The 57671-nt window shown below is 47.5% G+C and carries 55 protein-coding genes and 3 pseudogenes (2 of these 58 running past the window's edge); 37 read left to right on the plus strand and 21 right to left on the minus strand.

Annotation, left to right across the window (positions count from 1 at the left end):
- Positions 1 to 47, minus strand: partial view of a sensor histidine kinase gene (locus SK3146_RS19225; RefSeq protein WP_249860339.1) — the start only. It extends 1147 nt beyond the left edge of the window; 47 of the gene's 1194 nt are visible here — the first part of the coding sequence; the start codon lies at positions 45 to 47; its stop codon lies beyond the left edge, outside the window.
- Entirely contained in the window at positions 37 to 726 is a 690-nt protein-coding gene (locus SK3146_RS19230; protein WP_249860340.1) for a response regulator transcription factor, read from the minus strand. Before SK3146_RS19230 ends, SK3146_RS19225 begins: the two co-directional genes overlap by 11 nt.
- Before the next feature lie 331 nt (positions 727 to 1057).
- Here SK3146_RS19230 and SK3146_RS19235 point away from each other — a divergent pair, with 331 nt between their 5' ends.
- The 5 genes from SK3146_RS19235 to SK3146_RS19255 all read left to right on the plus strand — a co-directional run bounded on the left by SK3146_RS19235 (position 1058) and on the right by SK3146_RS19255 (position 5497).
- Positions 1058 to 2035, plus strand: a complete 978-nt coding sequence (locus tag SK3146_RS19235) for a phosphotransferase family protein (RefSeq protein ID WP_249860341.1) — start codon at positions 1058 to 1060, stop codon at positions 2033 to 2035.
- A gap of 17 nt (positions 2036 to 2052) precedes the next feature.
- On the plus strand, positions 2053 to 2367 hold the full coding sequence (locus SK3146_RS19240; RefSeq protein WP_249866364.1) for an ArsR/SmtB family transcription factor: 315 nt from the start codon (positions 2053 to 2055) through the stop codon (positions 2365 to 2367).
- Between the two features lie 104 nt (positions 2368 to 2471).
- Entirely contained in the window at positions 2472 to 3473 is a 1002-nt protein-coding gene (locus SK3146_RS19245; RefSeq protein ID WP_249860342.1) for an NADP-dependent oxidoreductase, read from the plus strand.
- A gap of 270 nt (positions 3474 to 3743) precedes the next feature.
- Complete coding sequence (locus tag SK3146_RS19250; RefSeq protein WP_249860343.1) at positions 3744 to 5048, plus strand: DEAD/DEAH box helicase; 1305 nt, start codon at positions 3744 to 3746, stop codon at positions 5046 to 5048.
- Between the two features lie 92 nt (positions 5049 to 5140).
- Positions 5141 to 5497: a nucleotide excision repair endonuclease gene (locus SK3146_RS19255; RefSeq protein ID WP_249860344.1), complete on the plus strand. Its 357-nt coding sequence runs from the start codon at positions 5141 to 5143 to the stop codon at positions 5495 to 5497.
- A 131-nt stretch (positions 5498 to 5628) separates the two neighbouring features.
- On the opposite strand, the pseudogene SK3146_RS35295 reads toward SK3146_RS19255, so the two are convergent.
- The 3 genes and pseudogenes from SK3146_RS35295 to SK3146_RS19265 all read right to left on the minus strand — a co-directional run.
- A pseudogene (locus SK3146_RS35295) lies at positions 5629 to 5770 on the minus strand (transposase); the annotation flags it as partial.
- Between the two features lie 154 nt (positions 5771 to 5924).
- Positions 5925 to 6707, minus strand: coding sequence for a hypothetical protein (locus tag SK3146_RS19260; RefSeq protein ID WP_249860345.1), 783 nt, complete (start codon positions 6705 to 6707; stop codon positions 5925 to 5927).
- A 99-nt stretch (positions 6708 to 6806) separates the two neighbouring features.
- Entirely contained in the window at positions 6807 to 8159 is a 1353-nt protein-coding gene (locus tag SK3146_RS19265) for an MATE family efflux transporter (protein WP_249860346.1), read from the minus strand.
- Between the two features lie 138 nt (positions 8160 to 8297).
- Here SK3146_RS19265 and SK3146_RS19270 point away from each other — a divergent pair, with 138 nt between their 5' ends.
- Positions 8298 to 8978 carry a TetR/AcrR family transcriptional regulator gene (locus tag SK3146_RS19270; protein ID WP_249860347.1) on the plus strand — a complete coding sequence of 227 codons (681 nt, stop codon included), beginning with the start codon at positions 8298 to 8300 and terminating at the stop codon, positions 8976 to 8978.
- 166 nt (positions 8979 to 9144) lie between these two features.
- Here SK3146_RS19270 and SK3146_RS19275 read toward each other — a convergent pair whose 3' ends face one another.
- Positions 9145 to 10626 carry an MFS transporter gene (locus tag SK3146_RS19275; protein ID WP_249866365.1) on the minus strand — a complete coding sequence of 494 codons (1482 nt, stop codon included), beginning with the start codon at positions 10624 to 10626 and terminating at the stop codon, positions 9145 to 9147.
- A 105-nt stretch (positions 10627 to 10731) separates the two neighbouring features.
- Here SK3146_RS19275 and SK3146_RS19280 point away from each other — a divergent pair, with 105 nt between their 5' ends.
- The gene (locus SK3146_RS19280; protein WP_249860348.1) at positions 10732 to 11535 is read left to right on the plus strand and encodes a helix-turn-helix transcriptional regulator; all 804 of its coding nucleotides are present in this window, start codon (positions 10732 to 10734) and stop codon (positions 11533 to 11535) included.
- A 186-nt stretch (positions 11536 to 11721) separates the two neighbouring features.
- On the opposite strand, the gene nspC is transcribed toward SK3146_RS19280, so the two are convergent.
- From nspC to SK3146_RS19295, 3 genes and pseudogenes are all read right to left on the minus strand, one after another.
- On the minus strand, positions 11722 to 12849 hold the full coding sequence (gene nspC, locus SK3146_RS19285; RefSeq protein WP_249860349.1) for a carboxynorspermidine decarboxylase: 1128 nt from the start codon (positions 12847 to 12849) through the stop codon (positions 11722 to 11724).
- A 1-nt stretch (position 12850) separates the two neighbouring features.
- Positions 12851 to 14089, minus strand: coding sequence for a saccharopine dehydrogenase family protein (locus SK3146_RS19290; protein ID WP_249860350.1), 1239 nt, complete (start codon positions 14087 to 14089; stop codon positions 12851 to 12853).
- A 639-nt stretch (positions 14090 to 14728) separates the two neighbouring features.
- Positions 14729 to 14860: pseudogene (locus tag SK3146_RS19295) on the minus strand (class I SAM-dependent methyltransferase); the annotation flags it as partial.
- A gap of 195 nt (positions 14861 to 15055) precedes the next feature.
- Here SK3146_RS19295 and SK3146_RS19300 point away from each other — a divergent pair.
- The 4 genes from SK3146_RS19300 to SK3146_RS19315 all read left to right on the plus strand — a co-directional run bounded on the left by SK3146_RS19300 (position 15056) and on the right by SK3146_RS19315 (position 23896).
- Positions 15056 to 19690: an Ig-like domain-containing protein gene (locus tag SK3146_RS19300; protein ID WP_249860351.1), complete on the plus strand. Its 4635-nt coding sequence runs from the start codon at positions 15056 to 15058 to the stop codon at positions 19688 to 19690.
- A gap of 196 nt (positions 19691 to 19886) precedes the next feature.
- Complete coding sequence (locus SK3146_RS19305; RefSeq protein WP_249860352.1) at positions 19887 to 21635, plus strand: sensor histidine kinase; 1749 nt, start codon at positions 19887 to 19889, stop codon at positions 21633 to 21635.
- A 46-nt stretch (positions 21636 to 21681) separates the two neighbouring features.
- Positions 21682 to 22731 carry a response regulator gene (locus tag SK3146_RS19310; protein ID WP_249866366.1) on the plus strand — a complete coding sequence of 350 codons (1050 nt, stop codon included), beginning with the start codon at positions 21682 to 21684 and terminating at the stop codon, positions 22729 to 22731.
- A 256-nt stretch (positions 22732 to 22987) separates the two neighbouring features.
- Positions 22988 to 23896: an SDR family oxidoreductase gene (locus SK3146_RS19315; RefSeq protein WP_249860353.1), complete on the plus strand. Its 909-nt coding sequence runs from the start codon at positions 22988 to 22990 to the stop codon at positions 23894 to 23896.
- Between the two features lie 52 nt (positions 23897 to 23948).
- On the opposite strand, the gene SK3146_RS19320 is transcribed toward SK3146_RS19315, so the two are convergent.
- Positions 23949 to 24206, minus strand: coding sequence for a hypothetical protein (locus SK3146_RS19320; RefSeq protein WP_249860354.1), 258 nt, complete (start codon positions 24204 to 24206; stop codon positions 23949 to 23951).
- Between the two features lie 165 nt (positions 24207 to 24371).
- Between SK3146_RS19320 and SK3146_RS19325 the strand changes: the two genes are divergently transcribed.
- From SK3146_RS19325 to SK3146_RS19340, 4 genes are all read left to right on the plus strand, one after another.
- Complete coding sequence (locus SK3146_RS19325; RefSeq protein ID WP_249860355.1) at positions 24372 to 25349, plus strand: LacI family DNA-binding transcriptional regulator; 978 nt, start codon at positions 24372 to 24374, stop codon at positions 25347 to 25349.
- Positions 25350 to 25503: 154 nt separating this feature from the next.
- On the plus strand, positions 25504 to 27231 hold the full coding sequence (locus SK3146_RS19330) for an amidohydrolase family protein (protein WP_249860356.1): 1728 nt from the start codon (positions 25504 to 25506) through the stop codon (positions 27229 to 27231).
- A gap of 187 nt (positions 27232 to 27418) precedes the next feature.
- Positions 27419 to 28117 carry a YczE/YyaS/YitT family protein gene (locus SK3146_RS19335; protein ID WP_249860357.1) on the plus strand — a complete coding sequence of 233 codons (699 nt, stop codon included), beginning with the start codon at positions 27419 to 27421 and terminating at the stop codon, positions 28115 to 28117.
- Between the two features lie 410 nt (positions 28118 to 28527).
- Positions 28528 to 28962 carry a hypothetical protein gene (locus SK3146_RS19340; protein WP_249860358.1) on the plus strand — a complete coding sequence of 145 codons (435 nt, stop codon included), beginning with the start codon at positions 28528 to 28530 and terminating at the stop codon, positions 28960 to 28962.
- 287 nt (positions 28963 to 29249) lie between these two features.
- Here the strand turns inward: SK3146_RS19340 and SK3146_RS19345 are convergent, their stop codons facing one another.
- Positions 29250 to 29423 (minus strand): Arc family DNA-binding protein, encoded by a 174-nt coding sequence (locus SK3146_RS19345; protein ID WP_249860359.1) that lies wholly within the window; start codon positions 29421 to 29423, stop codon positions 29250 to 29252.
- Between the two features lie 190 nt (positions 29424 to 29613).
- Between SK3146_RS19345 and SK3146_RS19350 the strand changes: the two genes are divergently transcribed.
- From SK3146_RS19350 to SK3146_RS19360, 3 genes are all read left to right on the plus strand, one after another.
- Positions 29614 to 29874 carry a hypothetical protein gene (locus tag SK3146_RS19350; protein WP_249860360.1) on the plus strand — a complete coding sequence of 87 codons (261 nt, stop codon included), beginning with the start codon at positions 29614 to 29616 and terminating at the stop codon, positions 29872 to 29874.
- A 131-nt stretch (positions 29875 to 30005) separates the two neighbouring features.
- Positions 30006 to 31112: a hypothetical protein gene (locus SK3146_RS19355; RefSeq protein ID WP_249860361.1), complete on the plus strand. Its 1107-nt coding sequence runs from the start codon at positions 30006 to 30008 to the stop codon at positions 31110 to 31112.
- Between the two features lie 221 nt (positions 31113 to 31333).
- Positions 31334 to 31546, plus strand: a complete 213-nt coding sequence (locus tag SK3146_RS19360) for a hypothetical protein (protein WP_249860362.1) — start codon at positions 31334 to 31336, stop codon at positions 31544 to 31546.
- Between the two features lie 179 nt (positions 31547 to 31725).
- Here the strand turns inward: SK3146_RS19360 and SK3146_RS19365 are convergent, their stop codons facing one another.
- Together SK3146_RS19365 and SK3146_RS19370 are read right to left on the minus strand one after the other, a co-directional pair.
- The gene (locus SK3146_RS19365) at positions 31726 to 33027 is read right to left on the minus strand and encodes an IS1380 family transposase (RefSeq protein ID WP_249860363.1); all 1302 of its coding nucleotides are present in this window, start codon (positions 33025 to 33027) and stop codon (positions 31726 to 31728) included.
- 80 nt (positions 33028 to 33107) lie between these two features.
- Positions 33108 to 34094, minus strand: coding sequence for an S-layer homology domain-containing protein (locus tag SK3146_RS19370; protein ID WP_249860364.1), 987 nt, complete (start codon positions 34092 to 34094; stop codon positions 33108 to 33110).
- Between the two features lie 352 nt (positions 34095 to 34446).
- On the opposite strand from SK3146_RS19370, the gene SK3146_RS19375 reads away from it, so the two are divergent.
- From SK3146_RS19375 to SK3146_RS19400, 6 genes are all read left to right on the plus strand, one after another.
- The gene (locus tag SK3146_RS19375; RefSeq protein ID WP_249860365.1) at positions 34447 to 35055 is read left to right on the plus strand and encodes a DUF4304 domain-containing protein; all 609 of its coding nucleotides are present in this window, start codon (positions 34447 to 34449) and stop codon (positions 35053 to 35055) included.
- A gap of 118 nt (positions 35056 to 35173) precedes the next feature.
- A complete protein-coding gene (locus tag SK3146_RS19380) occupies positions 35174 to 35638 on the plus strand; it encodes a phage tail protein (protein ID WP_249860366.1) in 465 nt (154 codons plus the stop codon).
- A 330-nt stretch (positions 35639 to 35968) separates the two neighbouring features.
- Complete coding sequence (locus SK3146_RS19385; RefSeq protein WP_249866367.1) at positions 35969 to 37282, plus strand: ABC transporter substrate-binding protein; 1314 nt, start codon at positions 35969 to 35971, stop codon at positions 37280 to 37282.
- Between the two features lie 31 nt (positions 37283 to 37313).
- Entirely contained in the window at positions 37314 to 38207 is an 894-nt protein-coding gene (locus SK3146_RS19390; protein WP_249860367.1) for a carbohydrate ABC transporter permease, read from the plus strand.
- Positions 38208 to 38217: 10 nt separating this feature from the next.
- A complete protein-coding gene (locus tag SK3146_RS19395) occupies positions 38218 to 39018 on the plus strand; it encodes a carbohydrate ABC transporter permease (RefSeq protein ID WP_375295558.1) in 801 nt (266 codons plus the stop codon).
- 42 nt (positions 39019 to 39060) lie between these two features.
- Entirely contained in the window at positions 39061 to 39774 is a 714-nt protein-coding gene (locus tag SK3146_RS19400; RefSeq protein ID WP_249860369.1) for a Cof-type HAD-IIB family hydrolase, read from the plus strand.
- 153 nt (positions 39775 to 39927) lie between these two features.
- Here SK3146_RS19400 and SK3146_RS19405 read toward each other — a convergent pair whose 3' ends face one another.
- Positions 39928 to 40455 carry an ABC transporter substrate-binding protein gene (locus SK3146_RS19405; protein ID WP_249860370.1) on the minus strand — a complete coding sequence of 176 codons (528 nt, stop codon included), beginning with the start codon at positions 40453 to 40455 and terminating at the stop codon, positions 39928 to 39930.
- A gap of 100 nt (positions 40456 to 40555) precedes the next feature.
- Between SK3146_RS19405 and SK3146_RS19410 the strand changes: the two genes are divergently transcribed.
- The 3 genes from SK3146_RS19410 to SK3146_RS19420 are packed head-to-tail and all read left to right on the plus strand — an operon-like array spanning position 40556 to position 41942.
- Entirely contained in the window at positions 40556 to 41062 is a 507-nt protein-coding gene (locus SK3146_RS19410) for a MerR family transcriptional regulator (RefSeq protein ID WP_249860371.1), read from the plus strand.
- Positions 41059 to 41502, plus strand: coding sequence for an SRPBCC family protein (locus tag SK3146_RS19415; protein WP_249860372.1), 444 nt, complete (start codon positions 41059 to 41061; stop codon positions 41500 to 41502). The genes SK3146_RS19410 and SK3146_RS19415 overlap by 4 nt, the downstream gene beginning before the upstream one ends.
- A gap of 2 nt (positions 41503 to 41504) precedes the next feature.
- Positions 41505 to 41942 (plus strand): SRPBCC family protein, encoded by a 438-nt coding sequence (locus SK3146_RS19420; protein WP_249860373.1) that lies wholly within the window; start codon positions 41505 to 41507, stop codon positions 41940 to 41942.
- Here the strand turns inward: SK3146_RS19420 and SK3146_RS19425 are convergent.
- The 3 genes and pseudogenes from SK3146_RS19425 to SK3146_RS19435 all read right to left on the minus strand — a co-directional run.
- Positions 41890 to 42099, minus strand: a pseudogene (locus tag SK3146_RS19425) (hypothetical protein); the annotation flags it as partial. The gene SK3146_RS19420 and the pseudogene SK3146_RS19425 sit on opposite strands and share 53 nt — an antisense overlap.
- Positions 42100 to 42158: 59 nt before the next feature.
- On the minus strand, positions 42159 to 44384 hold the full coding sequence (locus tag SK3146_RS19430) for a M56 family metallopeptidase (protein ID WP_249860374.1): 2226 nt from the start codon (positions 44382 to 44384) through the stop codon (positions 42159 to 42161).
- Positions 44385 to 44432: 48 nt separating this feature from the next.
- Positions 44433 to 44816 carry a BlaI/MecI/CopY family transcriptional regulator gene (locus SK3146_RS19435; protein ID WP_249860375.1) on the minus strand — a complete coding sequence of 128 codons (384 nt, stop codon included), beginning with the start codon at positions 44814 to 44816 and terminating at the stop codon, positions 44433 to 44435.
- Between the two features lie 175 nt (positions 44817 to 44991).
- On the opposite strand from SK3146_RS19435, the gene SK3146_RS19440 reads away from it, so the two are divergent.
- The gene (locus SK3146_RS19440; RefSeq protein ID WP_249860376.1) at positions 44992 to 45801 is read left to right on the plus strand and encodes a VanW family protein; all 810 of its coding nucleotides are present in this window, start codon (positions 44992 to 44994) and stop codon (positions 45799 to 45801) included.
- A 152-nt stretch (positions 45802 to 45953) separates the two neighbouring features.
- On the opposite strand, the gene SK3146_RS19445 is transcribed toward SK3146_RS19440, so the two are convergent.
- Positions 45954 to 47255: an IS1380 family transposase gene (locus SK3146_RS19445; RefSeq protein WP_249860377.1), complete on the minus strand. Its 1302-nt coding sequence runs from the start codon at positions 47253 to 47255 to the stop codon at positions 45954 to 45956.
- A gap of 296 nt (positions 47256 to 47551) precedes the next feature.
- Between SK3146_RS19445 and SK3146_RS19450 the strand changes: the two genes are divergently transcribed.
- From SK3146_RS19450 to SK3146_RS19460, 3 genes are all read left to right on the plus strand, one after another.
- Positions 47552 to 48247: a Na-translocating system protein MpsC family protein gene (locus SK3146_RS19450; RefSeq protein WP_249860378.1), complete on the plus strand. Its 696-nt coding sequence runs from the start codon at positions 47552 to 47554 to the stop codon at positions 48245 to 48247.
- Between the two features lie 171 nt (positions 48248 to 48418).
- The gene (locus SK3146_RS19455) at positions 48419 to 49975 is read left to right on the plus strand and encodes an ATP-binding protein (RefSeq protein ID WP_249860379.1); all 1557 of its coding nucleotides are present in this window, start codon (positions 48419 to 48421) and stop codon (positions 49973 to 49975) included.
- Between the two features lie 317 nt (positions 49976 to 50292).
- Positions 50293 to 50991: a Na-translocating system protein MpsC family protein gene (locus SK3146_RS19460; protein ID WP_249860380.1), complete on the plus strand. Its 699-nt coding sequence runs from the start codon at positions 50293 to 50295 to the stop codon at positions 50989 to 50991.
- A gap of 82 nt (positions 50992 to 51073) precedes the next feature.
- Here SK3146_RS19460 and SK3146_RS19465 read toward each other — a convergent pair whose 3' ends face one another.
- A complete protein-coding gene (locus tag SK3146_RS19465) occupies positions 51074 to 51274 on the minus strand; it encodes a hypothetical protein (protein ID WP_249860381.1) in 201 nt (66 codons plus the stop codon).
- Between the two features lie 305 nt (positions 51275 to 51579).
- Between SK3146_RS19465 and SK3146_RS19470 the strand changes: the two genes are divergently transcribed.
- The 3 genes from SK3146_RS19470 to SK3146_RS19480 all read left to right on the plus strand — a co-directional run bounded on the left by SK3146_RS19470 (position 51580) and on the right by SK3146_RS19480 (position 53296).
- On the plus strand, positions 51580 to 51882 hold the full coding sequence (locus SK3146_RS19470; protein ID WP_249860382.1) for an AbrB/MazE/SpoVT family DNA-binding domain-containing protein: 303 nt from the start codon (positions 51580 to 51582) through the stop codon (positions 51880 to 51882).
- Positions 51882 to 52313 (plus strand): type II toxin-antitoxin system PemK/MazF family toxin, encoded by a 432-nt coding sequence (locus SK3146_RS19475; RefSeq protein WP_249860383.1) that lies wholly within the window; start codon positions 51882 to 51884, stop codon positions 52311 to 52313. The genes SK3146_RS19470 and SK3146_RS19475 overlap by 1 nt, the downstream gene beginning before the upstream one ends.
- A 236-nt stretch (positions 52314 to 52549) precedes the next feature.
- Positions 52550 to 53296, plus strand: coding sequence for a phosphotransferase family protein (locus SK3146_RS19480; protein ID WP_249860384.1), 747 nt, complete (start codon positions 52550 to 52552; stop codon positions 53294 to 53296).
- A 437-nt stretch (positions 53297 to 53733) separates the two neighbouring features.
- Here the strand turns inward: SK3146_RS19480 and SK3146_RS19485 are convergent, their stop codons facing one another.
- On the minus strand, positions 53734 to 54252 hold the full coding sequence (locus tag SK3146_RS19485) for a hypothetical protein (protein WP_249860385.1): 519 nt from the start codon (positions 54250 to 54252) through the stop codon (positions 53734 to 53736).
- 208 nt (positions 54253 to 54460) lie between these two features.
- Positions 54461 to 54910 (minus strand): hypothetical protein, encoded by a 450-nt coding sequence (locus SK3146_RS19490; RefSeq protein WP_249860386.1) that lies wholly within the window; start codon positions 54908 to 54910, stop codon positions 54461 to 54463.
- 429 nt (positions 54911 to 55339) lie between these two features.
- On the opposite strand from SK3146_RS19490, the gene SK3146_RS19495 reads away from it, so the two are divergent.
- The 3 genes from SK3146_RS19495 to SK3146_RS19505 form a co-directional block, all read left to right on the plus strand.
- Positions 55340 to 56080, plus strand: a complete 741-nt coding sequence (locus SK3146_RS19495) for a helix-turn-helix transcriptional regulator (protein ID WP_249860387.1) — start codon at positions 55340 to 55342, stop codon at positions 56078 to 56080.
- Between the two features lie 179 nt (positions 56081 to 56259).
- Positions 56260 to 57627 carry an MFS transporter gene (locus SK3146_RS19500; RefSeq protein WP_249860388.1) on the plus strand — a complete coding sequence of 456 codons (1368 nt, stop codon included), beginning with the start codon at positions 56260 to 56262 and terminating at the stop codon, positions 57625 to 57627.
- Between the two features lie 20 nt (positions 57628 to 57647).
- Positions 57648 to 57671: the start of a creatininase family protein gene (locus SK3146_RS19505; protein ID WP_249860389.1), read on the plus strand. Its footprint extends 819 nt past the window's final position; the window shows 24 of its 843 coding nt (coding positions 1-24); it begins with the start codon at positions 57648 to 57650; the stop codon falls past the right edge of the window.

Consider the following 57671-nt stretch of genomic DNA (forward strand, 5'->3'; position numbering starts at 1 on the left):
ATTAACAAAGTTAGCCGCACACGCAGCGGAAGAAATTTAATATGCATCAAGCGGCACCTCCGCTATGTAATAGCCAAGGCCTCTCCGGTTCTTGATCACTTCCTGTTCACCCAAGAGCGCCGCCAGCTTTTTTTTGAGAGAATTGATATGAACCTTGAGAGAGTTCGAGAACCCGTCGAAGCTGCTGTCCCACAGGTGCTCAATGATTTCTTCCGCACTGACGACTCTATCCTTATTAAGCATCAGGTACTCCAGAATGCCGTATTCTTTCTTCGTCAATTCCATGAGGTCGCCCTTAACGTACGCAGTCTTTAACGCGGTATCGATCAGCAGCTCGCCATGCGACATCCGCGTATCCGTCTGGGTGAATCTCCGGCGGAGCAGCGCCCGCAGTCTAGCCTCCAACTCCTTGAAGTGAAAGGGTTTCGCCATATAATCGTTCGCTCCGGTGTCCAGACCGAAAATTTTGTCCTCTACATCGGAACGTGCCGACAGAATCAAAATCTTGATGTCCTGGTTATTCTTGCGGATCTCTCTCAAGACATCGATGCCATCGATTCTAGGCAAATTCCAGTCCAGCACGAGCGCGTCATACTCATGGATTTCAACCAATCGCAACGCTTCTTCGCCGTCCGATGCCGCATCAACTGCATAGCTGAATTTTCGCAAACCCATGCAAATCGACTTCTGCATCGACAGATCATCTTCGACAACTAATATTTTCAACTTTGTCGCCCCTATCCTTTTGTTTGACAATGTTTATATACTTATATACTAACCCGATTCAACTCCTTTTTACATTACTCGTTTATTTATTTGAAGGGTTGAAGTGTCTTCGACCTGATCGAGGAGTGTCGCTGGAGGTGCCCCAATCCGGCACAAGATGCTGCTGTGTCTTGATAATCCTCATTCAAATATCTCTCCTAAAAATGAACTGCCTCCTCAAAAAAGGGGTCTTGGGGCTGGGTCAAGAATATGATATATGCAAGATATTGGATATGATTCGGCTTTCAGAGGAAATAAATCGGAAGAATTACTCCAAAACAGGAGGTACCATATGAGTTCCATTCTAAAAGTTATAGAAAAGCTAAAGTTGAACGTCTTGAATATAGAAGATGTTCCAGAGTCGTTTAGTTCTGATGTATACAAACTTACTCTTGCCAGTGGAGACAACGTTTTTGTAAAAATTCCATTTAACAAGGATAAACTATTCCGTGAATTTCAGATGCTTGAAACATTAAAGGGGATCATACCTGTTCCTAAGGTGTTGGACATTTGGTACGGGGATGAAAGTACTACTGGAGCATTGCTGCTTTCAGCAATTCGAGGTATGCCTTGTACAGGAGACATGGATGAGAAGCTCTCTTTTCAAATTGGCGTGTATCAAGCGATGCTCCATGAGGTTAAGCCCCCTGGGTATGGTTACCATGTAACCGATGGTTTTAAGTTACTTCATCAGAATGATTGGAGATTATGCAAAGAGATTCTCGACTCCAAATTGTATGAAAGATGTATTGTTCGCTTTGATGAAGCTTTCTCCGCTTTACCGGACCCTGACGGACCATGCATTGTTCACATGGATTTTAGACCAGGTAATATATTGGTGAACGGTAACGAGGTTGCCGGCATCATTGATTTCGAGAGTGCCCGTGGTGGATCGTCGGAAATCGATTTTACAAAAGTCAATCGGTACATTTGGGAAGTCAATCCGAGAACAAAGATACCGTTCATGGAAGGTTATCAATCGATTCGACCTATGTTGGCTTTGGAAAGAGTGCTGCCATTTTATGATTTTTACGATGCTTTCAGCGCAGTTGTATGGTGCAAAAACAGAGGCATTGAAAAAAAATCAAACGTTCCTTCAGGAAAATATTATTACTTTAAGGAATTCGGTGGGTTATTAGCCGAGAAGACGAACGCGACTTCGCCGCAGGCTCCCATCGCTAGATGGGGGCTAATTGAATTTCAAGTGCGGACACAACTTGATTTTGTTAAAAAAACAGCTATAATTATGTTTAATAGATTAAACGAATGAACGAAAGGGTGGATCGTATGAGCCAGCAAATCGAGCATGTTCTACAACAATTTAAAGATTGTATCCCTCTATTGGAAGTACTGACCGATGAAAACCGTCAAGCTATTATTATGCTGTTGGCACAGAATAAATCGGGACTTAATGTAAATACAATATCAGGCCATATGAATTTGTCTAGACCTGCTGTATCCCATCATTTAAAGGTGTTGAAACAGTCCGGTTTTATTAAATCCGAAAAAAAAGGCGTAGAAAACTATTATGTGTTGACTGTCCGTAAACCACTTGAACAACTCAAATCGTTAATTACTGCCGTTGAAGATGAATGCAAATGACTCCATGTTTACCCTAAGACTTGAAGGGCATACTGTAGCGAGGAACTTTTTTGCATAATAGGTTTATATGTTTAAACTAATAATCATATATGGAGTGATTTTAAATGAAGGCTATGATCATTGAGAAATACGGAAAAAATGTCCCGTTCGTGATTACAGATCAACCAATGCCTACTATCGGAGAACATGATGTGCTAGTGGAGATTCATGCAGCCAGCTTAAATCCTATTGACTTAAAAATTAAGGAAGGGAAAATGAAATTCCTGCTGAATTACAGGTTTCCTCTCATTTTAGGAAATGATTTCTCCGGAGTTGTCGTCAAGGTTGGCGACCGGGTGAATACATTTAAGCCTGGAGATGAAGTTTACGGAAGACCCCGCAAAAATCGGATCGGAACATTGGCCGAATTTATTGCTGTTCATGAGGAAGATATTTGGCTGAAGCCGCAAAATCTAACCTTTGAAGAGGTGGCATCGATACCGCTGATCGGATTGACGGCTTACCAAGCTTTTGTTGATATATTAAATCTGCAAAAAGGCCAGAAAGTTTTGATTCACGCAGGTTCGGGAGGCGTAGGAACCTTCGCCATCCAAATGGCCAAGCTGATGGGCGCTTTTGTTGCCACAACAGCAAGTGAAAAAGGCTATGAATTGGTCAAATCGTTGGGGGCTGATCTAATTATTAATTATAAAAAAGAAAATTTTGAAGAAATGCTTACCGGATATGACGCTGTTTTTGATACTTTAGGCGGAGAAGCCTTGGTAAAATCATTCCGGATACTAAAGCCAGGCGGACAAATCGTATCCATCTCCGGTATGCCAAACGCCAGATTTGGAAAAGAAGCTAATTTGGGCTGGATGAAAACAACAATTTTGTCCGTCGCGAGCCATAAGATCAAAGCTCAAGAGAAGAAGAGCCAAACAAGGTATCACTTCCTTTTTATGAAACCGAGCGGAGAACAATTGAAGGCTTTAAAGGAATTTATTGAAGGAGGTCTCATTAAGCCTATTATTGATAAGGTGTATCATTTGAAAGATGCCGGGCAAGGATTTAAATACCTGGAAAGCGGAAGGGCGAAGGGGAAAGTAATCATTAAAATAAAGTAAGTGCGGCCGCCGCGGGCATTCCTGCTTGAGCATATCGACCCAAATGCTCATTTCTTTTTGCAGTGCTCGGAATGGAAAAATAACTTGGCGTCCATCTTGTACATGTGCGCCACGCATGGCGATGGGCTAGTGGCGAAAGTCTGCTGCGGGGGCTTGTCGTTGCATGTAGAATTTAACTGTTACAGAGAATGCAGTACATCATCTCATATCTGGTGTATAATGCAAGAAGTGAAACTTCCGCATCGACGGTGGTATGACGAAGGAGATTATATGACATTTGAACAATTGAAACTAATTCCCCCCATTCTTAAAGCGCTGGCTAAGGAAAATTATAGACAGCCCACTCCCATACAGGAGCAAGCCATTCCGCCGGTGCTGGCGGGCCGAGATTTGTTCGGCTGCGCTCAGACGGGGACCGGCAAGACAGCGGCGTTCTTGCTGCCAATTATCCAACTGCTAAGCTCGCAGCAGGGACGACCGAGCGGCGGCAAGCGCGTCATTCGTTCGCTGATCCTGACGCCTACGCGAGAGCTGGCCATTCAGATATCCGACAACTTTAAATCCTACGGACGCTTTTCGAATCTGCGAAGTGCCGTGATTGTAGGCGGCGTCTCGCAAAAAGCGCAGGAGCAGGCGCTGGAGCAAGGCATGGACATTCTAATAGCCACGCCGGGCCGGCTAATCGACCTGATGAACCAAGGGTTCGCCGATCTGCGTCACGTGCAGATTCTCGTGCTGGACGAAGCAGACCGCATGCTAGATATGGGCTTCATTCACGACATGAGAAGGATCATCGCCAAGCTGCCTGCCAAACGACAGACGCTGTTCTTTTCGGCGACGATGCCGCCCGAGATCACTTCTCTGGTAAACTCATTGCTGACGAATCCGATGAAAATCGAAATTACGCCCGTTTCCTCTACGGCGGAGCGGATCAAACAGACACTCTACTTTGTGGACAAGCCGAATAAGCTGCCGCTGTTGATCGACCTGCTGCAAGACCGGTCGATCGAGAGCGCGCTTGTGTTCACCCGTACGAAGCATGGCGCGGATCGGCTGGTGAGGGGCTTGACGAAGGCGGCGATTACCGCGCAGGCGATTCACGGCGACAAGTCGCAGAACGCCCGCCAAACTGCGCTGAATAACTTCAAGCAAGGTGTGACGCGCATACTGGTGGCGACAGACATTGCGGCCCGGGGCATCGACATCGAGGAGCTGTCGCACGTCATTAACTACAATTTGCCGAATATCCCGGAAACGTATGTGCATCGGATCGGCCGCACCGGACGAGCGGGATTAAGCGGAATAGCGATTTCGTTTTGCGAGTACGAGGAGATTCCTTATCTGAAAGATATCGAGAAGCTGATCAAGCAGAAGATTCCGGTGATCGGGGATCATCCGTATCCGATGGCAATGAATGAGTCGACACAGACGACAGTTAGGGAGATCAAAGCCAGCGTCACCTCTTCCGAGGCTGGTATCACCCGAGGCCCTCGCAAAGGCGCTACCCCAAACGACTCTGCTGGCAAAAAAGGAACCTTCGGAGGTTCCGGCCGCCGCTCGAGACGGCGGTCCTAAATCGTTGAAGCTGCTGTTACAGGCGCCGCGTTAAACCGTAACTACGTTTTTTGAAGTATTACATGTAATAATAAAAAAGGGAGCGGATGCACATGATACAAATAACGATTCCAACACCGGATGTCACCATACACAAACAGAAAAACCCGGAGCTAAGCAATATTTATGGGTTTACGGATTTTCACCTGATTTCAAGAGATAAAGCGGGGATTTTCATGTTTTACAATGATCGGGATGAACTCTTATTCGTCGGCAAAGCACGGAAGCTAAGACCCCGAATCAAAAAACATTTTGAAGATACAGTATCCGTCATGAAAAATCACAGGGACGAAGTTACCAAAATCGAGGTTTATATTGTCGAGGACCCCGTTCATAGGGAAATTTACGAAACATTTATTATTAACGAACTTAAGGCCAGATACAATGTAGATAAAGTGTTATACAAATAAGGATAAACGATACGTAAAACCAAATAGGACCTCTCTATCGGGCTCTTTGTTAATGAGTGAGAGGACTGTTGGGAAGCATGTGATATAAAGGAATTTAAAGCCTCTGAGATCTTGAGTCTCAGGGGTTTTTAGTTCACGCCTTTGGCGTACAGCGCGGTGATCGGCTCATCGATCCCGGTCACATCCGTCTGTTTTTTTGACGACAACCGGATTGAACTCGCCCAAGCGGTCCCGCGGCACCTGAATTTGCATATCGGTATGAACGGTTTTCTTCTAACTATAATAAAGCTTTAGCGGATAAATTGTGGCAGTTCAGCTTGAGCTTTATATCCTGACAATAAAAGATGGCCGTCCAAGAGGGCGCATTTTATTTCGTCTTCATGGCGGTACAACCGTATCGCAAGTAAAGCGAATTGTCGGCTGGCATTCACTTTTTTATCCTCAACCCGTTCAATAAATCGATGAATTGCTTTTTGGTCGCCGCCTCTTTGTCATGCTTTGAGAATTCCAGTACGTAGATATTATTGTCTTGTACCGCGATGACGGCGAAATAGACGTCATGTGTGCCGGTCAGACCGGAGGCGGCTGTACCGTTATCAGCGTCGAGAGTGTATAGCGTGCCGCTTCCGATGGGAGTATCGATCGCTTCTTCATTTGTAATTTGGCTATGGTTGGGCTTATACAATTTGAAGTCAAAATCGTCAGTATACGGGTACACGGTAACGCTCCCGAGATTGACGCCGTTCTCGTCGGTTAGGGATGCCTCAAGGCGGTTGTCCGTACCGACAATTAACAACGGTTCTGTTGATTCTTCGGTATTGTTGGTTGCTGAATAAAGAGCCTGTCCCCATTGACCCATAAGGATCAGGTCGTGATTAGTGCGAGGATCTCCGTTACTGTATACAATAAGTGAGCCTGGTCCGTCATCTGCCGCTTCAAAATAATCCCCGTTATCACATTTCACATAACCGAATTTCATTCCAGGTTCTGCTGGGGTGTTTTCAGTTATGCTTCGGTACACCTTTCCAGACCAATTAAGATTTTGCGGTGGAACTTCACATGAATCTGATTTACCGATGAGTGCGGACTGCGAACGCTGATTTATTACTGGTTCAGACGTTGGCGAGTGGCCCTGTGGTTTTTGTGTAGAGTCACACCCGAATGAGAAAAAGAGAAGAAAACTAATCATAAATGATCCCAGCAATTTCAAACCTTATCACCGCCATATTTTAATACATCTCCTCATTAGACGAAACTAATGCGCGAAAAGTTAACACTATCTCCGGCTTTCCTGCGAATGATATATCGTCTATTGTACTAAACTTTCCAAATCCGGCTGCAATTTGTTCCGCAGAACATACAGCATGAGGGCGCCAACGAGGAACGCGACGGCATCCGCGATGACAAGCGACCAGACCACCCCGTGGAAGCCGTTCATTCGATTGGCGATAAACAACACCGGAATCAGAGTGATTCCTTGAATAACGGACATCATAAACGCGGCGGTTCCTTGCGCTGTTGCTTGGAAGATTCCTGTGAACAACGTGGTCATTCCTGTAATGAACAAGGATAAGAACGTCACATGCAAAATGTAGCTGCCCATTTCAATTAATTGCCGGTCATTCGTAAATAAACCAATCAAGTGGTCGGAAATCAGATAGACGATGATACCGAACACGACGGCTAAAGCGACAATCGCTTTAATCGTAAATCCAATAGTATGCTTCATACGAAGTTTATTGGCTGTAAAAGAGAAAGCAATCAGCGGCACGACTCCCTCGCATAAGCCCATCAAAATAAACTCCGGAAATTGCAACAGGCGTGATGAAATTCCGTAAGCCGCCACGGCCTGGTCCCCATATTCGACAAGGAAATGGTTAAAGATAAGCGACATGGCGCCCAAGAAAATACTCATTACAAAGACGGGAACTCCGATTTTGAATACATTGCACAGAATGTCCTTTGTAACCTTAAACCATGTGACGGAGATCGTTAGGAATTGGCTCTTAGATCCCATATGAAAGGCATAGAATGCACTTGCAACCAGATTGGAAATGACCGTGGCAGACGCAACGCCGATTACGCCCCAATGGAAGACGAAGATGACTAGAGCATCGAGAATAATATTGACGACAACACTCAGAATCATACCAGTCATCGACGTGATTGCCGCCCCCTCGGAGCGCGCGATATTCTCCAGCGTGAAGAAGAGTATGACGAATGGTGAGCCGATAAGCATAACCGTGACGTAGTCTTTCGTGAATCCGAAGGAGTCAGGCGTTGCCCCCAGGCCATGAACGATAGGATCGATTAACGGGAGACCGACGGCCATCACGACAACACCGAGAACCAAACTGCTATAAAAGGCGAATGAGGATACATGCTTGACATCGTCAAATTTTTTCTCTCCCAGCAAACGGGAGATGAATGTACCGCCGCCGATACCGATCAAGTTGCCTAGCGCCATAATGATCGCGAATAACGGCAAGGTTAATGCGAGTGCGGTTAACATGGCCGTATTGCCCAGCGTGCCAAGGAAATAGGCATTCAAGATGGAATAGATGACACTCATTGACGTGCCTAGCATCATCGGTACGGCGAAGTGAGCTACGGCTTTGGCGACCGGCGCTTTTTCAAAGTAATGAAGATTTTCTGCATCCATGCGGGTCACTACTTTCTGTTATTTATTTTGTCTCCAAACTAACAGTGTTAGGTTGTGACTTACAGTGTTAGATGATATCATGAACTTATGAGCCTGTAAAGCATAAACTTACACTGTTAGATAAAAGGGCGGATACCAATGAAGAAGCAGCAGCCTTCGATTTCGGAGGAAAAGATTTTGGAAGCCTCGTGGGAGCTTCTGGGGGAGGAGGGCATCGAGAAGTTCAGCTTAAGACGATTGGCCGACCGGCTTGGGATTCAGGCGCCGTCTTTGTACTGGTATTTCAAGAGCAAGCAGCATCTTTACCAGCGTCTGGCCAACCATGTATCGAAAATGATTCTGGATGAGTTCCACGCCGAGGGGGACTGGAAGGAGCAGCTGACGGGGCTAGCGGCAACGGTACGAAGCGTGCTCAGCCGGTATCCCTGCTCCACGCAGCTGATGATGATGACGCTGCCCCACGAACCGGACATCATCCGGTTCACCAACCGTATGCTGCTCTGCGTGGAATCGACGCCGCTTGAGCAAGCGCAGAAAATGCAAGTGGTTACTACGCTTGTGAACTATGTCTTCTACTTCGTTCTGGACGATTATCAGCATGAACGCAATGTCTCCGCTATCCTTAAAGATCAGGGAGTGCTTCCGGGGGAGGAGATGACTCGCCTTCTGGATTCGATGAGCGAGACGGATGCGGGACTGTTCCGGAGAATGTTCACGAACGGGCTGTTCGAGCTGATGGGGAGCGATACGGCATTTGAGTTCGGTGTGAAGCTGATTCTGTTAGGGATTGAACAGGTGATCAAGGAGCAGGAGAAGTAGAACGCCAAAAAACCGCTCATCTGGTATCGGATGGGCGGTGGCGGAAGAAGAAAGAAGTTCACAATGCAAACAATCCGGCTACAACAGCGAGCGGAAGCTTCCAACGACTGCAGGACACGACGAAATCATCGCACTCCTAAGCGGCGGCGAAGCCGCTCACAACCCATCAACCCCTCTGCTCCGAAGTACGGACAGCTCTCTCAGGCTGCCGCCGCTGTCCCGCCTTCATTAAGAAAATGAGCAGGAACGCATAAATCGCGGACAAGATCAGAACAAATTCAAGCGCGACGGTAAAGGCGTGTGCATAACGCGCATGAGCGTCGGGCAAATCGGAAATATCCAAAGCTCTGTAGAAGAAGATTCCGACAAAGCATACGCCGAGCGCGGTGCTGAGCTGGGTCGTTGTCGTCAAAACCCCGGAAGCCGCCCCTATATTCTCCTGACGCACCTTGGATAGAATGGTTCCGATAAGCGGCGCGGCGCAGGTGCCTTGGCCGACGCCAATGATGAATAAACTCGGCCAAAGCGCATTCCAAACAAGATGACCGCCGTCATGATGGACAATTTCCAATGTGTATCCTATGCCGACTGCCGTAATTACAGCTCCGGCCAGTAGAACGGCCGGCCCAAACTTGCCCACGAGCTTGGGCGATGCCAGTGAAGCGAGGAAGAAGCCGATACCCAGCGGCAAATACGTTAACCCCGACGTTAGAGCAGAGTAGCCGAAGCCCTGCTGCAGCATCACGGCTAACGTGAAGAACAGCGCTGAAGCGATCGCGTAAAAGACGAGAATGAGCGAGATGCCGAGGCTGAAGGAACGATCGCGGAAAAGCGACGGAGCGAGCAGCGGCGATTTTCCATTTTCAAGTAGTTTGCGCTCATATATAATAAACAGTGTCAAACATATCGGGAAGCAGGCAAGCAAGATGAACGACCATGTCGGCCACCCCGCCTCGCGTCCTTGAACGAGCGGAAATGCGAGCGCCAGCAGGCTTGCTGTTAGAATGAGTGCGCCGGTCAGATCAAGGCGTCTGGCTGCAGGGTTGCGCGACTCTTGGAGCAGCGGGATACCGGCCAGTAAAGCGATCACACCAATCGGGACATTCACGAGAAACACGGAACGCCATCCCAAGTCGAGCAGGTTTTGGCTGATAAGGTAACCGCCGAGCAGTTGCCCGGATACTGTGGCTATGCCGATGGTCGCACCGTACAAACCGATGGCTTTCGCTTTTTCATTCTCGGGAAAGCTCACTTGTATCATGGCGAGCACTTGCGGCATCATGGCCGCCGCCGTTACGCCCTGAAGCACGCGAAACAAGATCAAATACATCGCCGAGGAGGCCATGCCGCATAGCGCCGAAGCGATCACAAATCCCAGCATCCCCGACAGAAACAGGCGTTTGCGCCCAAACATATCGCCGAGCCGGCTCCCGGTAATCAGCAGAACGGCATAAGCAAGCGTATAGCCCGCAAGAATAAACTGAATATCCGAGGCGCTTGCCTGTAAATCGGATTGGATGGAGGGGATAGCGACGTTGACGATAAAAGAATCAAGCAAAGCCATAAATGTCGCTGACAACACTACCGCCAAAGCCCACCATCTGCGAGGATCGAGCGGCGCTTCATTCGTTTTGGTCACTTTAATCACCTTTTTCAACAAAGTTATATCCCAATCTTAGATGAAAAAGGTTTTTTTGTAAGAATACCGTTTATACGATTATAAAAAATAATACCTAGATCGGGGGAAGCGAGTGTGGAAGAAGATTTGAAACGCCGCAAAGAGTTAGGGGCTTTCTTGAAATCGCGCCGATCGCGCTTATCTCCATCCGACCTTGGGTTTCAAAGCGCGCCGCATCGCCGGGCCAAAGGGCTTCGCCGCGAAGAAGTGGCGGATATGGCCGGGGTAAGCAATATTTGGTATACGTGGCTTGAACAGGGGCGGGACGTTCGGCCCTCTTCCCAGGTACTGGACAGTTTGGGCAAGGCGCTGCAATTGAACCGATACGAGCTGCTGCATTTATATACGCTTGCCGAGCACCGTCCGCCCGTCAAAGAATGGACGCCCGACATTGACTTGGATCAGTCTGTGCAGCGGATGCTGGATAAATTGGAGCCCTTCCCCGCTTACGTAAGAGGACCGAGGTGGGATACGCTCGCTTGGAACCATGCGGCTTGCGAGCTGTTCGGCGACTTTAACCGGATGAACGTTCTGGAAAGAAACAGCTTGTGGCGGATGTTCGCCCGACCCGATTATCCCGATTTACTGCCGGATTGGCCGCATGTAGCCCAGAGCCTCTTGGCCCAATTTCGCACTAGCTACGGCCAGCACATCGGCGACCCTTCGTTCGAGGAATTGGTTGACTTACTTAAGAAGACGAGCGAAAAGTTCAATCAATGGTGGGAAAATCATGAGGTGCTGGGTGTTCCGCTTGGACTGAAAAGGTTCAATCACCCCAAGCTCGGCATACTCGCGTTCGAGCATCAGTCGCTTACCGTCGCGGATTATCCCGATTTAAAGATGACAGTATATATCCCGGCTCAAGCGGATACCCCTTGAGCCGGGGATTGCTCCCAAGCAGCCGGAAGGCATCCAGCCGTTACGTTGTGCGAGAGGAACCGTACCCTAAGAGCCTGTTCGATGAACCACGCGTACAATAGTAACTCCGTCGGGCAGACTCCTAAATAATAGCGAACATGCAAACAAAGCCTTAACCCTGATGATAGGGCTAAGGCTTATTATTCATTAAGCTAGTCTCATCTTAAAATCCTGATAGCCGAACTCGCGTACGATACGGCAATTGCCGTCTTTATCCTGCACGGCGATCGCAGGCAGCGGCATGCCGTTGAACGTGTTGGTTTTGACCATGGAGTAGATCGCCATATCCTCAAACACCAATCTGTCGCCGCATTTCAGGGGCTGATCGAAGGAATAGTCTCCGATGACATCGCCCGTAAGACAGGTCGGCCCGCCAAGCCGATACGTGTATGGCTTCTCCCCGGCTTCGCCCGAGCCGATCAGCGGCGGACGATAAGGCATTTCCAGAACATCCGGCATATGGCAGGTAGCCGACGTGTCCACGATCGCAATCTCCATGCCGTTCCGATGGATATCCAGTACGGATGTGACCATGTAGCCCGCATTCAGCGCGATGGCTTCTCCCGGTTCGAGATAGACCTCCAAACCATATTTCTCCTGCATTCTCTTAATGCAAGCTTCCAATCTCGGAATATCATAATCTTCTCTCGTAATATGGTGACCGCCGCCGAAATTGATCCATTCCATTTGCGATAGCCATGGCCCGAACTTGTCTTCGACCGCATTCAGCGTGGTCTCCAAATCGTCCGAGTTCTGTTGGCAAAGAGTATGGAAGTGCAGTCCCGAAACGCCCTCAAGCTGTTCCGGCCGGAAATCCTCCCGTTTTACGCCAAATCTGGACCCCGGCGAACAAGGATCATAGATTTCATGTCCCACTTGCGTCGAACATTCCGGATTGATGCGAAGGCCTACTTTTCTGCCGGCGGACAAAGCCTTATCTTTATACTTCTCCAGTTGAGAGAAGGAATTAAAAATAATATGGTCGCAGATGGTCAGGATCTCGTCGATTTCATTCTCACGGTAGGCAGGGGCAAACACGTGATTTTCCTTGCCCATTTCTTCGTGGCCCAGCCGCGCTTCGAATAAACCGCTCGCGGTCGTGCCGCTTAAGTATTTTCCGATGAGCGGATACATCTCGGTCATGGAAAAAGCTTTTTGCGCGAGCACGATTTTGGCTCCCGTACGCTGCATGACGCCGCTTAAGATATTCAGGTTTTTTTCAATGAGCGCTTCATCGACGACAAAACAAGGTGTAGGTAATTCCTCAAACCGCATATTAACGAACGAGCTCCGGCTGTTTAGATTCCTCAGGCAATGCGTCGACAAGCACCGGATTAAAGTCTTCTACCCATGGAAGTCCCCATTTGTTCAGCTCTTCCATGAATGGGTCCGGATCGAACTCTTCGATATTAAATACGCCCGGTTTATTCCATTTGCCGGTAAGGATCATGGCCGCGCCGATCATGGCAGGCACGCCGGTCGTATAGGAGATGGCTTGGGAGCCGACTTCTCTATAGCACTCCTGATGGTCGCAAACGTTGTAGACATAGTAAGTCTTGTCTTGGCCGTCTTTTTTCCCTTTGAAGATACAACCGATGTTCGTTTTGCCCACCGTACGAGGTCCCAGGGAAGCCGGGTCCGGGAGCACAGCTTTCAGGAATTGAAGCGGAATGATCTTTTTCCCTTCGTATTCGATCGGTTCGATGGAGGTCATTCCTACGTTTTCAAGCGCCTTTAAGTGCATGAGATAGCTTTGGCCGAAGGTCATGAAGAAACGGATGCGTTTCAGTCCAGGCATGTTTTGCGCAAGGGATTCAAGCTCTTCATGGTACAGCAGGTACATGTCCTTTTGGCCGACTTCAGCGAAGTTATACTCGCGTTTGATTTCCATCGGCTTCGTTTCGATCCATTCCCCGTTTTCCCAGTAACGTCCGTTGGCGGACACTTCGCGAATGTTGATTTCCGGGTTGAAGTTGGTTGCGAAAGGATAGCCGTGATCCCCGCCGTTGCAATCCAGGATGTCGATATATTCAATTTCGTCAAAATAATGTTTCAGCGCATAAGCAGAAAATACGCCGGTTACGCCTGGATCGAATCCGCTGCCCAGAAGAGCTGTAATACCTGCTTTTTCGAAGCGTTCGCGGTACTCCCATTGCCATTTGTATTCGAATTTGGCCGTATCTTCCGGCTCATAGTTGGCTGTATCCATATAGTGTGTTTTGGTGGCTAGGCAAGCATCCATGATCGTCAAATCTTGGTAAGGCAGAGCCAGGTTCATAACGATATCCGGTTGGAATTCGGTAATCAGATCAATCAGATCTTCCACGATGTCTGCATCGACCTGTGCGGTTGTAATTTTGGTTTTGCCGCCGTCCAACTTTGCTTTCAATTCATCGCATTTGGATTTCGTGCGGCTAGCGATACAAATTTCTTCGAACACCTCGCTGTTTTGCACACATTTATGAATTGCTACAGAAGCTACGCCGCCAGCGCCGATGATTAGTGCTTTTCCCATGTTTCAATCTCCTGTTCCGAATAAATTATTTTTTTCAATGAAAGAACTATAACAAAAAAAGCAAGCGAAACACGCACCATGCGCATCACACTTGCTTCGATATAATCAAATAATAAGACAGTTCCATTAAGAATGGCCGGACAAACCACTTATGTGCTCGTCAATCAGCCATAAAACTCATCGTTTCATGGAAAAGCCCTTAATATTCAAATATACGGTGTTAGGATCAGAGTCTATATAGCAAATAATTACTTTTACCACTCTTATTGATCGTTTCACAAGTTGTGTGCGTGTGCACCGGTTGTAAAGTAACCAACTTATAAAATTTGAGCTCTTAACTCCATCAATAAGGCAACGAAAGTTGCCAATCGGCATTTGACCAGCTGTCCGTATGGCTTTTGCTTCCTATAAAGGAAGTGGTCAAAGATTATCTGCTTGGAAAGATCCTACATGTATTGAATATTAGCTTTCCAAAAATTATGCTACTTCATAATAGCAGGATTAAAGGTATTGAGCAAGAGGAAATTTAAAGCAAACATGATTTTGTCGAAAAACAGCGAATGAAACACCGAATGAAATATCAAATTCAAAATATTTGACGCGCCGCGGCGGGTTTTTTTTACCGATGAAGCTATCGGATGCTAAGGTTAGCGTACTTTCGCCAAGAGATACTGAATGCCAAGATTCATCGAAATAACATTTTTAAAAAACAAGCGTATTATTTTCTGCAACAACACATTTGTGTATAGGGTGAGACCAACTGAAAATAAAGCGCTGGTTATGGAATAATTTACCATACACATGCGAACAAATCCATCTAAAATCATCGCTCTCGGAATGAGTATAAAAGATGTCTTTCATAATTCTTTCATTCCGCTCTGTTACACTGTTTAAAGGTCATGCTTCTCGGGGGCGTTGGCGAGGCAGCCTGCCAAGGTGAATACAAGATGCGGAAATGGGGATGAAATGTTGAAAAAGCAGTTGGCCATATTATTAATCGTTTTGCTTGTAGGAGTGCCTTTTCTGGGCGCTTGGCCATTACGGGCCGAGGCCGATTATGCTTTCAGCGGCGGAGGGGACGGAAGTCTGGAGCATCCCTACGTCATTCTGACGGCGGAGGATTTGAATCACGTCCGGGAGCACTTGCACTCGGACTACAGGCTCGGGGCAGATATCGATTTGTCCTCGTTTGCAAACTGGGTGCCAATCGGAACTGGCAGCAGCAGCTTTTTTGGCGGCAATTTTGACGGCGGTCATTACACGATCAGCAACCTGACCATCGATTCCTCTTTGCCATATGTAGGTTTGTTCGGATATGCTCAATCTGCTATCGCAGCTCCGAACCTAACGAAGATCAAAAATGTGCGGCTGGAGAATGTGCAGATCACGAGCCGATCTTCAACTGCTAATGTTGGTGGATTGGCAGGGTCTACTGATGCCTGGACAGCAGTGGATGGCGTTTCTGTGAGCGGTGAAATAACCGGCGCAGGTTCTTGGGTTGGGGGTATAACAGGACAATCGGTCTATAGTATATCCAACAGCGATGCGCATGTTCATATAAACGGCAATTTCAGATATGCAGGGGGATTAACCGGGTACAATACATACGGCATTACAGAAAGCTATGCAACCGGCGATGTGACAGTGACTGGCAATTTTAATTATGCTGGGGGGCTGGTCGGATATATACTCGGGGACGTATCCAACAGCTATGCAACTGGCCGTATTGAAGCTAGTAACCCTAGCAGCTCTGTAGGCGGGTTAATAGGTTTCGTAGGGAGAAACATTATGAATAGCTACGCGTCAGGGACGCTGATTAAAGCTGCCGGAAGCGGATATATCGGAGGGTTAGTTGGCGATAGTCATTCTTTTATGCCCTATACCATTACCCATTCATACTGGAATATAACAGATAATCCGGGTCTGAACGCACTGGGATATGGGGGGGCTGGAGCGGACGGGGCTATTGAGAAGTCCGATATGAAGGATATGATTGCTTCAGGAGGATGGGACCCGATGATATGGGGTATTCAGGAGGGAATCGACACCCCTTACTTGAAGACATTTTCCCCTGAGTTAAAGGTCGCGCCTATTTCAACTACTTATGACACAGAGCCGGCCGGCAATGCGCTTGAAGTTTCGGGTTATGTCCGGGATGGAAGCATCGGAGAGCCCTTGACGCTTCGCATAGCGATACAAAACCGTACGGATGCGACCGTGACCGATTATGTATATGAAATGCCTGCTACAGGCGGCAATCAGGCTTTTAATTGGTCAACGCCAATCGATGATCAGCGCTACCCGGCAGGGCCGTATACACTGTATATTACGGTGGAAGATACGGTCGCGGGACACGAACAACAGGAGTCATTCTCATTCGATGTGAATGACGTAACCGCCCCGCCCGTGCCGAGCGTGACGAGCCCGACTAGCGGACAGGTGCTGAGGCAGTCCGCTCCGGTGATCAGCGGTACGGCGGAAGCGGGCAGCACGGTGACGATTGTGCTGGACGGGAATGAGGCGGGAACGGTAACCGCGGATGCAAGCGGGAACTGGTATGGGGTGCCGGTATTGGCGCTGAGCGAAGGCGCGCACACGGTACAGGCGAAGGCGGCAGACGCAGCGGGGAATGCGAGCGCGCCCTCGGCAGCGCGTCCGTTTACAGTGGACACCATCGCGCCTACTGCGCCGAGCATTACAAGCCCGACTAGCGGACAGGCGCTAGGGCAGTCCGCGCCGGTGATCAGCGGTACGGCGGAAGCGGGCAGCACGGTGACGATTGTGCTGGACGGAAATGAGGCGGGAACGGCAATTGCGGATGCAAGCGGGAGCTGGACGTGGACGCCGTCATCGGCGCTGAGCGAAGGCGCGCACACGGTACAGGCGAAGGCGGCAGACGGAGCGGGGAATGCGAGCGCGCCCTCGGCAGCGCGTCCGTTTACAGTGGACACCATCGCGCCTACTGCGCCGAGCATCACAAGCCCGACGAGCGGACAGGTGCTGAGGCAGTCCGCTCCGGTGATCAGCGGTAAGGCGGAAGCGGGCAGCACGGTGACGATTGTGCTGGACGGAAATGAGGCGGGAACGGCAATTGCGGATGCAAGCGGGAGCTGGACGTGGACGCCGTCATCGGCGCTGAGCGAAGGGGCGCACACGGTGCAGGCGAAGGCGACAGACGCAGCGGGGAATGTGAGCGCGCCCTCGGCAGCGCGTCCGTTTACAGTGGACACAACGGCGCCGACGGCAACGGTTTCCAGTGCTGGAGGCGGCACGGTCAACGCATCTTTCCCCGTAACCATCACTTTTAGCGAAGCTGTTCAGGGGTTTGCGGAACAAGATTTGGTGATCGAGAATGGGGCGGTATCGAATTTGGTTACCGTGACCTCGATGGTGTATTCGGCTACCGTTAGCCCGATGACTAGCGGGCAAGCCGTGAAAGTAACCGTAGCGGCAGGGGCCGCAGAGGATGCCGCAGGTAACGCTAATCCTCAATCGAACACGTTGCTTGTCCAGTATGATACGACCAAGCCGGTTGCCGCCTTCGGTAACTTTACGCCTGGTCAGCTTTTTCAAGTACCGCCTGCAGCGGTTACCGTGTCTGTCTATGAAGCGGTATATTGGATTGCAGGAGGAGCCCCGTTAGATGCCGGGAATGCATTACCGCTCATCAGCATGGAGAAAGACGGCGAAGCCTTTACGGCCTATACGGCAAGCTTTGATGCGGGTTCCCATGTATTTACTTTAAGTTTGAACGGCACCGTGCAGGACGGAGAGTATAGAGTACTGATAGCCGGGAATGCGGTGAGAAATGTATACTATAATGTTCTCGATGCAGCGCGTGCGAGCTTTACGATCGATCAGACCCCGCCCGCGGTTCCTGCACTACTAGCGCCGGCGAACGGGCTGCAGGCGAATACGAGCTTGCCGACGATCAGCGGCACGGCGGAGCCGGGAACAGCGGTGACCATCCGGCTGGATGGTATGGATGCCGCTACGGTAACGGCAGCGGCTGACGGGAGCTGGACATGGACGCCAGACGCAGCGCTGAGCGAAGGCGCGCATACAGTGAGCGCAAGCGCAACGGACGCCGCGGGGAATACGGGGAGCTTCTCGGCGGAGCATACGTTCAAAGTGGACACAACCGCCCCAGTGACGCCAGTGCTCGTAGCGCCAACGAACGGAGAGTGGACGAATGCTGCTGCACCGACGATCAGCGGCACGGCGGAGCCGGGGACCGTAGCGACCATCCGGCTGGATGGAACGGATGCCGCTACGGTAACGGTAGCGGGGGATGGAAGCTGGTCATGGATGCCAAGCTCAGCATTGACCGAAGGTGCGCATACGGTGAGTGCGGGCGCGACGGATGCAGCAGGGAATACGGGGGGCTTCTCGGCGGAGCATACGTTTACGGTAGATACGCAGCCTCCGGTTATTACGCTTGTGGGTGATGCTTGGATCGTTCTTGCAGCGGGAGCCGCTTTTATGGACCCTGGCGCAACGGTGACGGATTTGGAAGAAAGCATACCGGTTACGATTACAGGCAGCGTCGATCCTCAAGTGCCAGGCACATATATCCTGCAATACGATGCGCAGGATAGCGCAGGGAATGCTGCGGTACCCGTGACGCGTACTGTACAAGTGAACGGGAGGAATACGGGAAGTAAAGGAAACGGCAGCACTAAGGCAGCATCTAATAATGCGAACCTTACTCAGCTTATTGTGAAAGCGAACGGAGATGCACTGTCGTTAACGCCGGCATTTGCAGCAGACAAGACAAGCTATCGCGTTGAAACGTCAGCAGACGAGGTATCGATAGAAGCAGTCGCTTCTGATGGCCAGGCGCTTGTAAGCCTGGGAGAAGCCATACTGGTTGGGAAGGAGACCGTCGCTCTTGCAAAGGGAGACAATGTGTTTGAGATTATCGTCAAAGCGGAGAACGGCACAGTCAAGTCGTACAGCTTGACGGTTCAGCGTCAGACAGAGGCTGCGCCATCACCATTGCCAGTGCCAGCGGAGCACCCGGTTTGTACATTCCTTGATATCAAGGGTCATTGGGCAGAGCCGAACATTTGTGAAGCCGCAGAGAAGGGGATTGTAAATGGGCATTCGGAGACTGAATTTGACCCGCAGGGGCTTGTTACACGTGTCGAGTTTGCGGCTATGCTGCTTCGCACACTAGGGGCTGCCTCCGGACCTGCGGCGGATAAAGTATTTACCGACCAGAACCAGATCCCCGCTTGGGCAACAAGTACGGTAAGTAAGGCGGTGGAGAGCGGCATCTTACAGGGATACCCGGACGGTTCACTTCGACCCATACAGACTGTGAGCCGATCGGAGATGGCTGCCATGATGGTTAGGGCCATGAAGTGGAATGTCGAACAAGGACAGATGACTTCCTTTGCCGATGATGCCGATATTCCGATTTGGGCAAAAGGATACATCTATGCCGCTGCCAAGCAGGGGCTGCTGAATGGACGCGAAGGCAATCGAGTCAGCCCGTCTGAGCCGGCTACACGGGCGGAAGCGGCCACGATCCTGTTGCGGCTGCAGCATGTTCTTGACGATATGCCCGTGAATCAACACATTAGAAATCAACTATGATTTGATAAGGCAGTAGATTCAGGCCGGTCCCGGTACGTCATTCTTAATGACATAACGGATCGGCCTTTTTTTGTTCTTGCGCAAAGCGGGTAAGCCTTATAGAAACAGACTCCACGGTCGATATATACATAGAGAGAGTCAACGCTTCGGATGAGGTTGAATGCATCTCTTTAAATCAAACCTGAGGGGCCTATCTATGGCTACAACCATGCAGCTTGTCTTGATGATTGCTTCAGTCATACTGATGTGCATCATCTTTGTCTTTTTATACCGTTTCAGAAAAGAACGCGGTATCGGCTATCTGATCGGCGTCATCGTGTGCCGAATGATTTATGCAGCGGGTGTTATTCTTGAAAATAGCAGCGATGCCTTAATGGAAAAGCTTGTTTTTCGCAATATTCATCAAACGGCGGTAAACTTAATGGTCCCCTTCTTTGTCTTGTTCGTACTTGAATTGGTCGCCTACGACAAGTTGTTAAGGACACGCGGGAAGATCCTGTTTATCTTGGCGTTCGCGCTCTGGTCGATGCTGATGTGGTTCGATTCAGATCTTCATGTAATCTATCGCAGGATTGAACTCCATAATGGTCATTTATTAGCGACGAAAAGCATCTACTCGATCACTTTCAGCATGATTTGCTGTAGTATTCTGGTTGTAAGCTTTTATTTGCTATTTCAGTATATACGGAATATTCGTAAAGATTTGCGGAACCCGGGGATGTGGGTTCTGTTTCTGATCTCCTTTTCGTTTATGATAGAGATTGTCAAGCTGGTCAGACCGGAATGGTCGCCATGGCTGATACCGATGTCGGTCTACTGCAGTTTCTTGGGCATGTTAGTTCTCATTATTATACTGCGGTATAAGTTTTTCTCTCTCGTTCCTTTTGCCAGAAATATTGTACTGGATACGCTTCAGGAAAGTATTCTGATTGCAAATGCTTCAGGCAAGGTGATCGATAGCAATCAACAGGCCCTCCATTGGTTTTCAAAGCTGGGGCATGCATCTATTTCCGGTCGGAATATCTCGGAGCTACTGGCGCAGTGGCCCGATTGGAATGGGCTGTGCCAGTCTATGCAGCAAGGCAATGTAGAGATCGACGCTTGGCTGGATGGAGAACGAAAAATGTACAGTGTGAACGTATATCCGCTGCATACGCTGCGAAGGCAAGGGCAGGGAAGTATTTCTCTGATCTTCGATATTACGGAGAAGCAGCGCCATCTGGAGCAGATTGCGCAGCTCAATCAGTTGAAGGATCAATTGTTTACGATCGTGTCGCACGATATTCGCAGTCCGCTGGCGCTGCAATTTCAACTCATTGAATTGCTGGAGGACGATCGAGACCGTCTCGGTAAGGATCACCGGGAGATTGTGGAGATGCTGGGCGACCAGATTCGGAATACGCTTGGAATGACTACCAATTTGCTGGAATGGTTTCGCAGCCAGCGGGAAGACATGGCTCTTCGTCCGCAGTTAGTGGAGCTGTCTGAGGTTGTGGAGGATGGTTGCCATGCGCTGCATATTAAAAGCGAGGGCAAACAGATCAGGCTGCATAATAACATTGCCTCGGGCACTCATGTGTATGCCGATCGGGAAGCGCTTGGATTAATTATTCGTAATTTGTTATCCAACGCGGTTAAATTTACCGGATTGGGCGGCTCCGTCCATGTACATGCTCAGTTATCGGGAGACATGGTGATCGTTTCCGTCCGCGATAATGGAATCGGTATGGAAGAGGAGCAGGCTCGTCGGCTATTTAGCGATAAGCAGCTCCGTTCCTTGCCCGGCACTATGGGAGAGGTGGGCGCAGGACTTGGACTTCTCGTAAGCCGTCAGTTCGTACAACGAAGCGGCGGGAGCATATGGGTAGAAAGCAAAGCAGGGCAAGGCAGCGTAGTTTACTTCACCATGAGAGGGGAACAGCGTGATGAAAGTTCTCATAGTTGACGATGAGCCTGCCATGCTGTTTGCTATGAAGCGGATGTTATCGACTATGCAAGGCGTTGAGCTTGTCGGAAGCTTCCAGCATGCGGAGGAGGCGCTGAACTTCGTCCGGAGCGGGGATGTGGATCTAGCATTTCTCGACATTAAGATCGCTAGGGATGACGGATTGGAGCTGGCCCGCCGCCTGCGTTCGCTTCGCACGGAGCTTGACATCGTGTTTACCACCTCGCATTCGGAATTTGCGCTTCATGCTTACGATGTTTATCCGTTGGACTATATGGTTAAGCCGATTTCCAGAAATCGCCTGGCCCAGACGGTTGCTCAAGCAGCCGGCAGACGCCGTGCTTCTTCTGATGAAGCGGGCGGCCGCGCCGTTAATCGGCTTACGGTTCGGGGCATGGGCGGCTTCGAGGCCAGTAGTCAGCAAGCGGGTACTGTAAAATGGATTTCCAAAAAAAGTATGGAGTTATTCGCCTATTTGCTCGTTAACCGGGGGCGAAGCGTAACCAAAATCCGCATTTTGGAGGATATTTTCCCGGAGAGGCCTCTTAAAAATGCAGAAGCGTATCTTCATACGGCGGTTTATCAGCTTAGGAAGGCGTTGTCGCCGCATGGGTACAAGGAAATGCTCATTTCAGCGCAAGAACAGTATCGTGTAGACTTGGAACAAGCCGACGTCGACTTTATTCAATTTGAGCACGACATGAAGCAATTATCTGAAATCAACGAAGCGAATTCAGCCGCGGCAATCGATCTGGAGAAACAGTTTGCAGGCGAGCTGTTCGAGAATCATTCATTTGTGTGGGCAACTGCGGAACATGAGCGGTTGGGCGTCATGTACGATTCCTTCGCCGAACGTCTCGCTATCTGGCTGCTGGATCGGAAGCGATTTAGAGAAGCAGCGCAAATTGCGAGAAGACTTGTGTCCCGTAATGAATTTGAAGAAGAGTCGAATCTTCTTCTGTTGAGTATATATGGAGCCTTAGGAGATCGGCAGTCCCTACATAATCATTATGAGCATTATAAGCAACTGCTGCTTAAAGAGCTTGGCCTGCAGCCCTCGCCGGTCGTTCAACTGCTATATGAACAATATCGGTGAGCGCCTTGTCTGGCTCTTCACAAGGCAGGATCGAGGCAATGCCCTTATCCTGTCTTTTTGCGTGTTATAGGGTGTCTACCGAACTTAAGCTATTCAAATCCGGCTGCAATTTGGGTCCGCAGGACATACAAGAGCTTTATGACGTTCATACTCTCATAAAAGGCTTCATAAGTTGGTAATAACAATGGCAATTTCTCGTTCAGGGAGAGGCTGACATAGACCCCTTGCAGGAGAAATTCGAGAAAGGGGGCGGCCTATGCAGAGCGGTTATCCTGTATATCCCTATATCGGCTGGCGCGCCAAGACCGTTATAGAGCCGGTGGCCTTCCCGCCGCAGCACCAGAATCGGGTACCCGGCCTGGAATATTTGATGGTGCCCAGGCCCATTTTCGATAATCCCGGTTATATCGGCAGCGGCAAGCTAAAAGGAAAAGTCGCCGTCATCACCGGCGGCGATAGCGGGTTCGGGCGCGCTATCGCGGTGGCTTATGCCAAAGAAGGAGCCGATTTGGCGATTGTTTATTTGAACGAGCATAGGGATGCGGCAGAGACCAAGCGGTACGTGGAGCAATTCGGCGTTCGCTGCTTGATTCTGCCTCGCGATCTTCGCGATCCGGCGGCCTCGTGCGACATTGTGGCGGAGACGATGCATCATTATCAAAGGCTGGACATTGTCGTCAGCAACGCCGCCGTTCAGCCGTACACACCCAGCATTATGAACGTTTCGGACGAACAGCTGGACAATACGTTTCGAACGAACGTCTTCCCTATGTTTTATTTGACGAAAGCCGCCCTGCCTTTTCTGAGACCGGGCAGCGCGATCATCTGTACGACGTCCAGGGTGGCCTATGAGGGGAACAAAAACGCCATCGATTATGCGGCGACCAAAGGAGCGATTGTATCCTTCATTCGTACGATGGCCGTATCGCTCGCCGACAGGAGAATCAGGGTCAATGGAGTTGCTCCGGGTCCGGGCTGGACGCCTCTTACCGTGAGTTCTTGGCCTGCCGAGATGGTGAGCACCTGGGGCGTCAACAGCCCGTTCGGTCGTGCCGTGCAGCCATTCGAGGTGGCTCCTGCCTATGTCTATTTGGCCGCCAGCGATTCCATGTTTGTGACCGGCCAAGTGCTGCACGTAAATGGAGGAGCGATTCGATATTCATAAGCCGGCGATTCTATGCAGCGGCGGCTCTTCTATTTTTTTACCGATGGACCCGTTAACCGGAACCCTGCTTGATTTGCTCCGTTACCGTTTTGACCACCTTCATGAATGCTTCTGGAAGCTCATCCGGCGTATGCTCCATATTGATCGTAATGTAGAGCGCGTCTCCGGTGCGAAAAGTATAAAAATCCCTCCCCGTGCGCTCACTCCACACATCCGCTATCATGGCGTTGCCGTAGGCATGATTGCCGACCGCCGGAAAAAACGGCAGCCCCGTTGCTTGCACCATCGCATCCGCGACGATCGCCTCCACGGGGCTTGCGTTAATGAATTTAATTGCACCCGTAGGAGCGTGTTTTTGTAGAAGCTTTTACGAAAAAAGCGCTTGCAAATCGGATCGTTCCATGATAAATTTGAACTAATCCACTTAGTTAATCGATTAACTAAATAGAAAGGAGGCAGCAAAAGAAGGTTACCCATGGTTACTTTAAAGGATATAGCTAAACACGCGAATGTAAGCACCGCTACGATTTCCCGCTATTTAAGCTCCAATATTGTGGTAAAGAAAGAAACCGAGGAAAAAATCCAGCGGGCGATCAAAGAACTCGGCTATGTGACGAATGTGGTTGCCAAATCATTAAAGCATATGGAAACCTTTAACGTAGCGGTCATCCTGCCCAAGATTAATAATCTTTATTATTCGGAGATGACTTCCGGAATCAGTCAAATTTTGGGCCAGCATCATTATAATCTATATATTTATGAAGTAGACAACTTGAATCTAAGCGAAATAGAAATCATCCAGTTGATGCGTGAAAATATGATAGCCGGAATTGTCTTTATCGGATTATTTTCCGATCGTTCCTTTAAGGACAGCATTCATGACGTGATGAGCTGGAACATTCCTGCCGTATATGCCAATAGGTGCATTCCCTACGACGGTTTCCCTTTGCTGTATCCCGACTTAACGAAAGCAAGCCAGCTGGGCGCCGAGCATTTGTTGTCGAAAGGGAAGCATAAAATTGCCTATGTGCATAATCAACTGCCTGACGATCTTCTTGACCATTTTATCGACGGCTTTAAGCAGGCGAGCCACAGTGACGACACCCCCACCATGATAGAAATCAAAGAGGGGATGGATTTAGCCAAAGATTGTATACCTCATCTTCTTCGGAACGATATCGACGGTGTCTTTGTTCTAAACGAAATGAGTGCAGTCCATTTGACCAAGGCATTGGTTGATTGTCAGATTAGCATCCCCAAGGACATGGCCGTGTTGAGTTTGGGAAACTCTCTCATATCGCAAATCTCTACGCCCGAGCTTTCTTGTGTAGATTTGCAAAACCGGGAATTGGGCATCCGAAGCGCGGAAATGATTTTGAGCCAAATTCGCAAAGAAGCGTTTGCTCCGGTAACGGTTTTGGAACCGTTCATTGTTGAACGTAAATCCACCTGATTTTTAGACAGCGGCAATAACTAAAAATCAGGTTTTTATTAGTCCAATTGGTTAATCGATTAACTAATTCTCAATCTCGTTTTCTATCTGAGCCTGATTTGGTTAATCGATTAACCAAATCGATCCATTCTAACCATTAAAGGAGAGCAGAACAATGAAACTAACAGAGGCGAATCACCTGGAAAAAGTCCACGCTATTTTTGATATTCTAAATGGCAACAAAGAGGCCGATCTTCTTCTGAAAAACCTGAACATTTTGGACGTGCACGGGGAGACGGTCTATCAAGGATCGCTGCTGGTCTACGACAAACGTATTGTAGCCATTAATCCGGATGAATCTATAATTAAAGTGAAAGATGTCTTTGACGGGCAAGGACTTTATGCCATTCCCGGCTTGATCGACGCTCACTTGCACTTCGAGTCGCAATTAGCTCATCCGACGGCGCTGGCTGAGGCGATGGTTCCATGCGGAACAACGACAATTTTCGCCGAGTGCCTTGACCTTCTCAGCGCGGCGGGAGAGAATGGCATACAAGCGGCTCAAGATTTATTTAAAGACTATGATAAACTGCCTTATCGATTGTATGCGTTTGCACCGGGCAAAAAAACGGACGCAGCGGTAACAAGGGCTGTTTTGGATATGGAGCCTGTCATCGGGCTTGGGGAATTTGAGCATTTTACTTACAGCTCGGGCAATGAAGATGACTTCCGCAAGGCCTCCTGGGTAAGAACCAAGGGCGGATTTATGAACGGTCATTGGGGCGTGACGGCGCTGTCCGACATGATTCTGAACTATTTGCCGGCGATCGGCGTATCGAACAATCACGATGTATGGAATGTGAACGATATCGAGAAAAGCATTCGCTATGGGTTCGCGACGCAGATCAAGTTTGGCGTCGGCAGCAGCGAAGTGATCAAAATATTGCTTCGCGCCATTGTGGATCGCAAGTTCCCGACCGATAACTTTATGCTTTGTACGGATAACATCTCGATCGAGCGGCTGCTCAAGATGGGACATATGGATTGGATTATCTCGCTATGCACGGAGATGGGCATCAACCCGATCAAGGCGATAAAAATGGCCTCCTACAATACCGCCAGATCCTTCCATATGGAAGATCAGATCGGCTCTTTGACACCGGGGCGGTTTGCAGATATCGTGCTGACGGATAGCTTATCCCGCATCAATCCGCTGTATGTGTTTAAAGACGGCGAATTAATCGCTAAAGACAAGAAATTATTGAAAAACGCCGATATCGACTACTCCAATATGAAGACTAAAGGGGTAGCAGGTCTGGATGACTTGACGCCGGAGCAGCTGGACATTGTCCCCTTGGAAGTTTCCGAAGACGGCACACAGGCCAAAGTCTACTTGTTTGATGTGTACGGCCGCGGGCATGCCAAGTTTTATCAGGAAGTTTGGGTGCCGATGCGAGAGGGCAAGATTGTTCCGGAATATGAAGGCGAGAAATTAAGCCGGCTGTCCGTTATTCAACGCTATGCGGATGACAAGCGGCATATCATTAGCGGCCTATTCAAGGGCGTATATGTAGATCGCGGGGCTGTAGCGACCTTTTGGCCTGCCCCTACGCCTTACTTCGTCGCAGTCGGACAGGAAAGCGAAGAAATGTGCTTCTGCGTGAAACAAGTTGATCAATATTCGGGAGCCTGCATTGTAACGGAAAATAAAACGATAAACAGCGTCATGCCGCTTGAGATTTACGGTGTGATGGCGGATATGACCGTGGATGAATTAACTTCGAGCGCCGCGGCGATCGATGCCGCCTTAGAGGAGTTAGGAAATCGCAACGAGGGTGAGCCCGTCGTTAATAAGCTGTTAAGTCTATTTATTTCGCTGCATCGTTTCCGTTTCATGGAATGAAGCTGAGCGGTCTTAACCACAAGGAAGCCGTCTCCTTCGCGTGAAATGCGGCAGCGGCGAACCCCCTGCGGTCGTCGCTGCCGAGCATTCACCCCGATCATTTTTCATGACAGGAAGTCTGGAATTGCGTTTAATGTAAGCGCTTCATACAAATCATTTATTTTATGTAGAGAGAAGGATGGTAACTATGCAAAAAAACGCAGAGGATTTGAAAAGCGACGGCAGCTTAACGAAGCGGTGGATTATGTATATCATTGGGATTTATATCTTGACGATTGGCGTTAGTTTGGCTATTAAGGCAGGCATAGGAATTTCGCCCCAAAGCAGCCTTACCCGGGTGATGACGGTCGTATATCCCGGTCTATCGCAAGGAACGTACAACTTCATTTTGGAAATGATCATGCTGTTTTTAACTTTTGTCGTGCTGCCCAAAGGATTTAAATTGAAAAACTTTACCTCGTTAATCCCATCCTTCGTTCTGGCTGTATGTCTGGATTTCAATTTGAAAATGACGGGGTTCATTCAGCTTGATCTATATTTTTCGAAACTGCTGCTGCTTATTCTTGGAGATGCGGCACTAGCCTTCGGCTTATTTCTGATGATTCGCGCGGATCTTGTCCTTATGCCGATCGATTTGTTCGTTCATACGCTGGTGATGAAAACCCAGAGAAAATGGGGCAATATTAAAACGATCTTTGACTGCTCGCTGCTTATTATTTCGGCGTCCATCGGTTTGATTTTCTTGCATAAGATCATGTTTATTCGTGAAGGCACAGTGCTTAATGCTATATTTGTCGGACAATATTTAATCTTTTATTCCTATCTGTTTAGGAGAGTGAAGGCTAGAAAAGACGCTGCCAACAACAATAATCTTATTGATGCTTAAGTCAAGCCTTTTCCGGGAACAGAGCCGACTTTAGGGCTATCTATATGAATGGATGCGGAGGCCTGTAGGAGTGGTGGAAAAAAGATGATAGTTATGGATTGCCCCCTAAAGTTGGAATTTAGGGGGATTTTTATGCGAACCAACAGAATAATATTTCCATTATTATGATATGATTAGGTGGCGTGGAAGGCGTTACGTAGAGTCTTGTAAGTTTGCAAATATGATGTTTTAAACGATAGTACGAAAATAAACCTTTGGAGGGTGGTGCTTTCATGGGAGTATTTAAGAAGTACAAGTTAAGAAAGTTAAATGGTGAAGTTCTGAATATTGCTGAGCTAACATCGAAAGATCTAAAATTTATGTTTATTGATGAAAACAAATCAGATTAAGAGATTTCCCAATTATTCGGAGTGAATGAATCAAAAATCACATATAGACGAAGGAAGAGTGGAATTACAATTAGAAATTCAATTTTAGATGAATATTTATTGGTTCAATCGGAAGCAGCAAAAGCAATGAATAGCAAAACCCAAAAGGACCTCTTTATCAAAGATAATCTTGGTATGATTGCGAAAGCGATTACTCAATTTGCATTTAGGAATGGTCCAGTTGAGGATATGCACGCCCATCCCAATAACCAGCTTTCCGAAAACGACATGAAAACCTTAAATAAATTTATGGTTAACAGGATGGCCTATATTTTTCAACTGATAATAGAAGAACGATGGATCGAATTTGATTTCTTAATTAGAAATACTGACCGTTGGTATGGACATGGTTGGGATGATGCAGAGCCTGACGATGGGGGTACTAGAAAGCTTATTGAGCTTATGTTAAAGAAATAAAAGGCAACCGAAGCAGACCGACTGGCCGCGCAACAAGGTTGATGATAATACGATCACTTTCGATGGGCTCGATTCTTTGGAAGAATATTTCGAAGCAACGGACCGGATGCGGCTTATTTACGATGTTGTCACTGAGATGCGCATAAAGTGAGATTAGGCAAGCAGGAAAATCATAGAACACCAAATACAAAATTTGGATTCTGCGTCTTTGTATTTTTTCGAACAAAAAAGACGGTAACGGAAGATCTGCTCAATGTGGAGCAGGTTATCAAGTTAACGAATTGATATTATTTTTCGATTTGAATAATCCCATTCTTACGCTCAAATTCTTCGATGTGTTGCTCGATGAGATATTCAATTTGCATGGCAATGGAGCGTTTGTTTTTATCCGCAATGACTTTGATTTTCTCAAAATTCTCTTCTGCTAGCCGCAAGGTAAAGACCCGTTTGTTCGTAGCCATAAAAACGAATCCCCCCCTTAAAGTGATGTCAATATTATACCAGTATGAATGCGCCGTATATACGGCCACATTGACACCAAGGTGGTGTCACTATACAATATTTGTTATTAAGCATTCACTTTGATTTCACTTATTGGGGGTGTAGAGTTTGGTAAAGAATCTTAGAGCGTACTTGCATGATTTTATTGCTATGAGGACAGAGGAGATTGGGAGTAGCGTTCTGAAGCAAGATGCGGGATATCGTGAATTATCCGAAGAACTTCAATCTTTGTTAAAAGAGATTTTTAAGTATGTCCCGGTAGATCGGCACCCAATCATATTTTCTTATGAAGAAAAAGAGCAGGCCCAGATGGCATTAGTCATTGAAATGATGTACAAGCGGGGACTAATTGATGGAGTCTACTTAAATCGAAGATTGTCCGGAGTCATCGTAAGTGAGGATGACTCCTAAATACACAGCTCTGTAAGCGGGACCCTGCCACAAATAACCCGAAAAATGAATTGTTGCGGCTCTTAAGTTGCTATACAATTCAAATATATGGAAACCCGAAGGTTGTCAGCGAAGGGACGGTGTCGGGAATTATGGGAAACCGGACGTTTTTGAGTGTTACTGCAGAGGCGGGGGATGGAGAGTATGAAGATGTCGCCTTTGAGACGAATAATTTTCTCGCACCCTTCTGGTTTAGCCTTGCCAGTGAAGAGCAATATCAACGCTTTCGCGAGCGGCTGATCTCAGCTTGGAATGCAGTTAAACCGCACTTGGACAATGAGGATCTTGAGGATATGCCCGAATGGGAGGCATTTGCGGAGGCGTTGTATTGGCCTATTCCATGGGATGAGGCTGTAATGCAATTGCGACAGAGCTTGCCTGTTACATTGGCGCGGTTTCCGGCGCTCGGTCCCTATATGTTAGAATGGCTGGAAACTTTATTTACCTATGTGCGTGCGCATCCGTCTCCTGTTGTCCATTTGGAATTAGCCCAGTATTTTCATTTTTATACGGACCCCCTTGAGTACTTGGAGCAGATTGAGCATTGCCTTCATCTTTGGCGGCGTCCGGACGCATTATGGTTTGATCGCTGGAACGACGATATGAACCCGTATCTATTGGGAGGCGAGCATATACCCAAGAGAGTAGCGAATGGTGAGGAACGGAAGCAAGAAGAAACAACGGTTACGCCGGAGATTGAGGAAAAAAAGCGTTCTTCGCAGCAGTCGGAGAAGTTATATGTCTGGCTGCTTGCTATCTTGTCGGGAGCGCTTTTTCTAGGGGCTTTACTGCTGTTCGCAAACAAGTGGCTGGCCGTTCTAGCCTTCTTTCTCCCTTCTATTTGTATCGTTTTGTGGGAGTTATTGATTCGCCCGAAGAAGAAGATCCTGCACTCTGTCAAGAAAGAAAGACCGGCTCCATCGCTGGCAGCAATCAAGATCGCATATTACGATGGAACATCGCCGATAAAGCTCCAAGGCATCGAAGCCGTCAATTTGGATAAAACCGATTCTTTTACTGTACTTTGGCCTCATATTGCGCGTGCTCAAGTTAGCTCGCCGAATCAAATCGAGCTTATACTTCATACGGAAGCTGAGGGTTTGTATCCATCGCCTGCGCTTGTCATTCTCGATGGCGTTTTAGCGGCTGAACTTATCGCCTCTGCCGTTCATTGTATGGCTCATCTTTCGCGGATGTAGCCGCATACCTAGTTCGTCGATGTCTCTGCCGCAGTATGACCCACTCCGCTTTGGTATACATGTAAGCTATCGTTCTTCCCAGCCCTCACGTGGTTATTTAAAACATTTGTAATGGAACTTCATGAAGGATAGCCTGTCACTGTAGTTGCTCGGCAAGCAGGCGAGCATGTTACACGTTTGTGGGGAGTTTTACGCTGCTATGTAAACGCGTTACGGTATAAATGGACGTAACCCATGTGAAGCGAGTGACCATTGATGAAACGTCAAGTCGCGGCGGTCATCAGTACATTCCCTTGTTTGTCAATGCGGGCGAGAAACGATTGTTATTGGCCATAGAAGGCAAAGGGGCTACAGGCCTCAGTACGGGGGGAATCACCCCCCTCTTATACGTTTTATATGGTTTTATCTCCAAACAATATCGCAGCAACTTTTAATTAATCCTGAATTTCGAAAGCGCATAAGAATGCGGCGGAAAATTTCGATGAGCGGTTCACTGAAAGTAAAAAAATGGAGATAGTGCCAGCGGGATTTGAACGACTTAGCCACATGAGGATAACTGCCCCCTCCCCAGTGAAGAGGCACTTTCGTTTTCCATGTGAAATGTTGGGAAGTGTCATTCCAATTGAACCACTTTAGCTTCGATACGCTTCCAAGCGTGTTGGTTGCCAAAATCCTTGATTAGCTTGAGCACAACTGATCGACTGTGCCGAACGAGCGTTGCTGCGCAATGAAAAAACTCCAAGCGGAATCTGGCAATCGTATAGCGCTGATGTACCGGTTCGCAGCAATCGCTTTTGAAGCGTTCGAACAAGTTGTAGGACAGCAGCTTAATCAGGAGGTCGAGCGTGTTGGCTTCAAATTCGCTGGTGGCGATGCGGTCCATGGAAAAGCCGTTCTTCGCTTCCTTAATGTAGTTTTCCATACAGCAGCGCTGGTTGTAGAAGCGCCACAAATCAATCGGTGCCCATTCCAGATTAGTTACAAGGGCTTCATACTGCCAGTCCTCATCGAACACAATGCGCCCTTGGCCGTGTTCGAACACCTGGGTTTTGCGAATAATCGCTATACACCGAGACTTTGTCCAAGATGTCGCTTTGTAGATTAGGGTAATGCCTTCGATGATCCACTCTTCGTCGACATAGCGAGTCCAATAGCGGCAGGCCCGAACTTCTTTAGCCAGACGCTTTGTCCACTTGAGTTTGCCGACATAGCCAATGTTGTTGCTTTCCCAAAGTCGGTAGAAGTCTTCGCCGCCGAAGCCCTTGTCAAATCGGGCATACTTCACTTTGCGTTCGCCGAGTAGATCGAAAGTTTGTTTTAGAAAGTCAGCGGCGTTCGTAGAAGAGTGCGTGTTACCTGGCCGCAGGACGGCATTCAGATTCAAGCGGGATTTTCCTTCAAAGGCCAGCAGGGGATGGTAACTTTTTCGTCCGGGCTTGTGCGGATTCGTGCCCTTGGCCGCGCCGGCTTGATCGCCATAGACCGTTTCCACCGTGGAATCCAGATCGAGAATAAGGCCATGGGGCAAGCAAGGTGCGATGATCCCCTGATTCAGCTTCCGCAGTTCATCCGGCAGTGACGGACACGACCGGCCAAGTCTCCCAAGCTCCTTATACAGCAAGCTATGATGCGGTAGGCGACCGCCAAGAAAGCGACGGAGCAGCGCATCGTGCTGCAGTTTGCGGAAATGAAACATTCGCTCGCAACCGAGCGTCCAACCAATGATGAGATAGAGCAGGATGCGATGAACAGGGAAAATGGCGTTGTGCGCTTTACCACCGGAGAGGTCCTGCATGGCCTCGGCGAGCTTGATTTTTTCAAGATAGGCCAGGAAGATTTTGACGCCTCCGAAACTCGTGGCGTTTTGTAGCGAAAATTCACTCTTGATTTTGCTAACGTCTGTGGTAGACTTCATCTAAAGGGTGCTCCTCTCTTTGGGTGATGTTGTCTTCGCAAACACCATTCTACCAAAGATTTGGAACCCTTTTTATATTTTTAGACGATCGTACTTTCGAAATTCAGGTTAATTACAAATGTTGTACTTATTCCCTTTATGTCTTCAAGCATAAACTCATAATCTTGTTTCGCTGCTTCATCGCTAGGATCATATTGGACATCGGTTGGTTTATGAAAAAGGTATACATGGACACCATTCTCTCCCAGTTTTATTACAGGGATTTGCCCTCTAATAACAGACTCGTTTTTATCCCAATATTCTTTAGACCACACAGAAATTGTGAACAAAATTCCATATTTAGTTGCCTTGTTAACGAAATTAATATTATGGCCTGTATCGTAGCTCTCCTCAACCACTTCATACTTGTTTTCCCAGCTTTTCGGCAGTCTAAGAGAGAAGTCATATTGTGAGTTTCGATAAAACAGTTGCGTGTCATTTCGATCAAATTTTTCCTCTGTAACAGGACTTTTCTGTAATTTAGTATACTTAGCTTTAAAACGCTCAATAAAAGTTACAGACTCAGCTCTGGTTAAAGAATCATTTTTATGAAATCCCTCAATACTTTTTTCTGTTTTGCCATTTGCTATGCCAAGATCTAGCAGATACTGAATTGAATCATCGATTCCATAATTTTTCCCAGTGGCATTGGCCAGATATTGTGCCACGTTCCCCCTAGAAAAAACCTGATCGGACGGAACTATTCTCCATCCCATTTTTTTTGCGTAGCTGAGATAAGAATCAGCCCAATTCGCCGCGTCATCTGCTTTTACAAAATCACTCGGTTGAAAGGTGCGGATAAGCATGGCTAAAAACTCATCTTGATGTACGTCTTGATTTGGTTTAAACGTACCATCAGGGTACCCATCGACCACTTTATTGTCAATGGCCCATTGAATGTTTTTATACCCCCAGAAATTATTAGGGACATCATTAAAAACGACTCCGCTTGCATATGTTGTGCCTAACGAGCTCAGCAAGCTTCCCCCCAATAGGACAACCAACATCTGCTTTCTGTACTTTTTCATCTCGTCACTCCTCAATTGTTGTATTAAGGGTAGTGTTCTTTGAGTAAAGGAACCCACCAAGATGGCGTGAGGATATAAGCTTTCTAGCTGGGCCAAGTTTATTTTTCATACGGGCTATGGCTTTTGAAATGCCGTAGGGTTGAATAAATCCATTTGAATTATTTTTCAAACATGATTACGATATCATTAGTAGACACTTTTTCGAAGGTATTAGTTGCACTTTTTAACCTATTTTTTAAAAAAATAGGTTAATCAATGAACGGAAGTTCAGGTATAGGAAAAAGAATAAAACCCATGAATTAATGTTTGACAACCACGCAGACTCACAGCCATCTTCCAAGGAGGGACCAAGTTGCAGCAGCTCTTTAACGAAATGATAAAGCAGGATGTGAAGCCGTTCCTTTCCAAGCGAGGTTTCGCAAAGAAAAGTTTGAATTTTTATAAGCCAACAGAAAGTCTTATCTACATGTTCAATTTCCAGAAGTCCTCCGGCAATTCAACGGATAATGTCATGTTTTATGTCAACTGCGGTATATATTCAGCAGAGCTGGCACAGGTACAATCGAGAGAGATTATGACAGCGCCTCATGAAGCGGATTGTCACTTCAGAGCAAGGATGAGGGAAATTGCCGAGTTGGCCCCGGATCGATTTGCTATCACTTCGGATACGAATATGGATGATGTGAGAACAACGCTGCTTGGCGGATTGGAAGAGGTTATACAATTCTATAATACTATGACCAATGCCCGATCCATCGTTGACTATTACACGTCGGGTCCATTCTTACATCTGGGCGAAGAGAGCTTTCATTTGCTGCTGCAATCCCGGGATGTTGCGGCTGCCCGACAATATTTAAAAGCGTTGCAGGAAAAGTACGGAACGGAAAACCGATGGATCATATTCGAAAGAAAATACAAGGCCATCTTCGATCAATACGGAGTGGAATTGGGTACGGTATAAGCCAGGCAAAAAAACTTGAAGTGTTTTGACGCAACAGCATCGTTTTATTGTATGTTTCACGAAGCGTTTGTTAATACCTGTTAATGTGAATACTATTGATCGAAAATGAGGGATGGAAATGTCGTATGTCGTTGATTTTAAAAACGTGTCCACGGTTGGTTTGGAATCCTCGCCTGTAGCCGAAGCGCTTGCTGGTTTACGTGCCAATGAAGCACGCTATTTTATGAATAAGTACAAGCATGAATTTACAGTGGTGCCGGCCAGCGAAAGTCAGGAGAGCCTGGATTACGTGAACCGGATTTTAAAAGAAGAGCGCAGCATTGAATTTGCGGCCAAGCCTTTGGAAACGTCGCGGTTTCAAGTGGAAAATATTCAGTTCACCTACGTCTTCTATGAGGATGGTCTCGGGCTTAATGTCATGTATACGGTGGATGATCCAAAGAAGCGGGCGGTTGGTTTCAAGCTTTCCGAGGGGATGGAGGTACCGCAGGAGCTGGAGGGGAAATTTAAGTTCGCCCGGCAGAAATCTAAACTAGCGGGGACCATCCGGGGCTCGTTTTTTGTAATTAAGGGACAATATTAAAATAAGGACGAAGTCTTCCGCGGCACACTAAAAAATATGTTGCAGTATCATAGGGTATAGAGTATATTTGTCTGAGAATCCAAAAAATTCATACAATTGAATTGCCGGCTGTGGGCTGAGTATTGGAGAAACCCAATTGCTACTTATTTCTTTTTTCCTTACGGAGAAAGGAATGGTTGCAACTGGGTTTTTTTTGTTGGCCGGAAAAGGGGGGATCGTCGGAACAATCCGGACCAAAGGCTGGAGGAATGGCAATAACTAATTCGACAAAGGGAGTTGAAACGAGTGTTTTTTCTCAGAGCCAAAATTTCAATTGTAACCGTTCTCACGATGTGTGCATTGGCGCTTACGGCGTGCGGTGGAGGAAGCCCCGCTGCAACAGGAGGCTCGTCATCGGACCAAGCCGGCGCGAATTCAAGCGATTCGGAGAAAAAAGGGACCAAACCGATCGAGCTTTCCTTCTACTATCCGGTAGCTGTCGGAGGGCCTCTGACCAAAATATTCGACAAATTGGCGGAGCAGTTCAACAACGAGAACAAGGACGGCATTACCGTGAAGCCGATCTATACCGGCAGCAATCAGGACACGTTAGTGAAAGCGCAAACCGCAGTGATGGGGGGCACTCCGCCCGATCTGATGCTGTCGTCCTCCACAGATTTGTTCACGCTGCTCGATATGGATGCGATTATTCCGCTCGACGATTTGGCGGCCAAAGACGGCGGGGATGCCTATCTGAAGGATTTCTACGAAGGATTTATGGCCAATGCGCAAACCGGAGGAAAGACGTACAGCATTCCGTTCCAGCGCAGCACGATCATTCTTTACTACAACAAGGAAGCGTTTAAAGAGGCGGGCCTCGATCCGAACAAGCCTCCGCAAAATTACAAGGAATTGTCGGAGTACGCCAAAAAGCTGACTAAGCCCGGCCGTTGGGGAATCGAAATCTCTTCGACCGATTACATCGGCTGGATGTTCCAGGCGCTCGCTCTGCAAAACGGCAAAAATCTGATGGACCAGGACGGCAAGAAGGTATTTATTAATACTCCGGAAAATGTCGAAGCGCTGCAATATTGGATCGATCTGATCAAGAAGGAAAAGGTTATGCCCGAGGGCACGACCAACTGGGCGACGATTCCGTCCGATTTCATCAGCGGGAAGACCGCTATGATGTACCATACGACAGGCAATCTGGGAGCGGTCAAAAGCGGAGCCAAATTTGATTTCGGAACGGCGTTCCTCCCGGCCGGCAAAAACTTCGGCACTCCTGTAGGCGGCGCGAACCTGTATATCTTTAAAGGCATTGCGAAAGAAAGGCAAGAGGCGGCGTGGAAATATATCCGCTGGCTGACGCAGCCGGAACGTCTCGCGCAATTCAGTATCGATACGGGTTACGTCGCGCCGACGAGAAGCTCCAATGAAACCGAAACTATGAAGAAGTATATCGAGTCGTTCCCTCAGGCGGTTACAGCCCGCGACCAGCTGAAATACGCCTCGGCATCGTTCTCTACCCATAATTCCGGGGAAGTCGGTAAAGTTTTCAATGATAAGCTGCAGTCTGCCATCGTAGGCTCCGTGCCGCCTGCGGAGGCGCTCAAGAATGCGCAGGAAGAGGCCGATAAGCTTCTCGCTCCGTTTAATAAGTAACCGATTAGCATCAAGAGGGGAGGAATGATCCATGGAGAAGCGGTTAATGGCCAGAAGATTGCGTGAAAACATGCATGCGTGGCTGCTTCTCCTTCCTACTTTCGTGTTTCTCGCCATGTTTACGTTTTACCCTTTATATAAAACGGTAGCTACCAGTTTTTATTTGAAGAAATTGGCGATTCGCGTACCGCAATTTATCGGAGGGGAAAACTACAGGAATTTATGGGAAGATGCGAAGTTTTGGAAGGTGCTTGGCAATACGATCGTATTCGTGCTGGGAACGGCGCCGATTGCTATGGCAATTGCGCTTGCAATGGCTTTATTTGTGAATCGGGCGGTCAGAGGCAGCGGATTTATGAGAACGTTTTATTTTTACCCGACGGTTATTCCGGCAGTCGCCATCGCCAACATTTGGCTGTTTATTTACACGCCGAGATACGGCATCTTGAACAGCATCCTCGGCTGGTTCCATATCCCTTCGGTCAATTGGCTGGGCGATGTCGGCACGGTTCTAGGATCGACCATTGCCATGGCGATTTGGAAGGAAGCCGGTTTTTTGATGGTGTTTTACTTGTCCGGGTTGCAAAATATTCCGAAGGATCTTTATGAAGCGGCGGATATCGACGGAGGGAGACCGTGGTACATTTTTCGCAAAGTTACGTTCCCGCTGCTGATGCCCAGCACCTTGTTTATTTTCATCATCGCAACGACCGGTACGTTTAAGCTGGTGGACCACTTGCCGGTCATGACCGGCGGGGGACCCGACAATGCGAGCAACCTGCTGCTGTATCTGATTTATGAGACGGCATTCAAGTTCTGGGATGAGGGAATGGCAGCAACATTAACCGTGGTCTTAATTGTTCTGCTCTTAATTGTTTCGTGCATTCAATTTTTCGGTTTAGACAAGAAAATTCATTATAGTTAGGATGATCGAAATGCGCTACTTAAAATATGGCGTGATGTACGTGCTGGCTGCCGTTTGGATCATCCCGTTAATTTGGACAGTATGGACATCGTTTCGGCCCCGCGATCTTATCGTCTCCGCAGGCTGGTCGCTGCAGTTTACGGTAGATAACTATAAGCATGCATGGAGCGCGGCTCCGTTCGGATTGTATTATCTGAACACGATTGAGATGGTCATCGGTATTCTGGCCGTTCAACTGGTTACCGTCACTTTCGCGGCTTATGCGTTTGCCAGGATGAACTTCTGGGGAAAAGATGTGATTCTCATGCTTGTGATGGTGCAGATCATGGTTCCCCCGGATATATTGATCGTTCAAAATTATCAGGTGCTGAAGAGCTTGCATCTGCTGGACACGAAGCTCGGCATCATGATTCCTTATTTTGCTTCGGCATTCGGAACTTTTTTACTAAGACAGACGTTCAAGTCCGTACCCTACGAGCTTGAGGAAGCGGCAAGGCTCGACGGCTGCAATTTGCTGCAAATTATTATGAGGGTGTATGTGCCGCTGGCTACGCCTTCCATCGTCTCGTTCGGCATTGTCTCGATCAGCCATCACTGGAACGCGTTCCTTTGGCCGCTGATCGTCACGAACTCGCCGGAGAATCGGCCCTTAACGGTGGGGCTAGCCATATTCGCCCATGCGTCGGAGACCGGGGCTCAATTTGCGGAGGTGACGGCAGCGACGTTAATCATCGCATTGCCGCTGCTGCTAGCATTTTTTATATTCCAAAAAAAGTTTATCAACAGCTTCATGCATTCAGGTGTGAAGTAAACAAGGAGACGCATGACGACATTCAAACTACTTGCACTGGATATGGATGGTACTTTGCTCAATGACCGGAAGGAAATATCGCGGCAAAATGCGAAGTGGATTGCGACATGCCGCGAACAAGGAATCATCGTTGTATTATCGACGGGACGAGGCATTCAGCTCATCCGTCCTTATTACGAGCAGCTGCAGCTGGACTCGCCTATCGTCGCCGTCAACGGCGGAGAGGTATGGAAAGGGCTTGACCAGCAATATGTGCGCCATGCGATGCCATTTGAGCAGATCGACCGGCTGCGCCGGCTTGCTCTCGATCTGGATGTGTGGTACTGGGCGTACCATACGGAAGGTAAGGTGAACCGGAATACATGGGATGAGCTCGCCGCCGGCCAAATGGAGTGGATCAAATTCGGCTTCCGTACGGAGGATTCTGCTGCAATGGCCGCCCTTCATGAGAGAATCCCGCAGATTGGCGACTTTGAGCTCACGAATTCACATCCTACCAATATTGAAATTAACCCCGCGGGGATTACGAAGGCTAGCGGGCTGCGCGAGGTATGCAAATTGCTGGACGTCAGGATGCAGGAGGTTGTGGCGGTCGGGGATAGCGCCAACGATCTGGCCATGATCGTAGAAGCGGGACTGGGCGTTGCGATGGGGAATGCGCAGGAAGAGGTGAAGCTCCGAGCCGATGTGGTCACGGATTCCAACGAAGAAGACGGCGTTGCGAAAGTGATTCAACGGTATATTTTGCGAATATAAATAAACCGTATCACAAGGAACGGCAATTGGCGCTTATACCTGGATGCCGGGGCGCTACTCACGGAGCGCTATGGCGACTTTTGGTTAGGATCTTAAAAAAGCATCGGGAAAATACGATCCCGATGCTTTCATTTTAATCAACCCAAAAGCAGATTACCGGCTGCCTGCAAACAATTGCTGCATGTAGGTTAAGCCTTTGAATTGCCCCATAGCCAGCGGGCCCAGTATTTCCGTGTCCACAACGAACATCTTCTTGTTCTTCACGGCGGCTAGCGAATTCCATACCGGATTCGTCTCCAGATCTTGGAGCGTAATTTCACTGGAGTTCGTATAGTCTTTACCGACGAAGATGTATTCCGGATCGAGCTTGCCGATGCCTTCCAGCGTAATCTCTCCTACATTGGACATTCCCTCGAACGGCTTGAATCCGAGCTTTTCGTAGTAAAGCGCCATCCGCGAGCCGCTCCAGTAGGTGAACGACTTTTTCCATGGCATGATGAACAGCGCCGTTTTTCCTTTGGCGCCGGATTTCTCCATCGTTGCCGCGACCTCGGATTGTTTCTTTTGGAACTGCTGAATATATTCCTCGGCTTTGGCTTCTTCGCCGATGGCCGCCGCGACGCCGCGGATCGTTTCCTGCCAATTCAGAGTGGCATTGACGGTAACGGTTTTGGCAAGCATATCGAAAACGGTTTGCAGCTTTTGCTTGCACCTTACGTAACGTAATGTTTTACAATAGAGCTACCGGTACATAGCTAGCGCCAAAGAGTGGAGATGGTTAATGAAGAGACATTGGAAGGTCGGGGACCTCGCCAAGCTGACGGGGCTCACCGTAAGAACGCTGCGCTTTTATGATCAAATCGGCCTGTTGTCTCCATCCGGACAGACGGAATCGGGTCACAGGCTGTACAGTGAAGCGAACTTGTCACGCTTGCATCAGATATTATCGCTTAAGGAGCTGGGCTTATCCCTTGAGGAGATTAAGTCGGCCTTAAGCGGCGGGCAGATCAGTCCGCTTGAGATCGTGGGCCTGCAAATGAATCAAATCAAAGAGCAGATCAAGCTGCAGCAGAAACTATTGGAGCAGCTCAGACATGTATCCAAGCTTTTGCAGGGCAAGGCGGAATTGACGGTGGAAGATTTCACGAGCCTTCTGCAAGCGATGAAGATGGATTTGGAGAAGCCGGTTATTGAGCGGCAGACGAGTTGGGAACGACATTTGGATTTATTGGGAGACTTTCTTGCCGAAGAGAGCGGAAGTCCGAAACATAAGGAGGAAAATGAATGAACGAACGATTTGTCAAGCATGGAACTTTCGTCGTAGAGCGGACTTATGCCGCTTCGCCGGAGCGGGTGTATCAGGCATGGGCCGACCCGACGGCCAAAGCCAAGTGGTTTTCGAAGCCGGACATCTTCGATTTCCGGGTTGGCGGACGGGAGTACAGCAGCGGCGGGCCGCCGGAAGGGCCGATCTTTACCTTCGACGCCATTTACCAAGAGCTAGTTCCGGAGCAGCGCATTGTCTATACGTACACGCTGGATTCGGGAGACATACGCATCTCCGTCTCGATCACAACGGTCGAGCTGATCAAGTTGGAGGGCGGAACGAAGCTGATTTTCACGGAGCAGGGTGCGTTCTTTGACGGACACGATACCCCGGAAATACGGGAGCACGGTACAAACATCATGCTGGACGCTCTGGGCAAGGCAGTAGAAGGAGATTTATGAGCATGACCGCAGGTGAAAATGAACTTATTGCTGTGCGCGAGTACGATGTTCCGCGGGAACTCGTGTTTCAGGCCTGGACAACCCCCGATTTACTGGCTCAATGGTGGGGGCCGCGAGGCTTCACGAATACGATTCACGAGTGCGATATGAGGCCGGGAGGCACTTGGCGGTTCACCATGCACGGACCGGGCGGCGTGGATTATCCTAACCTTAACGTTTTTGTTGAGATCATGCCGTCGGAGCGGGTCGTGCTTGATCATTTATCCGGCCACGAATTTCGGATAACGGCCGCCTTCGAGAGCTTCGAAGGCGGCACCAGGGTCACTTTCCGTCAACTTTTCAAGGAAAAGGAAGAGTTTGAGCAAGCTAAGCCGATCTGTATAGAAGCTAATGAACAGAATCTCGACCGGCTTGGCGAGCTGCTGGCGAAATTGGCCTAGGCTCGAAAGCGACATTCTCCATAAACTCGATCACTTCTCCGTTAGGGCTATGAACTAGGGCATTTCTTACTATAAGCGGCGGTTCTCCCAGTGCGAGACGGTTCGGTTCGACAAAAGCTTTTGCTCCGTGAGCAAAAGCTTTTTGGTATATTTCATCCTCGCGGCCGGCAATCCCCAGCGAACAAGTTCATGATTCCTATCTTTTCACGTTCAGCCTTATTCAGACGCGAGCAGGAAAGACTGCACAAGATCATCGTAGGCCTCTTCCTTGATATCGCGATCGTCTACATTGGCGGCATAATAAATGCCATTCTGCTTCCATAAGTAGTAAGTTTCAGTTATGATTTCCGCATGGTCGGCGTCGCGGTAATAGGGTCCGCCATAGACATGATGTTCGTCCTTATAGACCGATAGGCGGATGCCGTTCATGTCCAAAGCGCGATTCAGCGCTAACTGCGATCCATCGATAAGCGGCGATTGGCTCTGGTACACCGTGAGGCTCCCTTTACCCGAATCGTCTGCTGCCCAGTAGAAATTTCTCAGCGCATTCACCGTGTGCCGGAAAGCATAGTCGGTGTTCTGATCCCCCGCCTGGAGCATGACCGAATCCGCAAGCTTCAGTCCGTTATTCGAGAGCGCGAGCGGGAATTTCGCTGTAAAGCCCAGAAGCCGCTCCGCCTCCGCCAAATCCTTCTGATCATAGATCGGAAATGAATTGCCCTTGCCGTCGTAGCTGACATGCTGGAGCTGCTGCGGATATCGGAACGATTGCAAAATGCGCTCCAATTCGTCTTGGGTAAGATTTCTCCGATTGCGCGGCAGTCCTTCCTCCAGGGTATGATCTTCGCTATAGTATCGAATGGCATAATATACGGCGTCATCGCGCCAAAAGAAGGTTTTTTCGATTTCCGGTTGATGAAGCTCGTATTTTTGGACGGTCGTTACTAGAATCCCTCTCTTATTCGCATACGTAACCTCGTCTTGTATATAGGTTTGAGGTTGCGCTTCTCCCCATGACGGACCCGGGATTTTCCGCGTTTCCCCTCCTTCGAGCCGCTGAGAGAGCGCTGTATGAATTATATTTCCCGTAGAGGCGATCACTTCGAATTGCTTCTCGTCATCGGTACCGTGATTGGATACGAAGTTGATCGTAACCTGATTGTCCGTACGATTTACGTATTTCTCGTCAACATCGATACTAGCCAATTGATAGCCGTCGGGAAGATCATCGGGGACTTTGAACGGGAAGCCGGCAAACTCATTGGCTCTTCCTAAATTATGAAACCATTTGGACCAGTCATTTACCCTCTGAATCTTCAATGAGGAAGCGCTCTCCGAAGCATTCGTGAGCATCACCGCGCTTAAGGCGACAATCAGAATAACGGCAGCCGCGGACAGCTTATATGTGCCTTTTTTGAATTTGGCGATCATCGTGATCCTCCGTTTCATTTCTTTATTGTTTTCTGAAAAATGCGAAAGAGTAACCCGATGCGAAGCGCTGCGGGTAAATAACCGCGACAGCATGAGAAGCGTCCTGCCGTAGGAGGAAGATTCCTGCTCACCCAGTACCTCAAGCACGCCGGCGTCGCATGCGACTTCCCGGTCGGCTCTTGCTTTTTTCGCAGATAGCCAGACGACCGGGTTGTACCAGTGGAGCAGCGCCGCCCATGTCCATAGAAAATGGAACCACAGATCCTTCCGCTTGTAATGGGTCAGCTCATGCAGAAGAATATGCGTAAGCTGGCGGGAATCGGCAATCGTAACAATGTCCGCGGGGATATAGATTCTCGGCTTGAACAAGCCGTAAATGTACGGACTATGGAGACAATCGGTCTCATAGACTGGAATAGCGGCAGTGATGCCGAGCTTCTCCTTGCACGCCTCCAGGACGGCGAGCGCCTCGACGTTATCGAGCTTGCGGGATGCGCCCGTTTTTCTATGGAATCTCAGAGCAGCAGCCAGGTAGTACATCATCAAAGACAGCATTCCTGCAAGCCACACCAGGGAGCCCGTCGCGAACCATGTCGGCTGCTTGTCCCGAGCTTGTTCGAAGGGATAGTCCGAAGAGAAAGAGGAAGGCTTCGCAATACTAGCCGGCTCTTCCGTCAGCTGCGGCTCAGGAGCAGGGCTGCTATCCGCAGTCTCGCTATGCGCGGCCGCCATTTCGGTTGCTGAAGAAGCGGGATGCTCCTCCTGAAACGATTTGGGCCAAAAGGAAAAATCTTGCATGTTCTGAGGCACCAGATTAAAGAAGCTGACCGGACTTTGCGGCGCAATAGGAACAAGCAGCTTGATTAACACAAGAAGCCACAGCACATGAACAATACGAGGGCCGAGACGCTTGTACAGCCGCCGGCGCATCAAAAGCAGCAGCAATATGATGATCGTGGATGCCAGAGATGCCGTCCACATGAGATCAAATGCGGTTTCAATCCATTTCATAATTCCTTCTCCTTCTTGCGTCCTCATGACAGATGCTGTCCGCCGCTCTTAGCTGCCGTCTCTTTTCTTCTGCTCCAATAGCTGCTGAAGCTGTTCAATTTCGCCTTCGGAGAGCTTCTCCTCCTCCAGAAACTTGGCGAACAGCATGCCGACGGCCCCGTTATACATCCGGTCCAGGAACGATCGGTTTGCGGCTTTGACATATTCATCGTAGGTAACCAGCGGGTAATACAAGTAGTTCCTGCCTGACTTTTCAAATCGGATCGCCTGTTTTTTGTGAAGCCGATTGAGGAAGGTTTTGATCGTCTGGTCCGACCAGTCCATTCGATCCTTCAATTGGGAGATAATCTCGATAGCCGTCAATGGCTCCTTCTGCCATAGCAGCTTCATCACTTCGCTCTCGGCCTCGGTAATATGAGGGGTACTGTTCAACGTCGTCACCTTTTCCAATAATATAATTTACACGTGTAAACGATAGTTTAAGTTTACGGTTGTAAACGAAAAAAGTCAAGAGGCAGGGGATTTTATTGATGAACCATTATTTCCTAATTATGGTATGATTGGAATGGTTGAGGCTTAGACGCTTAGAAATCGGGGGGTTCTTCGCATGAAAAAAACATTATTGAAGTATTTTCCTTTTTTATACCAGTGGAGAGTTCAACAACTTATATGGAACAGGCATCTTAGAAATTTAAATCCGAACATCGCATACGCGCGCGGCAGAAGGCCTGATGCGTTTAATTTTGTTTGTAAGAAGCACAAATCCGTTTTAAGAAGAGTCTTGGCGAATTCGGACCCGATATTGCAAGAAAATAAAATAAAAAATTTAAACATTGCTCTTGAGCATATTGACGGGATCGTTATACATCCGGGGGAGACATTTTCGTTTTGGAAATTGATAGGCAAAACAACAAAAGCTAAGGGCTATATTGAAGGCTTAATGTTATCGCAAGGGGAAGTTCGGACGGGTACGGGGGGCGGATTATGCCAGTTGGCCAATATGCTGTTTTGGCTGGCTCTTCATACGCCGCTGGAGATCAAGGAACGGCATCATCATAGTTTCGATATATTCCCCGATGATCGAAGAGTAATTCCATTTGGGACGGGAACGAGCGTTTTTTACAATTATGTCGATTTGCGGTTTTATAACCCGACACACCTGACATTTCAATATAAAATAATGGTATCCGAGGAGTTTTTGGAAGGAGCCATATTATGTAACGCGGAGCCGGAACGGATGTACAAAGTGGAAGAAAGAAATCATCGGTTTTACCAAAATGAAAACAGGTGGTATAGAGGAAATGAAATATGGAGGCTGGAAATAAGCAGGCAAGATAATAAGCTTATGAATGAGCGGTTAATTATCAGAAACAATTCCGAAGTGAAATATATGAACCTGAATTTCGAAAGCGCATAAGAATGCGGTGGCGATCATCCAGGAGCGGATCAACAACTGTGAATAAGTGGGAGTGGGACCAGCGAAATTTTGAAACCAATATCCACATGGGGATAACTCCCCCCTCCCCAGAAAGGGGCATTGTTGTTTTCCATGTGAAATGTTGGAAGCCGTCACTCCAATTGAACCACTTTGGCTTCGATTCGTTTCCATGCATGACGACCGTCGAAATCCTTGATCAGCTTGAGCACGACCGCGCGACTATGCCGAACAAGCGTCGCCGCGCAATGAAAGAACTCCAGTCGGAATCTTGCAATCGTATAACCCTGATGCATCGGTTCGCAACAATCGCGCTTAAAGCGTTCGAACAAATTGTAGGCCAGCAACTTGATCAGCAGATCGACTTCATTCGCTTCAAAATCACTGGTCGCGATCCGGTCCATGGAAAAACCGTCTTTCGCCTCTTTGATGTAATTTTCCATGCAGCAACGCTGGTTGTAAAAGCGCCATAGGTCAATTGGTTCCCACTCCAGGTTGGTTACAATCGCTTCATACTGCCAGTCCTCGTCGAATACGATGCGGCCTTGACCGTCTTCGCAGACTTGCGTCTTACGAATGACCGCTACGCGACGGGGCTTTTTCCAGGACGTAGCTTTGTAAATCAAAGTGATGCCCTCGATGATCCAGTCCTCGTCGACATAGCGCGTCCAGTAGCGACAAGCCGCCACGTCGCTTGCGAGGCGTTTGGTCCATTTCATTTTGCCGACGTAACCGATCTTGCGGCCTTCCCACAGTTGGTAGAAATCCTCGCCGCCAAAGCCTTTGTCGAACCGGGCGTACGCCACTTGGCGCTCGCCGAGCAGTGCGAAGGTTTGCTGCAAAAAGTCGATTGCGTCGGTTGAAGAATGCGTGTTGCCGGGGCGAAGCCTCGCATTCAGATTCAAGTGGGTTTGCCCTTCAAAAGCCAGCAACGGATGGTAGCTGTTTCGTCCGGGCTTATGCGGATTGATGCCTTTGGCCGCGCCGGCCTGCTCCCCGTATACCGTCTCCACCGAGGAGTCCAGATCAAGGATTGGCTTGGACGGCAAGCAGAGATGAATGATTTCCATATTCAGCTTGCGCAGTTCCGTCGGGAGCTGCGGGCAGGATCTGCCCAGACGCGCGAGCTCCTTGTACAGCAAACTGTGATGCGGCAGACGGCCTCCCAGAAAACGACAAAGCAACACATCGTGCTGTAACTTGCGGAAATGAAAAATACGCCCGCAGCCCAGCATCCAGCCAACCATTAGATAGAGCAGGATGCGATGAACAGGAAAAATGGCGTTGTGCGCTTTGCCGCCGGAAAGGCGCTGCATGGCCTCGGCGAGCTTGATTTTTTCGAGATAGGCCAAAAAGATTTTGACGCCGCCGAAACTCGTGGCGTTCTGCAGCGAAAATTCGCTCTTGATTTTGCTGACCGGTGTGGTAGACTTCACCTAAAAGGTGCTCCTCTCTTTGGGTGATGTTGTCCTGGACAAACACCATTCTACCAAAGATTTGGAGCCCTTTTTATGTTTTTAATGCGCAGTACTTTCGAAATTCAGGATGAAATCAACGAATTAAAAATTTTACATACATAGACTTAAATCAAGCCGGCGCAAGCAAGAGCATGTATAGAAAAGATTGGGATAAGATAGAATAAGGAGGTAGTTGCTTGGTATCCAAAATATAGGTACAATGAGAACGGGTGAAAGATTTGACGCTTTTGCCTTAATGTAAGGATATGATGGTTATGGAACAGGAAAAAACGGTCCAATCGGAATTAGCCAGCCACGTCGGAAGATTGCTCAGGGAGTCATTCGGGAAGGGGCCGCAATCTATTTTTGTAAGCATTCACCGGCCATTTATCGTGTTTTACATGCGGGGATTATTATCTCCTACGGAAAAGATACTGCTTGAGCAGGATCAGATTTTGTCCGTACAGCATACAAGGGATTTACTGATGAAGACGCTTATTCCCGAAATTAAAGCGTATACGTCATTAATTGCGGGCATTCATATTCAGGAATTTTACTATGACTGGGGACTGCATAATTTATCGGGTGTATTCGTAGGGGTTGAATCGGATGATGAAAGCGCAGCAGCCATCAAACAGGGCGAGTATCCCGGAAAAGAAGCGCTTCAGCAGGAAATCGAGAATATAAGTCATGTCGTGCAGAAAACTCCGGAAGAAACGTACTCCTGCATGCTGAACGATCGGACGCTGCTCGTGATTCGGAACGGCATTCTGATCAATATTGAGAAAGAGTTAATCCGGCTTGGTTTTGAAGGGAATTTAAAGCTGGCGAAACGAAATCTGGAAAAAAGCCGCTTTCATAACAACAACCATCTGGAATCTGTAATAAATACGAAAATCATCGATGCATTTGTGGATTGGGATTTCCAATTGGATAAAAGCGTCATTGTTTTTGTGCTAGATCCTATTTAATAAAAAAGGATTAATGGGCCAGAGATTGCGCTGGACATAAGCCTGAATAAAAGCTGCGAGAGCGGCCTTTATTTAGGCTTTTTTCATTCCGTTCCTAATGAAAGAAGACGGGCAGGGGCTTCCGATGCGATGTAAATGACGGAGAATCTGGAATCACAACGGATAAGGAGGATGCGCAAATTGTCTGCTCTAAATGGAAATCATCAGGTAAACGAGTCCGACCTTAAGTTGGACCGTTTGGCTTCAGTCGGTCAAATCGCCGCGGGTATTGCTCATGAGGTCAAAAACCCTTTAACCGCGGTTAAAGGGTTCCTGCAGTTGCTTAAGGACGAAGCACCGCATAAATACCTTGATCATGCCTATTCGGAATTGGAGAATGCCATTTCCACATTGCAAAATTTATTGCATGTTTCTAAACCGGATTTGGAACAAGAACCGTTCGATTACATCAATCTTTGTTCCGAGTTGGAATCTTTACTGTATCTTTTTCAAGAACGGTCCTATCAAGTCACCATTCATAAACAGTTTTCGGATACGGACGCGAGAGTATACGGAAAAAGGAATCAGTTGAAAAAAGCTTTTTTTAATCTATTAAAAAATGCATTTGAAGCTATATCGGATAATGGAACTATTACAATTAAACATTATAAATCGGATGAGAACTTAATCATCCAAGTCTCGGATACCGGAAGCGGCATACCTGATGACAAATTGCAATTGCTGGGCACTCCTTTCTATACATCCAAGACGGAAGGCACCGGCATGGGGCTAGCGCAAGTGTTTTCGACGATTCACGATCATCACGGGATCATTCATGTGAGTAGCGAGCTTGGGGTAGGCACTGAATTTTCGGTACAATTTCCGATTCATACTACGACAAATGAGTTAGGAGTGGTTTCATTGAACTTAAAGCAAGCCCCGAATCAAAATTTTTCGGATTTTTATACGGATAATCAAGATGTCTTTTTCGGATTGCTTAAGCAGCAAGGCAGAGAACTGATTGAAACCATCAAATCGACGGAAATTGACATCGATTTTATCCTTGAATCGGCGGACAAGGTAGTGCTCTTGCTTAATGAACGCAATGAGCACGGCTTGATTGTGCATGCCAAAGAACACGGCAGAAATTGGGCGAGACATAATTTGGATTTAATACTGAAGCTTGAATGGATTCAAATGCTGCGTAAGACGTACTGGGATTTCCTTTATAATTTTTACGAGAGCGTCGAACAAAATCAGAAGCAATTTTTCGAATTGGAACGGCAGGTTAATTTTAACTTGGACTCTTATTTGAAACATTTTGCATCCAGTTACTCCGAGTATAAGAATGAGGTTATCCAATTTCAACGAGGGGTGAATGAGGACCTGCCCGTACCCGTCATTCCCCTCTCCGGTCATATAGCCATACTCCCTGTTGTTGGCGCTCTGGACACGCTTCGCACCAAAAAAATTCAGGGGTACATACTAGATCGCATCTATCAGCTGCAAATGAAACAAATGTTCATTGACTTAACCGGTGTCTCCTCTATGGATACGGCGATGGCGTCGAATCTGATTAAAATCGCGAATGCTGCCGCCATTCAAGGGTGCAGAGCCGTCATCACCGGGATACGACCCGAAGTTACCCATACATTGGTTGAATTAGGCATTGCTCTGCATGAAAAAGTGGAGACGAGAGGGACCTTACAGCAAGCCCTTGAGCTTGCATCAAATGGTAATCAGCTTTAACCTTGCTAAACAGGGATAAAATTATTAAAATGAGGTTTGGGTAATAGATATGACGCTTTTGCCTTATCAATTATATGTAGGGAACCGGCAGTTGTTTTGTGCAATACCAACAAGAATGAGGATCAGATCCAGTTGGCCGTAATGAACCAGAGATAGCGCTGGACATAAGCCTAAATTAAAGTTGCTTAGCAGCTTTTATTTAGGCTTTTTTTTGTTACTAAGGGGAGGTTTAGGGCAAAAATCTACGGTGAATTATACTATCCTACTAATTAAGGTAAAGCGAGGATGTTTTTACCTGGACCGAGGATGAATTTTTGATGAATGAAAATCACTTCCAGAATGAAATTGCAAGCCATATAGGGAAAATACTCAGAGATGCATTCGGTAAAGGGCCACAATCCATTTATGTAAGTATGGACCGTCTATTTGTTGTCGTGTATTTACGAAACTTTCTGACGCCAACGGAAAAAATACTGTTAAAGCAAGGACAAATTCGAGCCATTCAACATACGAGAGATGTCGTGATGAGGTCGATCATTCCTGAAATCAAGGTCTATCTGCTGCTGTTAACCGGAATGAATATTAAGGAATTTTATTATGACTGGGATTTGCATAATCACTCCGGCGTTTTTGTTGCGTGTCAGTTCGAAGGTTCCTCCTCATTGGCGTCCGCATCCCAGGAGCAGTATGCAGGGAAAGAGGAGCTTCATCATGAAATTAGCTGTATGAGTCATCGAATCCAAAAAAGGCCGGATCAAATCTACTCCCGCATGATTAATAAAAGAACGCTTCTAATTGTTCGTTGCGGCGTTCTAATCGATCTTAGCAAAGAATTGATTCAGCTTAGCGATGAGGATCATTTAAAGCAGGCGCTGACTCATCTCGAAAAAAAACATTTGCAAGACAACAAGTATGTGGAGCAAATACTGAATACGAGGATTGTTGACGTCTTTGTCGGCTGGAATTTTCAAAAGGATAGAAGCGTCATTGTGTTTATCTTAAACCCGATTGCATAACAACTTGCGGGCAAAAAGTCATATCTCATTATGAAAGAAGGAGCAGCTGCGGCTTGCTCCTTTATTTAACGTATGGGGAATGTCAGGGTGAATGGCGATGCTTCAATAACATGGAGACGTAGAACGATTCTTTTTCCACAATCAGCTCGGTATGAGCCACGCCGTAATTGATCCCCTCCATCGTTATGGCATTTACTAATTGGGTGAGGCGCAGAAATTCTCCGATTTCGGAAACGTATATATCCGTCGTTGAATCGTCGGGGAAGATGCACAATACTCTCATGGGGCTCGTCCTTTCTTTATTTTCACAGCAATCATTTTAAACCAACGATAAAGTAGCTAGACGGTTCTGCCAAGAGAAGATAGTGCGTGTTTACAGAAAATATATACTGAAGGGATTTTTTCCTTGGAGTTTCGAAGAAATAGTTCGTTCAAAAGCTATTGTCGATAATTTAACTAAGCATGGTTCGAAGCCATATTTATTGAGTATTATATTAGTGAAGGCTTTCAATCAATTTGTAAATCAGTTCATTTTATGTTTTTTTTGGATATACTTCGGATATACATTGGCGGAAGGATGTGGTATTATTGGCTCAAGACTGCAAGAAAGGGCTGGTGCATGTGACGACGACAACCATTGGAAAATGGGGAAACAGCATGGGCGTTCGCATTCCGCAAGAGTTTTTGGAAACTGCGCATTTGGGGGTGGGGACAAAAGTTGAAATTCAACTGATCCCTGAACAAGGAATCCTCTTGAAGCCAATGACCCAGAGTAAGCGCAAATCCAATCGTGAGCTGCGTAAGCTGTTATTATCCATGCGTGGCAAAAACAAATCGGAATTGTCACAAGGGATACTTATTGATGATTCGGTGGGAGATGAAATGTTTTAATGCCGATCACAGGAACAGTAGAACGAGGCAGTATCGTCTGGTTTAATCATCATCCGACCAGAGGCCACGAGCAAAATGGCTATCGAGCCTCCATCGTAATCTCAGATGGAATCATCGATCCTACCTTAAACCAGATTGCGTTAACCGTTCCGGTGACGACGCAAATCATGGGACACACGTTTGAATTTCCCGTTCCCCGAGGGATTGGGACACCGGGAACGCATGTGCTGGCGCCGCAAAATCGGTTTTCAGAGTTAAGTGGCGTGGTTCTTATCAACAATGTTAGAACTGTTGATCTTGCGGCGAGGAACGCCATTGTCATTGGTAGGGTTGATCCCGAATCGGAGTTTTTCATCGGTATTATTGATCGTGTCATGGCAATCATGTCCTTTCCTGAAGATGATGAGGAAGAATGGGAACGCGAAGCCTAATGGGCTTGCATGGGTACCGATTGTTAATAGAGCTTGCCGCGGCAGGCTCTTATTTATTTCCAAAATAAGCATATTTTTAGCGGCCGTTGAAAAGGAGTCCTATCCTTCATCACGAATAGGATATTAGGTAATTTAACAAAGCAAAATCGATGCCCAAGCAGGAGATGATGGATACCATGACAAAGTTGAGTGAGGGTCGGACGGCCGAGGTTTTTACACAAGATCAGGGGAAAATTTTGAAGCTTTACAGAAACGGATTTCCTAAGGAAGCGGTAAAATATGAATATGAAGTCAACCGGATTGTCGCCCGCTTAGGGATTCCGGCTCCAGCAACGTACGATATTATCGATGTTGACGATAGAAGCGGGATCGTATTTGAACGGATTGAAGGCGAGACCTTACTCCGCATGGGCATACAGCACCCTGATGACCTGGATCGCCTGATCGCCGAGTTTACCGACCTGCACTATCAGATACATAAGCATGAACTGGATACGGAGCTCGTTGGAGCCTCTCCTGTCCTTAAGCAGAAAGCGGTGCTGGCTCGCAATATCCGCAATGCTGCGCCGCTATCGGACGAGATGAAAGCAAAGATCATCGATGATTTGGAAAAGCTGCCGGATGGAAACTATTTATGCCATGGCGATTTTCACCCGGAAAATGTGATGATCGGGCAGCGCAGCTGGATTATCGATTGGATGACAGGCATGATCGGAAATCCAGCCGGCGATGTCGCCCGCACGCTGCTGCTATTCCGTTTCGGCACATTGCCCGAGGAGGCGCCGCAGAACGTTAAAGATGCGCTGGAACGAATGAGAGAAAAGATCAACGGCATCTATTTGCAGCAGTATCTTTCCTATTCCGGTCTGCAGCTCGTCGATATTGAGGCGTGGACGCTGCCGGTTGCCGCAGCCCGATTATGCGAATGGATTCCTGACGAAGAGAAGGCGCTGCTGATCGGCTTGATCGAGGAACGGCTGTAAAGATATCCACCTTTTGTTCATAAATAATTAAAAGGGCTGGCACATATGCCAGCCCTTTTACACTTATATTAGCTTGCTTCGTATACGTTACCTGCGCATTGAAGTGTCCCTTGAGCGTTAGTGTTAGCGATTAATGTTTGCCGGTTTTGACCATTGGAAACACTTGCCGTTTCGCTAAACCATGTGCCATTTTGTTCATACGTTCCCTCAACTATGTTTGTACGTCCGATTTCCGTCGTAGTAGTCCCGGTTTGCACAACAACATAATACCTTATATAGGGATAAACGTTCCCTTCGGTCTACCACCCATGAAAAGTAACTGAACCTTGTGTCGTAGCGTATTTGCCATCAACGAGGTATTGTGTGCCAGCTGCTATTCCTTTTGAAGGGCTACTGTAATATGCTATTGAGACTGTTTGAGGTGAGAAGTTTACAGATTATGTAATACTATTAAGCTGTGGATTGTTGTCTTCAACTCCAATAATAAAGTTTTCGGTTGTTACCGATCCAAACTCCTCTGAAGACGGGTCTAGATGAACGAGGACAGGCTCAAGCGTAAGTGTATATTTTCCGTTAACTAAATCAACGGAAAATGGTTGAGGGGGAAGTTCTCCAAATTCATCATACGTAAGTGCTACATTTAACTTCACATGCGACAGATCAGAATCATCTACAGAGATAATCTTGTAATCTTTTAACGGGGCATACTTATAAGCTTCTTCATATTCTTTTTTCTGAACTTTCTTATTCGCGTACTTTTTATCTGTTGAAACGGCAACAGCTTCATCGAGATTACCATTCTCCATTGATACAAAGTATTTGTTGGCAACTTCCATAGCATCCCTAATATTCGGTTCCTTTACATCTTTTGCACTTGCGACACTGCTAAACACTAGCGATACAAGGGTAAAGCTCAATAAAGTTGACTTGAATTTCATTGCGGCATTCAATCCCATTTCTTAGTTTTTTAATATGTTTTTTGGAACATTTCTAGTATACAAAACTATGAAAATGCCGTAAACCATATTTACCCAAAATAGTTAAATGGAACTATAAGGTTTCGATAATCGGAGCTAAGGAAAGAATACCCTATGGTTGTGAGTCTGTTTGGAACAGCGCGGCGAAACGCCATGTACAGCTTGTCCCGAGAAAACTCTCAAGATCCTAGCCTAATGCTTTATGCCATATTGTCTGAAATTCTTGAAAATAGTGACTTGGAGAACGTTTATAGTTATTTTGGGTAAACAGAACAGATGCGGTGCCTAAGGTATAGGAGAAATCAGCCGGTAGTTCCGAATTGGCATTCAAAATGAAGGCAGTTTCCTTTTCCAAGCTCTGAGAAATGATGAAGCTGATTTCGCTGATATTTAATTTTCGGGCATAGATTTCTAATACTTTGATAATAGCGTCTTTGATGACAGCTTCACTTTGTAATCGTTGATTAACGCAAACATAAAAATTAATTACTTCCAGAGTGGGCTTACCCTGAGCTTCGACAACACGTAAATTAAGGTCGATTTGTATCGAGCTTAAATAATATTCACTTTTAACGTAAGCAGTTCTATAGCGGCTATAGGAAGAGATATGGCACGCCGCACCAACTTGGAGAAGCAATTGTCTTAAATATTCATTATTGTCAGGGCTAAAAACTTGATTACGACTATAAAGAGGTACATCTTTATTTTCTTGTGCTATTTTGTCATAATTCAGAATAACCGGATCATCCTCAATAAGGTCTTTTATGCTGCAATCAAGAACTTGAGCTAAAATGGCAAGGCTAGAACGTCAAATCCTGCTCCTTCATTAATTTTTTAAGGTTAATTTTGAAGTCCATTTCCCCAAACCTCGCTTTTTTCAATAATTTAATTTGAGTATATCGGTAGTAAGGGGGACGCGGTAGCTCCATTATATTGGAGGGGTATAATCAACCTGCCTCCCCGTCGACCGCCGCGACTTATGAAAGTTGATAATGGATTTGGAGTATGCCTATACATAGATCATCACAAGAGTTGTAAAAAATCTTTTTAATGAAGGGAAAATCGTATGGCAGATGACGGGGACGTAAACAAAGATCGGAATCCATCGACGCCGGAATATTTTGAAGCCGCTCATAAGCAAAGGGAACGGTTTCTGAGCGCCATTCAACATAGCGATCTGGATTATATCGGTCAATTCGAAGGGGAGATGAGCCGGAAATTCGGGGATAAGCAATTAAATATTTTGAACCGGGTCCCCAACGATAAAGTGCGCTCTTTTAAAAATATTTTACTGTCTCATAACACGCTCTACAGCTATTCGGCCGAAAGGGGAGGGCTGAGCGCGTGGCAGTCGCACTTTATATCCGAGAAATATGCGATCATGATCGAGCATGCCACAACGATTGCCGAGCTGGACAAGCTCCATTCGAATATGGTGCAGGAGTATTCCGATCCGTCCATCCGAAAATCCAGCAGCAGCGATAACCTCACCATCGTGGAAAAAGCGGAGAAATACATTGAAATGAACTTTGCAGAGGACATCTCCATGGATGAAATGGCGGCCAAGCTGCATGTGCATCCTTCACATTTAATGCGGGTATTTAAAAAGGAAAAAGGAATGACCATCAGTTATTACCGAAATCAGCGCAGATTGAAGGAAGCCAAACAGCTGATTCTGTTCTCCCATTTGTCCATGACGGAGATTGCGATTATGGTCGGTTTCGGGAATTCCCAGTATTTCTCGAATTTTTTCAAAAAGGCGGAGGGAATCACTCCGTTGGAGTTTAAAAAAAGGAATGCCAAATGAATGATTCTTAAGGCGCATCGTTACGGATGCGTCTATTTTTGTGCCCTTCCATAAAAATGATGCAATTATACTATAAAAACATGCAATTGTAATGCAAAAGCGGTTTGCCATTTGGAGGTATACTTATAAAAATTCATATTAAAGCGCTTACTTTAGCAAGAATACAGAGGAGGTCACGCATGAAAAAGTTCGGGGTTAGAGACCAGGTCGGATATGCGCTGGGAGATATAGGAGGCAGCTTCGTCAACCTATATATAGGCGGATTTTTCTTGATTTTTTGCACGTATGTCTTAGGCGTCAGCCCGTATTTCATGGGAACTTTATTTTTATTAGGTAAATTTTTCGACGCGGCTTGCAATGTGATTATGGGGACGCTGCCAGACCGTTGGAAGCTGGGGAAATCGGGCGATAAGTTCCTTCCTTATATATCCATTTCCAAATGGATATTGGCGGCTTCCTGCTTACTATCTTTTGCTGATATATCGAGTCTGGGCTCCACGGCAACGCATGTTTGGGTCGTGTTCGTCTACCTCTTCTTTTGCGTCGCGTACACGGCGGATTCGATCCCGTACGGTTCTCTTGCGTCTGTGATAACCAACGATCCTGTCGAGCGTACCAAATTATCCCGGGCGCGGGCTATCGGCGGAATGATTGTCGGACTGGGATTTTTATCTTTCGTTCCGATGTTCATTTACGATCACTCCGGCACGGTGATTCCGGCAGCGTTTTTCCAAATTGCCATTGTGTTTAGCATTTTATCGGTATTGGCTTATACGGGGCTAGTGCGTTTAACGACAGAACGCGTTCGTGACGATAAACCGGCGGACATGGAATCCGGCTACCGGTTTAAGGAAGCCTTTACGGCAGCCATCACAAACAGGCCGTTGCTTGGGATGATGGTAGCCTCCGTCGGCTCGCTTCTGATGATCAACGGCGTAAGCCAGCTAGCCCCTATCGTCTTTGCGGAACGTTACCACATGCCCGGCGCCTTTACGATCAATTCTTTTGTCAGCATTGGCGTGACGCTTGTCCTGTTCGTGATCGTTCCCAAATTAGTGGAGAAGTTTAACAAAAGGAATCTGGTGATCGCGACAGCCATCTTTAGTTTAGCTGCAACCTTGTTATTAACGTTGGCAACGTTTGAAAATGTATACGTGTTCATGGCCTTGTATAACATGGCAACGATCGGTTCTTCAGTCTTTGTGATGGTGGTGTGGGCTCTTGTGACCGATTGTATTGATTATGCAGAGCTTCAGACGGGAAAGCATTATGAGGGAACGATGTATTCTTTATATTCTTTTGCCCGCAAAGTTGGTATGGGATTAGGCGCGGCTATCGGAAGCTACGCTTTAGGCTGGGTAGGCTTTGTTTCGGGAGCCAAGTCGCAATCGCCGCAAGTTGCAAATGGCGTATTAAAAATGTATACGGGCATGCCGATACTCTCATTTCTGTTAATTATTATCGGTGTAGGGTTCATCTATAATCTCAATGCCAAGAAAACGAATGAAATGTATGCAGCATTGAAGGAAAAAAGGGCGATCCAATAAAAATAATAGGGGAGTTGCATATGCGTACTCGATTTCTTTCAAAA

This window comes from Paenibacillus konkukensis (genome assembly GCF_023523925.1).
In the GTDB taxonomy this organism is placed as follows: Bacteria; Bacillota; Bacilli; order Paenibacillales; family NBRC-103111; genus Paenibacillus_S; species Paenibacillus_S doosanensis.

Bases quoted from the DNA above. Each gene is read 5' to 3' on its own strand.
- SK3146_RS19240 (WP_249866364.1), top strand. From the start codon at position 2,053: ATGAGCCAGCAAATCGAGCATGTTCTACAACAATTTAAAGATTGTATC.
- SK3146_RS19485 (WP_249860385.1), bottom strand. From the start codon at position 54,252: ATGGGATTGAATGCCGCAATGAAATTCAAGTCAACTTTATTGAGCTTT.
- SK3146_RS19350 (WP_249860360.1), top strand. From the start codon at position 29,614: ATGAGGACAGAGGAGATTGGGAGTAGCGTTCTGAAGCAAGATGCGGGA.
- SK3146_RS19315 (WP_249860353.1), top strand. From the start codon at position 22,988: ATGCAGAGCGGTTATCCTGTATATCCCTATATCGGCTGGCGCGCCAAG.
- SK3146_RS19325 (WP_249860355.1), top strand. From the start codon at position 24,372: ATGGTTACTTTAAAGGATATAGCTAAACACGCGAATGTAAGCACCGCT.
- SK3146_RS19405 (WP_249860370.1), bottom strand. From the start codon at position 40,455: ATGCTTGCCAAAACCGTTACCGTCAATGCCACTCTGAATTGGCAGGAA.
- SK3146_RS19415 (WP_249860372.1), top strand. From the start codon at position 41,059: ATGAACGAACGATTTGTCAAGCATGGAACTTTCGTCGTAGAGCGGACT.
- SK3146_RS19355 (WP_249860361.1), top strand. From the start codon at position 30,006: ATGGGAAACCGGACGTTTTTGAGTGTTACTGCAGAGGCGGGGGATGGA.
- SK3146_RS19450 (WP_249860378.1), top strand. From the start codon at position 47,552: ATGGAACAGGAAAAAACGGTCCAATCGGAATTAGCCAGCCACGTCGGA.
- SK3146_RS19370 (WP_249860364.1), bottom strand. From the start codon at position 34,094: ATGAAAAAGTACAGAAAGCAGATGTTGGTTGTCCTATTGGGGGGAAGC.
- SK3146_RS19400 (WP_249860369.1), top strand. From the start codon at position 39,061: ATGGATGGTACTTTGCTCAATGACCGGAAGGAAATATCGCGGCAAAAT.
- SK3146_RS19455 (WP_249860379.1), top strand. From the start codon at position 48,419: ATGCGCAAATTGTCTGCTCTAAATGGAAATCATCAGGTAAACGAGTCC.
- SK3146_RS19440 (WP_249860376.1), top strand. From the start codon at position 44,992: ATGAAAAAAACATTATTGAAGTATTTTCCTTTTTTATACCAGTGGAGA.
- SK3146_RS19390 (WP_249860367.1), top strand. From the start codon at position 37,314: ATGGAGAAGCGGTTAATGGCCAGAAGATTGCGTGAAAACATGCATGCG.
- SK3146_RS19235 (WP_249860341.1), top strand. From the start codon at position 1,058: ATGAGTTCCATTCTAAAAGTTATAGAAAAGCTAAAGTTGAACGTCTTG.
- SK3146_RS19365 (WP_249860363.1), bottom strand. From the start codon at position 33,027: ATGAAGTCTACCACAGACGTTAGCAAAATCAAGAGTGAATTTTCGCTA.
- SK3146_RS19495 (WP_249860387.1), top strand. From the start codon at position 55,340: ATGGCAGATGACGGGGACGTAAACAAAGATCGGAATCCATCGACGCCG.
- SK3146_RS19270 (WP_249860347.1), top strand. From the start codon at position 8,298: ATGAAGAAGCAGCAGCCTTCGATTTCGGAGGAAAAGATTTTGGAAGCC.
- SK3146_RS19395 (WP_375295558.1), top strand. From the start codon at position 38,218: ATGCGCTACTTAAAATATGGCGTGATGTACGTGCTGGCTGCCGTTTGG.
- SK3146_RS19265 (WP_249860346.1), bottom strand. From the start codon at position 8,159: ATGGATGCAGAAAATCTTCATTACTTTGAAAAAGCGCCGGTCGCCAAA.
- SK3146_RS19330 (WP_249860356.1), top strand. From the start codon at position 25,504: ATGAAACTAACAGAGGCGAATCACCTGGAAAAAGTCCACGCTATTTTT.
- SK3146_RS19410 (WP_249860371.1), top strand. From the start codon at position 40,556: ATGAAGAGACATTGGAAGGTCGGGGACCTCGCCAAGCTGACGGGGCTC.
- SK3146_RS19430 (WP_249860374.1), bottom strand. From the start codon at position 44,384: ATGAAATGGATTGAAACCGCATTTGATCTCATGTGGACGGCATCTCTG.
- SK3146_RS19305 (WP_249860352.1), top strand. From the start codon at position 19,887: ATGGCTACAACCATGCAGCTTGTCTTGATGATTGCTTCAGTCATACTG.
- SK3146_RS19380 (WP_249860366.1), top strand. From the start codon at position 35,174: ATGTCGTATGTCGTTGATTTTAAAAACGTGTCCACGGTTGGTTTGGAA.
- SK3146_RS19385 (WP_249866367.1), top strand. From the start codon at position 35,969: ATGTGTGCATTGGCGCTTACGGCGTGCGGTGGAGGAAGCCCCGCTGCA.
- SK3146_RS19465 (WP_249860381.1), bottom strand. From the start codon at position 51,274: ATGAGAGTATTGTGCATCTTCCCCGACGATTCAACGACGGATATATAC.
- SK3146_RS19345 (WP_249860359.1), bottom strand. From the start codon at position 29,423: ATGGCTACGAACAAACGGGTCTTTACCTTGCGGCTAGCAGAAGAGAAT.
- SK3146_RS19460 (WP_249860380.1), top strand. From the start codon at position 50,293: ATGAATGAAAATCACTTCCAGAATGAAATTGCAAGCCATATAGGGAAA.
- SK3146_RS19290 (WP_249860350.1), bottom strand. From the start codon at position 14,089: ATGGGAAAAGCACTAATCATCGGCGCTGGCGGCGTAGCTTCTGTAGCA.
- SK3146_RS19310 (WP_249866366.1), top strand. From the start codon at position 21,682: ATGCAAGGCGTTGAGCTTGTCGGAAGCTTCCAGCATGCGGAGGAGGCG.
- SK3146_RS19300 (WP_249860351.1), top strand. From the start codon at position 15,056: ATGTTGAAAAAGCAGTTGGCCATATTATTAATCGTTTTGCTTGTAGGA.
- SK3146_RS19250 (WP_249860343.1), top strand. From the start codon at position 3,744: ATGACATTTGAACAATTGAAACTAATTCCCCCCATTCTTAAAGCGCTG.
- SK3146_RS19420 (WP_249860373.1), top strand. From the start codon at position 41,505: ATGACCGCAGGTGAAAATGAACTTATTGCTGTGCGCGAGTACGATGTT.
- SK3146_RS19245 (WP_249860342.1), top strand. From the start codon at position 2,472: ATGAAGGCTATGATCATTGAGAAATACGGAAAAAATGTCCCGTTCGTG.
- SK3146_RS19500 (WP_249860388.1), top strand. From the start codon at position 56,260: ATGAAAAAGTTCGGGGTTAGAGACCAGGTCGGATATGCGCTGGGAGAT.
- SK3146_RS19255 (WP_249860344.1), top strand. From the start codon at position 5,141: ATGATACAAATAACGATTCCAACACCGGATGTCACCATACACAAACAG.
- SK3146_RS19335 (WP_249860357.1), top strand. From the start codon at position 27,419: ATGCAAAAAAACGCAGAGGATTTGAAAAGCGACGGCAGCTTAACGAAG.
- SK3146_RS19360 (WP_249860362.1), top strand. From the start codon at position 31,334: ATGGACGTAACCCATGTGAAGCGAGTGACCATTGATGAAACGTCAAGT.
- SK3146_RS19475 (WP_249860383.1), top strand. From the start codon at position 51,882: ATGCCGATCACAGGAACAGTAGAACGAGGCAGTATCGTCTGGTTTAAT.
- nspC (WP_249860349.1), bottom strand. From the start codon at position 12,849: ATGCGGTTTGAGGAATTACCTACACCTTGTTTTGTCGTCGATGAAGCG.